The sequence below is a fragment of the Micromonospora maris AB-18-032 genome, assembly GCF_000204155.1.
Lineage (GTDB): Bacteria > Actinomycetota > Actinomycetes > Mycobacteriales > Micromonosporaceae > Micromonospora > Micromonospora gifhornensis.
In genome coordinates this window covers 5,357,501-5,413,797 of the sequence record NC_015434.1, presented here as the reverse complement: position 1 = coordinate 5,413,797, position 56,297 = coordinate 5,357,501, and the positions used below count along the sequence as shown (strand labels likewise).

The 56,297-nt window shown below is 70.7% G+C and carries 54 protein-coding genes, 2 tRNA genes and 1 rRNA gene (1 of these 57 cut by a window edge); 42 read left to right on the top strand and 15 right to left on the bottom strand.

Features of this window, described 5'->3' with window-relative positions:
• Positions 1-76 precede the first annotated feature (76 nt).
• Genes cobC through cobA form a run of 3 tightly spaced genes read left to right on the top strand, consistent with a single transcriptional unit; the run spans position 77 to position 3,521 of the window.
• Positions 77-1,159: an Rv2231c family histidinol phosphate aminotransferase CobC gene (gene cobC, locus VAB18032_RS23865; protein WP_013735492.1), complete on the top strand. Its 1,083-nt coding sequence runs from the start codon at positions 77-79 to the stop codon at positions 1,157-1,159.
• A complete protein-coding gene (gene cobT / locus VAB18032_RS23860; RefSeq protein WP_043725551.1) occupies positions 1,159-2,283 on the top strand; it encodes a nicotinate-nucleotide--dimethylbenzimidazole phosphoribosyltransferase in 1,125 nt (374 codons plus the stop codon). Before cobC ends, cobT begins: the two co-directional genes overlap by 1 nt.
• Positions 2,280-3,521, top strand: coding sequence for a uroporphyrinogen-III C-methyltransferase (gene cobA / locus VAB18032_RS23855; protein ID WP_013735490.1), 1,242 nt, complete (start codon positions 2,280-2,282; stop codon positions 3,519-3,521). Before cobT ends, cobA begins: the two co-directional genes overlap by 4 nt.
• A 255-nt stretch (positions 3,522-3,776) precedes the next feature.
• Here cobA and VAB18032_RS23850 read toward each other — a convergent pair whose 3' ends face one another.
• The 3 genes from VAB18032_RS23850 to VAB18032_RS23840 all read right to left on the bottom strand — a co-directional run bounded on the left by VAB18032_RS23850 (position 3,777) and on the right by VAB18032_RS23840 (position 9,406).
• Positions 3,777-4,361: a hypothetical protein gene (locus VAB18032_RS23850; protein ID WP_013735489.1), complete on the bottom strand. Its 585-nt coding sequence runs from the start codon at positions 4,359-4,361 to the stop codon at positions 3,777-3,779.
• Positions 4,362-5,402: 1,041 nt separating this feature from the next.
• Entirely contained in the window at positions 5,403-7,982 is a 2,580-nt protein-coding gene (gene otsB / locus VAB18032_RS23845) for a trehalose-phosphatase (RefSeq protein WP_043725547.1), read from the bottom strand.
• A gap of 23 nt (positions 7,983-8,005) precedes the next feature.
• Positions 8,006-9,406: an alpha,alpha-trehalose-phosphate synthase (UDP-forming) gene (locus VAB18032_RS23840; protein ID WP_013735487.1), complete on the bottom strand. Its 1,401-nt coding sequence runs from the start codon at positions 9,404-9,406 to the stop codon at positions 8,006-8,008.
• Positions 9,407-9,739: 333 nt separating this feature from the next.
• Between VAB18032_RS23840 and ettA the strand changes: the two genes are divergently transcribed.
• The 4 genes from ettA to VAB18032_RS23820 all read left to right on the top strand — a co-directional run bounded on the left by ettA (position 9,740) and on the right by VAB18032_RS23820 (position 13,313).
• Positions 9,740-11,416 (top strand): energy-dependent translational throttle protein EttA, encoded by a 1,677-nt coding sequence (gene ettA / locus VAB18032_RS23835; protein ID WP_013735486.1) that lies wholly within the window; start codon positions 9,740-9,742, stop codon positions 11,414-11,416.
• Positions 11,417-11,431: 15 nt separating this feature from the next.
• A complete protein-coding gene (locus tag VAB18032_RS23830; RefSeq protein WP_013735485.1) occupies positions 11,432-11,878 on the top strand; it encodes an acyl-CoA thioesterase in 447 nt (148 codons plus the stop codon).
• Complete coding sequence (locus tag VAB18032_RS23825; protein WP_013735484.1) at positions 11,875-12,597, top strand: DUF8185 domain-containing protein; 723 nt, start codon at positions 11,875-11,877, stop codon at positions 12,595-12,597. Before VAB18032_RS23830 ends, VAB18032_RS23825 begins: the two co-directional genes overlap by 4 nt.
• Before the next feature lie 131 nt (positions 12,598-12,728).
• The gene (locus VAB18032_RS23820) at positions 12,729-13,313 is read left to right on the top strand and encodes a type III secretion system chaperone family protein (RefSeq protein WP_043721735.1); all 585 of its coding nucleotides are present in this window, start codon (positions 12,729-12,731) and stop codon (positions 13,311-13,313) included.
• Between the two features lie 23 nt (positions 13,314-13,336).
• On the opposite strand, the gene VAB18032_RS23815 is transcribed toward VAB18032_RS23820, so the two are convergent.
• The 3 genes from VAB18032_RS23815 to VAB18032_RS23805 form a co-directional block, all read right to left on the bottom strand.
• The gene (locus tag VAB18032_RS23815; RefSeq protein ID WP_013735482.1) at positions 13,337-13,765 is read right to left on the bottom strand and encodes a globin; all 429 of its coding nucleotides are present in this window, start codon (positions 13,763-13,765) and stop codon (positions 13,337-13,339) included.
• A gap of 61 nt (positions 13,766-13,826) precedes the next feature.
• Positions 13,827-15,167 carry an MFS transporter gene (locus VAB18032_RS23810; protein ID WP_050814789.1) on the bottom strand — a complete coding sequence of 447 codons (1,341 nt, stop codon included), beginning with the start codon at positions 15,165-15,167 and terminating at the stop codon, positions 13,827-13,829.
• A gap of 224 nt (positions 15,168-15,391) precedes the next feature.
• The gene (locus tag VAB18032_RS23805; RefSeq protein ID WP_043725544.1) at positions 15,392-16,429 is read right to left on the bottom strand and encodes a mechanosensitive ion channel family protein; all 1,038 of its coding nucleotides are present in this window, start codon (positions 16,427-16,429) and stop codon (positions 15,392-15,394) included.
• A 268-nt stretch (positions 16,430-16,697) separates the two neighbouring features.
• Between VAB18032_RS23805 and VAB18032_RS23800 the strand changes: the two genes are divergently transcribed.
• Positions 16,698-17,231 carry an HNH endonuclease gene (locus VAB18032_RS23800; protein WP_043725542.1) on the top strand — a complete coding sequence of 178 codons (534 nt, stop codon included), beginning with the start codon at positions 16,698-16,700 and terminating at the stop codon, positions 17,229-17,231.
• Positions 17,232-17,246: 15 nt separating this feature from the next.
• Here the strand turns inward: VAB18032_RS23800 and VAB18032_RS23795 are convergent, their stop codons facing one another.
• The 3 genes from VAB18032_RS23795 to VAB18032_RS23785 form a co-directional block, all read right to left on the bottom strand.
• A complete protein-coding gene (locus tag VAB18032_RS23795; RefSeq protein ID WP_013735478.1) occupies positions 17,247-18,083 on the bottom strand; it encodes a class F sortase in 837 nt (278 codons plus the stop codon).
• A gap of 15 nt (positions 18,084-18,098) precedes the next feature.
• Positions 18,099-18,563, bottom strand: coding sequence for a hypothetical protein (locus VAB18032_RS23790; RefSeq protein ID WP_043725536.1), 465 nt, complete (start codon positions 18,561-18,563; stop codon positions 18,099-18,101).
• A gap of 187 nt (positions 18,564-18,750) precedes the next feature.
• The gene (locus VAB18032_RS23785) at positions 18,751-19,230 is read right to left on the bottom strand and encodes an Lrp/AsnC family transcriptional regulator (RefSeq protein WP_013735476.1); all 480 of its coding nucleotides are present in this window, start codon (positions 19,228-19,230) and stop codon (positions 18,751-18,753) included.
• Between the two features lie 148 nt (positions 19,231-19,378).
• On the opposite strand from VAB18032_RS23785, the gene VAB18032_RS23780 reads away from it, so the two are divergent.
• The 14 genes from VAB18032_RS23780 to VAB18032_RS23715 all read left to right on the top strand — a co-directional run bounded on the left by VAB18032_RS23780 (position 19,379) and on the right by VAB18032_RS23715 (position 32,321).
• Entirely contained in the window at positions 19,379-20,278 is a 900-nt protein-coding gene (locus tag VAB18032_RS23780; RefSeq protein ID WP_013735475.1) for a tryptophan 2,3-dioxygenase, read from the top strand.
• Between the two features lie 25 nt (positions 20,279-20,303).
• Entirely contained in the window at positions 20,304-21,581 is a 1,278-nt protein-coding gene (kynU, locus tag VAB18032_RS23775) for a kynureninase (RefSeq protein WP_013735474.1), read from the top strand.
• Positions 21,578-22,912, top strand: coding sequence for an FAD-dependent oxidoreductase (locus tag VAB18032_RS23770; RefSeq protein WP_013735473.1), 1,335 nt, complete (start codon positions 21,578-21,580; stop codon positions 22,910-22,912). The genes kynU and VAB18032_RS23770 overlap by 4 nt, the downstream gene beginning before the upstream one ends.
• Before the next feature lie 20 nt (positions 22,913-22,932).
• Positions 22,933-24,414 carry a 2-hydroxymuconic semialdehyde dehydrogenase gene (locus VAB18032_RS23765; RefSeq protein ID WP_013735472.1) on the top strand — a complete coding sequence of 494 codons (1,482 nt, stop codon included), beginning with the start codon at positions 22,933-22,935 and terminating at the stop codon, positions 24,412-24,414.
• Entirely contained in the window at positions 24,411-25,214 is an 804-nt protein-coding gene (locus tag VAB18032_RS23760) for a 2-keto-4-pentenoate hydratase (RefSeq protein WP_013735471.1), read from the top strand. The genes VAB18032_RS23765 and VAB18032_RS23760 overlap by 4 nt, the downstream gene beginning before the upstream one ends.
• Positions 25,211-26,140: an acetaldehyde dehydrogenase (acetylating) gene (locus VAB18032_RS23755; protein ID WP_013735470.1), complete on the top strand. Its 930-nt coding sequence runs from the start codon at positions 25,211-25,213 to the stop codon at positions 26,138-26,140. Before VAB18032_RS23760 ends, VAB18032_RS23755 begins: the two co-directional genes overlap by 4 nt.
• Positions 26,137-27,255, top strand: a complete 1,119-nt coding sequence (gene dmpG / locus VAB18032_RS23750) for a 4-hydroxy-2-oxovalerate aldolase (protein WP_013735469.1) — start codon at positions 26,137-26,139, stop codon at positions 27,253-27,255. The genes VAB18032_RS23755 and dmpG overlap by 4 nt, the downstream gene beginning before the upstream one ends.
• Complete coding sequence (locus tag VAB18032_RS23745; RefSeq protein WP_013735468.1) at positions 27,252-28,025, top strand: 2-keto-4-pentenoate hydratase; 774 nt, start codon at positions 27,252-27,254, stop codon at positions 28,023-28,025. Before dmpG ends, VAB18032_RS23745 begins: the two co-directional genes overlap by 4 nt.
• The gene (locus VAB18032_RS23740; protein ID WP_013735467.1) at positions 28,022-28,453 is read left to right on the top strand and encodes a RidA family protein; all 432 of its coding nucleotides are present in this window, start codon (positions 28,022-28,024) and stop codon (positions 28,451-28,453) included. The genes VAB18032_RS23745 and VAB18032_RS23740 overlap by 4 nt, the downstream gene beginning before the upstream one ends.
• Entirely contained in the window at positions 28,450-28,974 is a 525-nt protein-coding gene (locus tag VAB18032_RS23735; protein WP_013735466.1) for a 3-hydroxyanthranilate 3,4-dioxygenase, read from the top strand. Before VAB18032_RS23740 ends, VAB18032_RS23735 begins: the two co-directional genes overlap by 4 nt.
• Before the next feature lie 11 nt (positions 28,975-28,985).
• Positions 28,986-29,987, top strand: coding sequence for an amidohydrolase family protein (locus tag VAB18032_RS23730; protein WP_193386336.1), 1,002 nt, complete (start codon positions 28,986-28,988; stop codon positions 29,985-29,987).
• 112 nt (positions 29,988-30,099) lie between these two features.
• Complete coding sequence (locus VAB18032_RS23725) at positions 30,100-31,563, top strand: amidase (protein WP_013735464.1); 1,464 nt, start codon at positions 30,100-30,102, stop codon at positions 31,561-31,563.
• Between the two features lie 46 nt (positions 31,564-31,609).
• Positions 31,610-31,921: an aa3-type cytochrome oxidase subunit CtaJ gene (gene ctaJ, locus VAB18032_RS23720; protein WP_431883010.1), complete on the top strand. Its 312-nt coding sequence runs from the start codon at positions 31,610-31,612 to the stop codon at positions 31,919-31,921.
• A complete protein-coding gene (locus tag VAB18032_RS23715; protein WP_013735462.1) occupies positions 31,908-32,321 on the top strand; it encodes a DUF5130 family protein in 414 nt (137 codons plus the stop codon). Before ctaJ ends, VAB18032_RS23715 begins: the two co-directional genes overlap by 14 nt.
• A 63-nt stretch (positions 32,322-32,384) precedes the next feature.
• Here VAB18032_RS23715 and pepN read toward each other — a convergent pair whose 3' ends face one another.
• Positions 32,385-34,934 carry an aminopeptidase N gene (gene pepN, locus VAB18032_RS23710; RefSeq protein WP_043725528.1) on the bottom strand — a complete coding sequence of 850 codons (2,550 nt, stop codon included), beginning with the start codon at positions 34,932-34,934 and terminating at the stop codon, positions 32,385-32,387.
• Positions 34,935-35,150: 216 nt separating this feature from the next.
• Here pepN and VAB18032_RS23705 point away from each other — a divergent pair, with 216 nt between their 5' ends.
• The 3 genes from VAB18032_RS23705 to VAB18032_RS23695 all read left to right on the top strand — a co-directional run bounded on the left by VAB18032_RS23705 (position 35,151) and on the right by VAB18032_RS23695 (position 38,385).
• Entirely contained in the window at positions 35,151-35,774 is a 624-nt protein-coding gene (locus tag VAB18032_RS23705) for a mycothiol-dependent nitroreductase Rv2466c family protein (RefSeq protein WP_013735460.1), read from the top strand.
• 778 nt (positions 35,775-36,552) lie between these two features.
• A complete protein-coding gene (locus tag VAB18032_RS23700) occupies positions 36,553-37,758 on the top strand; it encodes a DUF1015 family protein (RefSeq protein ID WP_013735459.1) in 1,206 nt (401 codons plus the stop codon).
• A gap of 159 nt (positions 37,759-37,917) precedes the next feature.
• On the top strand, positions 37,918-38,385 hold the full coding sequence (locus VAB18032_RS23695; protein WP_013735458.1) for a ribose-5-phosphate isomerase: 468 nt from the start codon (positions 37,918-37,920) through the stop codon (positions 38,383-38,385).
• Between the two features lie 203 nt (positions 38,386-38,588).
• On the opposite strand, the gene VAB18032_RS23690 is transcribed toward VAB18032_RS23695, so the two are convergent.
• Both VAB18032_RS23690 and VAB18032_RS23685 read right to left on the bottom strand, forming a co-directional pair.
• Positions 38,589-38,912 carry a hypothetical protein gene (locus VAB18032_RS23690; protein WP_043721728.1) on the bottom strand — a complete coding sequence of 108 codons (324 nt, stop codon included), beginning with the start codon at positions 38,910-38,912 and terminating at the stop codon, positions 38,589-38,591.
• Positions 38,913-39,167: 255 nt separating this feature from the next.
• On the bottom strand, positions 39,168-40,400 hold the full coding sequence (locus VAB18032_RS23685; RefSeq protein ID WP_013735456.1) for a GNAT family N-acetyltransferase: 1,233 nt from the start codon (positions 40,398-40,400) through the stop codon (positions 39,168-39,170).
• Positions 40,401-40,514: 114 nt separating this feature from the next.
• Here VAB18032_RS23685 and VAB18032_RS23680 point away from each other — a divergent pair, with 114 nt between their 5' ends.
• The 6 genes from VAB18032_RS23680 (at position 40,515) to VAB18032_RS23655 (ending at position 45,933) form a co-directional block, all read left to right on the top strand.
• Complete coding sequence (locus VAB18032_RS23680; protein WP_013735455.1) at positions 40,515-41,054, top strand: hypothetical protein; 540 nt, start codon at positions 40,515-40,517, stop codon at positions 41,052-41,054.
• Between the two features lie 365 nt (positions 41,055-41,419).
• Positions 41,420-41,782, top strand: a complete 363-nt coding sequence (locus tag VAB18032_RS23675; protein WP_013735453.1) for a hypothetical protein — start codon at positions 41,420-41,422, stop codon at positions 41,780-41,782.
• The gene (locus VAB18032_RS23670; RefSeq protein ID WP_013735452.1) at positions 41,779-42,069 is read left to right on the top strand and encodes a hypothetical protein; all 291 of its coding nucleotides are present in this window, start codon (positions 41,779-41,781) and stop codon (positions 42,067-42,069) included. The genes VAB18032_RS23675 and VAB18032_RS23670 overlap by 4 nt, the downstream gene beginning before the upstream one ends.
• Positions 42,070-42,078: 9 nt before the next feature.
• Complete coding sequence (locus VAB18032_RS23665; protein WP_013735451.1) at positions 42,079-43,095, top strand: MvdC/MvdD family ATP grasp protein; 1,017 nt, start codon at positions 42,079-42,081, stop codon at positions 43,093-43,095.
• Between the two features lies 1 nt (position 43,096).
• Positions 43,097-44,119: a TlpA family protein disulfide reductase gene (locus VAB18032_RS30245; protein WP_013735450.1), complete on the top strand. Its 1,023-nt coding sequence runs from the start codon at positions 43,097-43,099 to the stop codon at positions 44,117-44,119.
• On the top strand, positions 44,116-45,933 hold the full coding sequence (locus VAB18032_RS23655) for an ABC transporter ATP-binding protein (protein ID WP_013735449.1): 1,818 nt from the start codon (positions 44,116-44,118) through the stop codon (positions 45,931-45,933). Before VAB18032_RS30245 ends, VAB18032_RS23655 begins: the two co-directional genes overlap by 4 nt.
• 8 nt (positions 45,934-45,941) lie before the next feature.
• On the opposite strand, the gene VAB18032_RS23650 is transcribed toward VAB18032_RS23655, so the two are convergent.
• Positions 45,942-47,156 carry a S8 family peptidase gene (locus tag VAB18032_RS23650; protein WP_013735448.1) on the bottom strand — a complete coding sequence of 405 codons (1,215 nt, stop codon included), beginning with the start codon at positions 47,154-47,156 and terminating at the stop codon, positions 45,942-45,944.
• A gap of 248 nt (positions 47,157-47,404) precedes the next feature.
• On the opposite strand from VAB18032_RS23650, the gene VAB18032_RS23645 reads away from it, so the two are divergent.
• From VAB18032_RS23645 to VAB18032_RS32165, 4 genes are all read left to right on the top strand, one after another.
• Entirely contained in the window at positions 47,405-48,091 is a 687-nt protein-coding gene (locus VAB18032_RS23645; RefSeq protein ID WP_043721721.1) for an MOSC domain-containing protein, read from the top strand.
• A gap of 61 nt (positions 48,092-48,152) precedes the next feature.
• The gene (locus VAB18032_RS33245; RefSeq protein ID WP_269764262.1) at positions 48,153-48,287 is read left to right on the top strand and encodes a hypothetical protein; all 135 of its coding nucleotides are present in this window, start codon (positions 48,153-48,155) and stop codon (positions 48,285-48,287) included.
• Positions 48,288-48,382: 95 nt separating this feature from the next.
• The gene (locus tag VAB18032_RS23635; RefSeq protein WP_013735445.1) at positions 48,383-49,000 is read left to right on the top strand and encodes a hypothetical protein; all 618 of its coding nucleotides are present in this window, start codon (positions 48,383-48,385) and stop codon (positions 48,998-49,000) included.
• Between the two features lie 138 nt (positions 49,001-49,138).
• Entirely contained in the window at positions 49,139-49,291 is a 153-nt protein-coding gene (locus tag VAB18032_RS32165) for a hypothetical protein (RefSeq protein WP_157626876.1), read from the top strand.
• A gap of 217 nt (positions 49,292-49,508) precedes the next feature.
• Here VAB18032_RS32165 and VAB18032_RS23630 read toward each other — a convergent pair.
• Positions 49,509-49,582 (bottom strand) — tRNA-Gly (locus VAB18032_RS23630).
• 266 nt (positions 49,583-49,848) lie between these two features.
• Between VAB18032_RS23630 and VAB18032_RS23625 the strand changes: the two genes are divergently transcribed.
• The 6 genes from VAB18032_RS23625 (at position 49,849) to VAB18032_RS23600 (ending at position 55,278) form a co-directional block, all read left to right on the top strand.
• A tRNA-Pro gene (locus VAB18032_RS23625) sits at positions 49,849-49,922 on the top strand.
• Between the two features lie 159 nt (positions 49,923-50,081).
• Positions 50,082-51,428 (top strand): trigger factor, encoded by a 1,347-nt coding sequence (gene tig, locus VAB18032_RS23620; protein WP_013735443.1) that lies wholly within the window; start codon positions 50,082-50,084, stop codon positions 51,426-51,428.
• 171 nt (positions 51,429-51,599) lie between these two features.
• Complete coding sequence (locus VAB18032_RS23615) at positions 51,600-52,238, top strand: ATP-dependent Clp protease proteolytic subunit (RefSeq protein WP_013735442.1); 639 nt, start codon at positions 51,600-51,602, stop codon at positions 52,236-52,238.
• Positions 52,239-52,252: 14 nt separating this feature from the next.
• A complete protein-coding gene (locus tag VAB18032_RS23610; RefSeq protein WP_013735441.1) occupies positions 52,253-52,915 on the top strand; it encodes an ATP-dependent Clp protease proteolytic subunit in 663 nt (220 codons plus the stop codon).
• 208 nt (positions 52,916-53,123) lie between these two features.
• Positions 53,124-54,419: an ATP-dependent Clp protease ATP-binding subunit ClpX gene (clpX, locus tag VAB18032_RS23605; protein ID WP_013735440.1), complete on the top strand. Its 1,296-nt coding sequence runs from the start codon at positions 53,124-53,126 to the stop codon at positions 54,417-54,419.
• Between the two features lie 61 nt (positions 54,420-54,480).
• On the top strand, positions 54,481-55,278 hold the full coding sequence (locus tag VAB18032_RS23600) for a carbon-nitrogen hydrolase family protein (protein ID WP_013735439.1): 798 nt from the start codon (positions 54,481-54,483) through the stop codon (positions 55,276-55,278).
• 6 nt (positions 55,279-55,284) lie between these two features.
• Here VAB18032_RS23600 and VAB18032_RS23595 read toward each other — a convergent pair whose 3' ends face one another.
• Positions 55,285-55,512 (bottom strand): hypothetical protein, encoded by a 228-nt coding sequence (locus VAB18032_RS23595; protein WP_043721719.1) that lies wholly within the window; start codon positions 55,510-55,512, stop codon positions 55,285-55,287.
• A 719-nt stretch (positions 55,513-56,231) separates the two neighbouring features.
• Between VAB18032_RS23595 and VAB18032_RS23590 the strand changes: the two genes are divergently transcribed.
• Positions 56,232-56,297: ribosomal RNA gene (locus VAB18032_RS23590) — 16S ribosomal RNA — on the top strand; it runs 1,449 nt beyond the window's last position.

Below are 56,297 nucleotides of genomic sequence, written 5' to 3'. Positions count from 1 at the left end.
TGAAGTGATCGGTGGTGATGCGGCCCACCCCTCGCGCTGCTGTCACCCGTGCCTCCTTCCCGGCAGGATCGCGGACATGCACGCACCGCTGACCCCGGCGACCCGGTCGACCGCCGAGCCGGACCTCACCCATCACGGTGACGCGGAGGTGGGCGCGGGGCTGGTCGACCTCGCCGTCAACGTACGGCGCGCGCCGATGCCGGACTGGCTGGCCGAACCGATCACGGCGTCGCTCGCCGACCTGGCCGGGTACCCGGACCCGGAACCCGCGCGAGCCGCCGTCGCCGCCCGACACGGTCGGCCACCGGCCGAGGTGCTGCTGACCGCCGGTGCCGCCGAAGGGTTCGTGCTGCTCGCCCAGGCGCTGCGCGGCATCCGCCGACCGGTGGTGGTCCACCCGCAGTTCACCGAGCCGGAGGCCGCGCTGCGGGCGGCCGGGCACCAGGTGCAGCGGGCGCTGCTCGACCCGGCGGACGATTTCCGCCTGCACCCGGATGCGATCCCCGCCGACGCCGACCTGGTCATGATCGGCAACCCGACCAACCCCACCTCCGTGCTGCATCCCGCCGCCGACCTGGCCACCCTGGCCCGGCCGGGACGCGTGCTCGTGGTCGACGAGGCGTTCGCCGACGCCACCGCCGCCCCCGGACACCCCGGCGAGCCCGAATCCCTGGCAGCCCGTCGGGACCTGCCCGGACTGGTGGTCGTCCGCAGCCTCACCAAGACCTGGGGGCTGGCCGGACTGCGGATCGGCTACCTGCTCGGTGAGGCGGAGCTGCTGCACCGGCTGGCGGCCGTACAGCCCCTCTGGGCGGTATCCACGCCGGCCCTGGCCGCCGCGACCGCCTGCGCCGGCCCCACCGCGGTCCAGGCCGAGCGCGCCATCGCCGCGCAACTCGCCGCCGACCGCGACCACCTGGTCACCCGCCTGTCGGCCCTGCCCGGGGTACGCGTCGTCGGGCGTCCGGCCAGCGCGTTCGTCCTGATCCACCGGCCGGGCGCGGACCGGATCCGCGCCGCGCTACGCGAGCATGGTTGGGCGGTACGCCGCGGCGACACCTTCCCCGGCCTCGGCCCGGACTGGCTGCGGATCGCGGTGCGGGACCGGGCCTGCACCGACGTGTTCATCAAGGTGTTGGCGGAGATTCTGGAGGCATGATGCTGGAGACCACGATCGCGGCGATCGGCCCGCTCGACGAGGCGGCGATGAGCACGGCGCGGCAGTTGCAGACCCGGCTGACCAAGCCCGCCGGCTCGCTCGGCCTCCTGGAGGAGCTGTCCGTACGCCTCGCCGGCCTGGCCGGCACCTGCCCGCCACCGCTGCCGAGCCCGGCGGCCGTGGCCATCTTCGCCGGTGACCACGGCGTACACGCCCAGCGGGTGACCCCCTGGCCGCAGGAGGTCACCGTCCAGATGGTCGGCAACTTCCTGGCCGGCGGCGCGGTGGTCAACGCCTTCGCCCGGCAGGCAGGCGCCACGGTGACCGTGGTCGACGTCGGCGTGGCCACCCCCCTGCCCACCTCCGACGACCACCCGCCGACGGGCGACGCTCCCGTCGCTGCACCGGGTGGGGTCAGGGGCCACGGCCGCGTCGACGTGCCCCGGCTGGTCGACGCCAACGTCCGGCGGGGTACCCGGGACATGACCGTCACCGCCGCGCTCACCCGTGACGAGGCGAGGTCCGCCGTGGAGGTCGGCATCCGCATCGCCGGGGAACTGATCGACGGCGGGGCGGCCCTGCTGGTCACCGGCGACATGGGGATCGCCAACACCACCCCGGCCGCCGCGCTGATCGCCGCGTTCACCGGAGTCGACGCCGCCGAGGCGACCGGCCGGGGCACCGGCGTGGACGACCCGACCTACCAGCACAAGATCGAGGTTGTCCGAGCCGCGCTGCTGCGCCACACACCCGACCCGACAGACCCGCTCGGAGTGCTGGCCGCCGTGGGCGGACTGGAACACGCCGCGCTGACCGGGCTGCTGCTCGGTGCCGCCGCTCGTCGCGTACCGGTGCTGTTGGACGGGGTGATCGCGGTCTCCGCCGCGCTGGCCGCCGCGGCCCTCGCCCCCGACGCGGTCGGCGCGATGATCGCCGGTCACCGCTCCGCCGAGCCGGGTGCCACCGTGGCGCTGCGGCAACTCGGCCTCACCCCGCTGATCGACCTGGGCCTGCGGCTCGGCGAAGGCACCGGCGCGCTGCTCGCCCTGCCCGTGGTCACCGGCGCCGTCCGGGTGCTGCACGAGGTGGCCACCTTCGACTCCGCCGGGGTGGCGGAGAAGTGACAAGCCCCTACCCTCTCGGACTCCGACTGGCCGGCCGACGGGTCGTCGTGGTGGGCGGGGGAGCCGTGGCCACCCGGCGGGTACCGGCGTTGCTCGACGCGGGCGCGGACGTGCTGCTGGTGGCCCCGGAGATCAGTCCGGCGCTGCAGGCCCACGCCGACGCCGACCGACTGCGCTGGATACCCCGCCGGTTCCACCCCGACGACCTGGACGACGCCTGGCTCGTCCACGTCGCGATCGACGACCCGGACGCCGCCGCCGCCGTCAGCGCCGCCGCCGCACAGCGCCGCATCTTCTGCGTACGCGCCGACGACCGGGAGGCAGCGACCGCCTGGACCCCGGCGGTGACCCGGCACGGCCCGGTCACCGTGGCCGTCCTCGGCGGCGGCGACCCCCGCCGCGCGATGACCGTCCGCGACGCCATCCGCACCCTCCTGCATGAAAGGAAGGGCACCCTGTTAACGCCTGCGGTAGAGCAGGGGACCCCTGTTAACACTCCGACCGGTGCACCCGGCCGAGTAGCTCTGGTGGGTGCCGGGCCGGGCGACCCGGAACTGGTCACAGTCCGTGGTTGGCGGCTGCTCACCGAAGCCGACGTGGTGGTCGCCGACCGGCTGGTGCCCGGCCTGCTTCTCGACGAACTGCGTACCGGCGTGGAACTGGTGGACGCCTCGAAGATCCCGTACGGCCCGGCCCGCACCCAGGAGGAGATCAACCGGATCCTGGTCGACCGGGCGCTGGCCGGTGCCTTCGTGGTCCGCCTCAAGGGCGGTGACCCGTACGTCTTCGGACGCGGCGGCGAAGAGCTGCTGGCCTGCGCGGCAGCCGGCGTACCGGTGACCGTGGTGCCCGGCGTGACCAGCTCCATCGCCGCCCCGGCAGCAGCCGGTATCCCGGTCACCCATCGAGCGGTGGCGCACGAGTTCACCGTGGTCTCCGGCCACGTCGCACCCGACTCGGCGGCCTCGCTGGTGCGCTGGGACGCGCTGGCCGCCCTGCGCGGCACCCTGGTGATCTTGATGGGACTGAAGAACCTGCCGGCGATCACCGCCACCCTGCTGCGGCACGGTCGCCCGGCGGACACTCCTGCGGCTGTGGTCCAGGAGGCCACCACCGGGGCACAGCGAACCCTCCGCTCCACGCTGGGTGAGGTGGCCGGGGATGTGGCGGCTGCGGGGGTACGTCCGCCGGCGGTCGTGGTGGTGGGGGATGTGGTCGGGGTTCTTCCCAGCCTTTGATCGTGCCCGGTTCGTCCGGCTCTGTGGGGGTGGTTGCGGTGAGGGCTGGGGCGACCGTGCCCGGCTTCGGGCGGTCAGGCTTGATCCCTACGCCGGGCACGGTCGCCCCAACCCGACCCGGTCGACCTTCGCCCCTCCCGTCGGACCCCGTGGGTGTTGTCGGGGTAGGTGGGTAAACGCCGTTTGGCCGGCACCCGGGGTTCCGGGTACCGGCCATACGGTTCTTGCTCCCCCTGTAGAGGAATGTCTTTGGGGTCAGCTGTTCCAGTACTTGGCGACCAAGTCAGCAGCCTGCTGCTCCCACTGGGCGTAGTGATCCGGGTACGCCGACACCTGCACCGTCTGCGCGGCCCTGGTCAACGGCATGTCCTGCCAACCATCAACCTGCTTCAAACCCTTCAGGAACGCGGTGGTCGAGTACTCGGGATCGGTGATCTGCTCCACCGTGCCCCAACCACTGGACGGACGCTGCTGAAACAGACCCTGCGAGTCATGGTCGTTACGGTCACCCAGGTGGCCCAGGTTCTCCAACTTCGACTCCTGCAACGCGGTAGCGATCGACACGACCGCCGCACGCTCATCCATACCGGCCTTCTTCGTCGCCGCGATGATCGCCTTCGTGTTCGCCACCTGCTCACCGTTCAGATCGATACGCGACTGCGCACCCTGCACACCATGCGGAATCAACTTGCCCGCATCCGGCTTCTCAGCCTGCACCACGACGGGGGTGGTCCTCACCGGAGCGGCATCCGCGTGGGCGGCCACCGGACCGGCGAACACACCACCGGCGAAAGCCAGACCAGCAACACCCAGCATGCTCTTACGGAAGATCGAGTTCATGAGGAAGCTCCATTCGGGGGTAGACACACACCACGGGGGACGGGTGCATGCAAACGCCGTCAGGCGCTCAAAAAGGGGGGAAGGTTCACCGGCTCACTCGCGGGGCGGAGCCCATCGCGCACATCGCGGGGCGGGAAACCATCGCGGCGCCGGGACCATGTACAACCACTGACCGAGGGTGGTGATTCCCGGAGGGGCGGCTCACACCCGACCACAGGCGGTCACGGGCGGGCCCTGCTTGGTCAGCCACCCGATATAACACCAACCGGCGGGCCCACATTCCGGCCCGCACCCGCCAGGCTCAAGCCCGGCGCCTTCCTCGGTCGTTCAGACGGTTCAACGACCCGCAGGCATCCAGGATTCCCGCCGACCACGAATCGCGGTGGCCCCCCATGACGCAAGCGCCCGGGATGACCCAGCTGTCCGGGATGGGACCGACTCGGCCAGGGCCGATCGACTCCGTTACGCCGTAATGGCGGTATCCCGCTGCCCCGGACCCCGCCGTTACGGCGTAACGGTGAGGGCGACCCGGCCACACCGCCATCCCAGCGAAAAGTCCCGAGCTTATGCCCGGTAGATGCCTGAAAGTCCGTTCCGTTCCGGGCTGCCTGGCGATCTGGGTATAACCCGCTGGCCTTGCTGAGCGGAAGGATCAGGTGCGGATCTGCTGACTGGTCCCGCTGGTCCCGCTGGCCCGGCGCGCCCCCTGGCCCGCTGGCGCTGACCGGGCCGGACGCCGCGCTGACCGGGCTGGGCTGGCCGGCCGGGTGATCGACTCCGTTGCGCCGTAACGGCGGTATCCCGCCGCCCCGGACCCCGCCATTCCGGCGTAACGGTGAGGCCTCCACACCCAACGCCGGCGCACTGGGCGGAGCAGTCGCCCAGGCTTCCCGTCCGGGTCGGCGACGTGGTGATCTGGCAGGGGACTCGCTGGGCCTCGCCGACCGGGGCGAGGGGTGGATGGGGAGGTCGAGCGGCGGAGGGGAGATGGTGAGCGGCCGGAGACACCTTGTCTCCGGCCGCTTGGAAAACGAGGGTGGGTTACTGCTTGAGCATGTTGTCCAGCAGCAGGGCGCAGCGGATCACCCCGAGGTGGCTGTACGCCTGCGGGTGGTTGCCCAGGCCGCGCTCGGCCAGCGGGTCGTACTGCTCGGGCAGCAGGCCGGTCGGGCCGGCGGTGTCGATCATCTGGAGGAACAGTTCCTCGGCGTCGGTACGCCGACCGGTGCGCAGGTACGCCTCGATCAGCCACGCCGTGCAGATGTGGAAGCCGCCCTCCCGGCCGGGCAGTCCGTCGTCCCAGTGGTAGCGGTAGACGACCGGCCCGCTGCGCAGATCCGCCTCGATCTTCAGCACGGTGGACAGGAACCGTGGGTCGTCCCCGGCCAGCAGACCGGACAGGCCGATCCACAGCGAGGAGGCGTCCATGTCCTCGTCGCCGTACGCGACGCTGTACGCCGCGGCCTCCTCGTGCCAGCCGTACTCCAGCACGTTGGCGCCGATCCGGTCGCGCAGTTCCACCCACTCGGGGCGGTCCTCGCCACCGTGCTGGCGGACCACGTGCAAGGCGCGATCCACGGTCATCCAGCACATCACCTTGGAGAAGATGTGGTGCCGGGGTGGCAGGCGGGCCTCCCAGATGCCGTGGTCGGGCTCGTGCCAGCGGCGGCGGACCGCCTCGACCATGTTCTCCAGGACCCGCCACTCCTCGGCGCGCACCGAGCCGCGTACGTCGGCGGTGGCGGCGATGAGGTCGGCGATCGGGCCGAAGACGTCCAGTTGGAGCTGGTGGTTGGCGAGGTTGCCGACGCGTACGGGGCGGGAGCCGGCGTAGCCGGGCAGGGTGTCGATGACCGCCTCGGCACCCAGCTCGTAGCCGTCCACGGTGTAGAGCGGGTGCAGCCGTTCGGGGTGCCCGCCGGTGCGCTCCACACAGCCGTCGACCCAGCGCAGGAACGCCTCGGCCTCGGCGATCGACCCCAGGTCGACCAGGGCGCGGGCGGTCATCGCGGCGTCGCGCAGCCAGCAGTAGCGGTAGTCCCAGTTGCGGACACCGCCGAGTTCCTCCGGCAGCGAGGTGGTCGCGGCGGCCAGGATCGAGCCGGTCGCCTCGTGGCAGAGGCCGCGCAGCGTCAACGCGCTGCGGGCGACCAGGTCCCGGGCGGTGGTGGGCAGCCGCAGTGAGGCCACCCAGTCCTTCCAGGGGCGTTCCGCCGCGGCCTGCCGCTCGTGGATGGGCAGCCGGTGGTGTTCCAGGCTGTGCGTGCCGAAGCGCAGCTCCAGCACCACCTGCCCGCCGAGGGCGGACAGGTCCACCACCGCCTTGGCGCTCTCGTAGCCGCCGTCGTTGCCGACCTCCCACTGCACACCGGGGGAGTAGAGCGCGATCGGCTCGTTGGAGCCGAGCACCAGCAGGCCGTCGGCGAGCGGCTGGAGCTGCACGGCGACCTGCGCGAACTCCGGTCGGGGCGCGAACTCCAGCCGGGCCCGTCCGGTGCCGGTGAGCACCCGGATCAGGGTGGAGTCGCCGGAGATGATCGCCGGCCCGTCGGGGGTGGTCCGCGGGTCGGGCTTGTCGAGCCAGTCGGTGACGGTCAGCCCCGACCAGCGGGTCTCCACGGTCATGGTGCCCGAGCGGTAGCGCTGGCCCAGCGGGATGCCGCCGCGTTCCGGGGCGACGCTGAAGTGCCCGGCCGGGCTGCCACCGACCAGGTCGGCGAAGATCGCCGCCGAGTCGGGCTTGGGGTTGCACAGCCAGGTCACCTTGGCGTCGGGCGTGAGCAGTGCGACCGTACGCCCGTTGGCCAGCATCGAGTGCCGCTCGATCGGTACCGCGCGCTCGCCGAACAGCCAGTGCCGGCGGGTCTCCAGCAGCAGCCCGAGCACCCGGGCGGCCTCGATCGGCTCGGCCACCCGGTAGCCGGCCTTGGTCTCGCCGGGGCCGATCTTGATGCCGACGTCCGGGCCGCTGAGGTTGCCGAAGGCGTTCTCGTCGGTGACGTCGTCGCCGATGAACAGGACCGCGCTGGCCGAGAGCTGGGTGCGCAACTGGTCGACCGCGGTGCCCTTGTGGGTGGCCACCACGGACAGCTCGATGACTTCCTTGCCCTGGGTGACGGTGACGTCCGGCCAGGTGGCGGGGCCGTTGCGGACCGCCTCGATGGCGGCGGCGGCGACCTGCGGTTCGACCCCCCGGGTGTGTACGGCGACGCTCGCCGGCTTGCGTTCCAGCCGTACGCCCGGGTGGGCCGCGGCGATCTCGCGCAGCGCGTCCCGCAGTCGCTTGCGCACCTCGATCAGCTCGGGGGAGAGCCGTTCGACGAAGCCGATGTCGAATTCGGAGCCGTGGCTGCCGACCAGGTGCACCTCGCTGGGCAGCCGGGAGAGCGCGGCCAGGTCACGAAGCGCCCGGCCGGAGACGACCGCGACGGTGGTCTGCGGTAGCGCGGCCAGGGCGCGCACCGCGGCAACGGACTCCGGCAGGGGTACGGCCTTGCTCGGGTCCTCGACGATCGGCGCGAGCGTGCCGTCGTAATCGCAGGCGATCAGCAGCTGGGGCACCCGGGCGATCCGCCCGATGGCGGAGGCCAGTTCCCGGTCCATCGTGCCCGCCGTGGGCATGATGATTTCACTGGAGGGGGCGCTCACGCCGCCTCCATGTCAGGCACACCGAGTTCGGTGAGGAAGGACTTCGCCCAGTGCCCCACGTCATGGGTGCGCAAATGGCGTTGCATAGTCCGCATACGGCGACGAGCCTCCGGCTTCTCCACGTGCACGGCTCGGAGCAGGGCATCCTTGACTGCGTCCGGGTCGTGCGGGTTGCACAGGAACGCCTGACGCAGCTCGGTGGCCGCGCCGGCGAACTCACTGAGTACGAGTGCGCCCCCGTGGTCCGCCCTTGATGCGACGTACTCCTTGGCCACCAGGTTCATACCGTCTCGCAGCGGGGTCACCATCATCACGTCGGCGGCGGCGTACATCGCAGCAAGTTCGGTCCGACTGTACGACTGATGCAGATAATGCACGGCGGGCACACCGACCCGGCCGAATTCGCCATTAATCCGACCGACCTCGCGTTCGACCTTGACACGAAGTGCCTGGTAGTGCTCGACGCGTTCGCGACTCGGCGTGGCTACCTGCACCATAACAGCGTCGGGGACTGTCAACTTTCCGTCAGCCAACAACTCCCGGAAGGCCTTGAGTCGCAACTCGATGCCCTTGGTGTAGTCGAGGCGGTCGACGCCGAGGATGATGGTGCGCGGGTTGCCCAGCTCCTCGCGGATCTCCTTGGCCCGCGCCTGGATCGCCGGGTCCGCGGCCAGCCGTTCCATCTCCTTGGTGTCGATCGAGATGGGGAAGGCGCCGGCCTTCACCTGCCGCCCGTCGACCTGGATCATCTGCCCTTCGTAGCGCAGGCCGAGCAGGTGACGGGCGAGCCGGACGAAGTTCTGTGCGGCCAGCCGCTGCTGGAACCCGACCAGGTCGGCGCCGAGCAGCCCGCGCAGGATCTCGGTGCGGAACGGCATCTGCATGAACAGCTCGATCGGCGGGAACGGGATGTGCAGGAAGAAGCCGATCCGCAGGTCGGGACGCAGTTCCCGGAGCATCGCCGGCACCAGTTGAAGCTGGTAGTCCTGGACCCACACCGTGGCCCCGTCGGCCGCGACCTCGGCGGCGGCCTCCGCGAACCGGGCGTTGACCAGCCGGTACGCCTCCCGCCAGCGACGCTTGTAGGCGGGCGTCTCCACGGCGTCGTGATAGAGCGGCCAGATCGTGGCGTTGGACTGGCCCTCGTAGTAGCGCTCGAGTTCCTCGGCGCTCAACGGCACCGGGTGCAGTCGGATGCCCTCCAGGTCGAACGGCTCGGGAGCGGCGCCGGTGCCACCGGCCCACCCGACCCAGGTGCCCTGATGCTCGGCGAGGACGGGGTGCAGGGCGGTGACCAGGCCGCCAGGGCTGCGTCGCCACTGCCGGCCCTCGGGTGTGCTCACCTCGTCGACCGGTAGGCGGTTTGCCACTACGACAAAGGAGCTACGGACGGTCACGATCGGCCACCTCCGGGTGCTGACGGGTCCACCGCGATGAGCGTACTGAGCGTATCTGCGGCGTCTGTTGCTCAGTGCCGGAGTGACGTACCCGTCCCAGACCGGCCGAACCTTGCACGTGATCATGTTGACAGGCCGTCGGCCGCCCTCCGCGCAACCGGGTCCGACGGGCGGGGCGATGTGGGCGGAGCCCGGCGGACCTGTCAGGATTGACGATGGCGTGCGCGCGGCCGGGCAACGGTCGTGGCGGCGGGTGACGGCGCGTCCCACGTCCCGCGCCTGCCCCGCACCACGCAAATCGACGATTCAGTCCTGACGGAGGTAGCCCGCACCGTGGCCCAGTTCATCTACGTCCTGGAGAAGGCGCGCAAGGCGCACGGCGACAAGGTCGTGCTCGACAACGTGACGCTGAACTTCCTGCCTGGGGCCAAGATCGGTGTGGTCGGCCCGAACGGTGCTGGTAAGTCCAGCCTTCTCAAGATCATGGCAGGGCTCGACCGGCCCAGCAACGGCGAGGCCCGGCTCATGCCCGGCTACACCGTGGGGCTGCTCGCCCAGGAGCCGCCGCTCAACGAGGAGAAGACCGTCCTCGGCAACGTGGAGGAGGCGGTCGCCGAGACCAAGGCCAAGCTGGAGCGGTTCAACGCGATCGCCGAGCAGATGGCCACGGACTACTCCGACGAGCTGATGGAGGAGATGGGCCGGCTGCAGGAGGAGCTGGACAACGCCGACGCGTGGGACATCGACTCGAAGCTCGAACTGGCCATGGACGCGCTGCGCTGCCCGCCGCCGGACGCCGACGTGACCACCCTCTCCGGTGGTGAGCGCCGCCGGGTGGCGCTGTGCAAGCTGCTGCTGGAGGCGCCGGACCTGCTGCTGCTCGACGAGCCCACCAACCACCTGGACGCGGAGAGCGTGCAGTGGCTGGAGCAGCACCTGGCCAAGTACGCCGGCACCGTCCTGGCGATCACCCACGACCGGTACTTCCTGGACAACGTGGCCGGCTGGATCCTGGAGCTGGACCGTGGCCGGGCCATCGGGTACGAGGGCAACTACTCCACCTACCTGGAGAAGAAGGCCGCCCGGCTCTCCGTCGAGGGGCGCCGCGACGCCAAGATGAAGAAGCGCCTCTCCGAGGAACTGGAGTGGGTCCGCTCGAACGCCAAGGCCCGGCAGACCAAGTCCAAGGCCCGGCTCGACCGGTACGACGAGATGGCCGCCGAGGCGGAGAAGACCCGCAAGCTGGACTTCGAGGAGATCCAGATCCCGCCGGGCCCGCGTCTGGGCAACACAGTCATCGAGGCGCACAACCTGACCAAGGCCTTCGGGGACCGGGTGCTGATCGAGAACCTGTCGTTCTCGCTGCCGCGCAACGGCATCGTCGGCATCATCGGCCCGAACGGCGTCGGCAAGACCACGCTGTTCAAGACCATCGTCGGGTTGGAGCAGCCGACCAGCGGCTCGGTCAAGGTCGGCGAAACGGTCTCGCTGTCGTACGTCGACCAGAACCGGCAGGGCCTCGACGGCGACAAGACCGTCTGGGAGGTCGTCTCCGACGGGCTGGACCACCTCATGGTGGGCAAGGTCGAGATGCCGTCGCGGGCGTACATCGCGGCGTTCGGGTTCAAGGGTCCGGACCAGCAGAAGCCGACCAAGGTGCTCTCCGGCGGCGAGCGCAACCGGCTCAACCTGGCGCTGACGCTGAAGATCGGCGGGAACGTGATCCTGCTCGACGAGCCGACGAACGACCTGGACGTGGAGACCCTGTCCAGCCTGGAGAACGCGCTGCTGGAGTTCCCCGGCTGCGCCGTGGTGATCTCCCACGACCGGATGTTCCTGGACCGGGTCGCCACGCACATCCTGGCCTGGGAGGGCGACGACGAGAACCCGGCCAAGTGGTTCTGGTTCGAGGGCAACTTCGAGGCGTACGAGAAGAACAAGATCGACCGGCTCGGCGCGGAGGCGGCCCGACCGCACCGGGTGACCTACCGCAAGCTGACCCGCGACTGACCGGCGAGCGACGTCGTGGCTGATCGGTTCGTCTACCACTGCACCCTGCGGTGGTCCGACCTCGACGCGTACGGCCACGTCAACAACGCCCGCTTCCTCACCCTCTACGAGGAGGCCCGGGTGGCGTTGATGTTCGTCGGCGCGCGGGCGCAGGGCATCGACTCGTTCGCCGACGGAGTGGTCATCCGTCGGCACGAGGTCGACTACCTGCGCCCGGTCGACTACGCCCTGGGTCGGGCCACCGCCGACGCGGCCCCGACCGTACGGATCGAGATGTGGGTGGGGCGGATCCGCGCCGCCTCCTTCACCGTCAGCTACGAGATGTACGACGGTGAGCTGCTGGTCAGCCGGGCACAGTCGGTGCTGGTTCCGTTCGACCTGGCCCGGCAGGTGCCCCGGCGGCTCACCGACCGGGAACACTCCTTCCTGCTCGGGTACGCCCCGGACGGTGGCGAGGCATGAGCGCGGGCGGCGTCACACCCGGGCCGGGATCCGATACCGCCGAGTCGCGGCACGGGCTCGACGGGGTCGCCGACGCAGGGGCCTTCCTGGCCCGGCTGGTCCGGTTGGAGCCGGCGGCCCTGGTGCGGTTACGCCCGACCGGCACACCGGGGCGTACGGCCCTCTGGGGGCGTCTGCCGTGGGGGGTGCTGGCCGTGCGGACGGTGTCCGGCCCCGGCGCTGGGGACGTCACCGTGGCGGCCGGGCAGTTGCTCGCCGAGCTGGCGGCGGGCCGGGCGGGACTGCCCGCCCGGCGTGACGCCCAGTGGCGCTGGCCGCTGCCGCCGGCGGCCAGCCGGCCGGTGGAGAACCTGCCGGGCGAGGACGTACGCCGACTCGCCGAGGCCGCCGCCGGCACCCTGCGCGAGGCGGCGACGAACGGCGTAGCCGGCCGGGCGGTGGGGCAGCGGACGCTGCGTGACGCCCTGCTGGACCATGTCGCGGTGGTGGTGACGCCGGACGACGCACCTGACCGTCCGGTGGAGGTGACCCAGCGACTGGTGCAGGGTCTGATCAGGATGGGTTTCCTGGGGGCGACCGGCGGATCGTCGGGCATCGACGAGGTCCGGGTACGCGCGGCTGGCCGTTGGGTCGCCCTGGTGGGACCGTACGGAGCTGTGTGGTCGCAGAAGGCTACGGATCTTGCCGTGCGGCCGCTTGACCCTCGTCCGAAAGTATGACCTCAGGTCAACCTTCTGGTTTGGGGCTGGCGTTGGGGGGATGCTTCGCTCCGACTGTCCGGGTACCGTCCATCCTCGGATCCCACCCACCGTATGCAACTGGATCCGCTGGGGAGTGAGGTGCGCGAGCGATGCCGTGGTGGTCATGGCGCCCCGGTCCCGCCAGTGGCGGCGACCCGGAAACTCGAAGCAGTGTCACGGTGGAGGAGGCCGTCAGAGTCGGCCCGCCGACGCCCCGTCAACCCGGGGACGACTGCCCGGGCGGGGAACATCCGTTGATCGCCGACATGTCAGCCACCGTCGAACCGGTCACCCTGCGCCGCATCTGCGACGCGTTGGACCTGCTCGACGTGCGCTACCTGGCCGACGGCGACGGCAACCTGCTGGCCATGTGGGAGCGGCACGCCGTGCTGGTCACCCTGGAGGGCCCTGAGGACGAGATCCTGGTGCTCCGGGCCCGCCCGCACGCGACCGTGCCGCCAGACTGGGCGGACCGGGCCTACCGGGTGGTCAACGAGTGGAACCACACGCGCCGCTTCTGCAAGGCGTACGTGGGCGACGCCACCGAACGGGGGCAGTTGCCGATCTACGCCGAGCTGCAGGTGCCGCTCGCCGCAGGTGCCCACGACGCGCTCCTGGTCGAGTTGCTCGACTGCGGGGCGGCCGTGGCCACGAGTTTCGTCGACTGGCTGCACGACGAGGGTGCCCTGCTCTGACGGGGGACGTGCCGCCGCGGGGGTCACCCCGAGGCGGCCGGGTCCTCCATCGCGTTGACCATGAAGTAGGCCGCCCGCTCCAGGTAGTTCCAGAGCTCGGTGGCGGTCGCCTCCGGCAGGTCGAGGCTGTCGACCGCGCGGCGCATGTGGCGCAGCCAGGCGTCGCGTTCGGCCGCGCCGATCCGGAAGGGCGCGTGCCGCATCCGCAGCCGGGGGTGCCCGCGTTGGGCGGAGTACGTGTTCGGGCCGCCCCAGTACTGCATGAGGAACAGCCGCATCCGGTCGGCGGCCGGCCCCAGGTCCTCTTCCGGGTACATGGGGCGCAGCAACGGGTCGCTGGCGATGCCGGCGTAGAACTCATCGACCAGCTTGCGGAACGTGGGCTCGCCGCCGACGGCGTCGTACAGCGTCACGGCCTCGCCGCGGGGCTCGGACTCACCTGCGGGATTCACCCTTCCATCCTGCCAGGCGTTGCCGGGCGGTGAGCGTACCGGGACCTGCCGACGCCGTGGTTCAGGTCACCGCGTGCCGTGGTCGGTCGACGTTGCCCTGGCCCGGCTCCTGCGACGGGGTGGCCGAGCCGGCGGAGGAGGCCCGTGCCGCCTCCACCGTGGCCTCCACCGTCTGCGCGTCGGGCCAGCGTCGGGCGACGAACGCCATCAGCACCACCCCGGCGGCACTCCACAGCCCGACCACGATCGGGATCGGGTAGTGCTCGGCGAGCAGGCCGGTCGCCAGGACCGCAGCACCCTGGATGACCTGGACCCCGGTGGCCATCACGCCGAACGCCCGGGCCCGGTAGCCGTGCGGCAGGGCCTGGACGAAGAGGCCGTTCGCCACCGGCAGGATGCCGGCGACCGCGAACCCGCAGGCGGCGGCGAGCAACGCCACCACCACCGGTGGCGGGTCGAGCAACGAGGGGACCAACATCAACGGGGCGATGACCGCCAGTGGCCGGAGCAGGGCGATGCGTCGCGACGGCGCGACCGCCCGGCCCATCAGCAGCCCACCGAGAATGAACCCGACCGGGCTCGACGCCATGATCAGAGCCTGCGCCATTCCCGCGTTCATCCCGCTGTCCGCGCGTTCGTTGGCCCAGGCCGCGGCCAACCCTTCGGGCACGATCGAACAGAGCATCGCGCCGAAGACGAGGATCGCGATGGCCCGCAGCACCGGCGTACGGAACACCAGCCGGAACCCCTCGGCGGTTTCCCGGAGCAGGTGACGGCGGTGCTCGCTGGCAATAGCCGGTGCCCGGTCCCGCGTCCCGAAGCGGACCAGCACCGCCGAGACGGCGAAGGCTGTCGCGTTCATCAGCAACGCGGCGGTGGTGTTCACGGTGGCCACCGCCGCACCGAGCAGATAGCCGACGACCTGGGCGGCCTGCCCGACGCTGGCGTTGATCGAGAGCCCGACGACGAGTCGGTCGCCGGGCAGGATCAACGGCATCAGCGCGGAGCGTGCCGCCTGGCTCGGTGGATTGGCCAGGGTGGTGGCGAACAGGAGGGCCAGGATCAGCGGCACCGGCATCCCGGGGATGGCGATGAGCAGCATCAAGGCCATCCGGATGAGGTCGCAGATCACCATGATCTGGCGATAGCGGTGCCGTTCGGCGATCGTGGCCAGCAGTGGGCCACCGATCAGCCAGGGCAGATAACTGACCGCGAAGGCAGCCGCCGAGAGCGCGACGGAGTCGGTCTCCTTGTAGACGAGCAGGGTGACCGCTGCCTTGGCGACGTAGTCACCGATCCAGGTCAGGGTGTTGGCCAGGAAGATGGCTCGATACTCACCCTGGGCGAAGACCTCACGGAAAGTGGCCGGACCTTCCGGAGGAGGCCGCTCGTCCGACACCATCGCCTCCATCGGCCGGTGACAGGCCACTCGTGATGGCCGGCCCCGAGGCCATCGTCAGATCTACGGATCAGCGAGGACGTGACCACGCTCGGGGAGCGCGTGCACCGGATTCTGCCCGATCGTCTGACAACTGGCTAGGGCGAACGGCTTGATCGTCGCATCTCTGACTGAACGAACGGACGATACCCGAGGGGCTGCTTGGCCGCGAGTACCTACCGTTCCGCTCAGGTGGCCCCGCCCTGACCAGTCTCGTTGTCGTCCCGTAGGTAGGCGGGTACGGCCCGGACGGCGGCGATCCGGGCGGTGATCCCGGAATTTTCCAGTGCCTCCGCGAGTCGGCGGCGCAACTCGCGGCCCACGGCGGCCTGCCCGTCGGCGGTGGTCTTGACCACCGTGCGGATGACCGTGCCGTCCACCGTCACCTGTTCCACCCCGAGCACCTCGGGGGGCTCGACGATGGAGGCCGCCAGCTCCGGGTCCACCGCGACCGAAGCGGCTGCGGTACGCAGCACCGCCGTGGCCTCCTCGGTGCCGGCGAAGCCGATCGGCAGGTCGACCACCACCAGCGCCCAACCCTGACTCTTGTTGCCCACCCGGACGATCTCGCCGTTGCGGATGTACCAGAGCACCCCCCGCCCGTCACGAACGGTGGTGACTCGCAGACCGACCGCCTCGACCACGCCGCTCGCCTCGCCGAGGTCGACGTTGTCGCCGACCCCGTACTGGTCCTCGATCAACATGAACAGGCCGGCGATCAGGTCCTTGACCAGACTCTGCGCACCGAAGCCGAGCGCCACACCGGCGATGCCGGCGCTGGCCAGCAACGGGGCCAGGTCGAAGCTGAACTCCTTGAGCACCATCAGGACGGCGATGCCGAAGATGAACGCCGTACTCAGGCTGCGCAGCACCGATCCGATCGCCTCGGCCCGCTGGCGGCGTCGCTCCGGGACGAATTCGCCGGGCTCGGTCGCGGCGCTCGGGATGCGCTCGCGCAGCGGCCGGAGCATGGTCGGTACGCCCGCATCGGTGGTGGTGCGCACCAGCCGGCGGATGGTTCGGTGCACCAGCCAACGGGCGGCGATCGCCAGCATCAGGATCAGGATGATCCGCAGCGGTTTGACCAGGATCCAGTAGCTGCCCTCGGCGAACCACACCGAGTCGGAGTATTTCCATACCCACTTGCAGACGACCTCGTCCAGGCACTCGGGACTGGGGGTGTCCTCCGGGCCGGGGGTGGGCGTACCGGGAACGAGGCTGAGCATGCTGACGGTCACCCTGTTTTCGTACCGCAAGCATCCGGTCGACCCATGACCGACCCACCGCCGGGTGACCCGAGGCGCGCTCGCCGCCGGATCTGTCGTGAAAGCTCCGCCAGGTACCCAGGATTAGTGCGTGCATTCGCCGGTCCGATCAGGGACGATTGGCGCAACGGACGTCGGTGAACCGGCCGGCGTCGACGTGGTGTATGGCTGCGGCCTGCGCCGGTCGGCGGTGGCGAGTGAAAAGCCGCTTGACCGGGAGGGTGACGCGATGCCTGACATACGACCCACGGTGGGCTCCGGCGCGCTGGTCCTCAACGCCACCTATGAGCCGCTGTGTGTCGTGTCGGTGCGCCGCGCCGCGATCCTCGTGCTCTCCGCCAAGGCGGTCTGTGTCGCCGACGGCGAGGGTGTGCTGCACAGCGCCCGCAGCGCGTTACCGGTGCCCTCGGTGGTCCGACTCACCCGGTTCGTCCGGGTGCCCTACCGCACCCACGTCGGCCTGTCCCGCCGGGCGATCTTCGCCCGGGACGGCTGGCGCTGCGCCTACTGCCGAGGGCCCGCCGAGACCATCGACCACGTCTTCCCGCGCAGCCGGGGTGGCCCGCACGCCTGGGAGAACGTGGTCGCCGCCTGCGCCCGGTGTAACCACACGAAGGGCGACAAGACCCCCGCCGAGCTGGGCTGGCGACTGCACTCGCTGCCCGCCGCACCGAAGGGGATCGCCTGGCGGGTGCTCGGTCACCGCGCACCCGACCCCCGCTGGGCCGACTGGCTCGACCTCCGCGAACCCGAAGCCGCCTGACCTCCGGTCGACGACTCACCGCGCCTCCACCAGCGAAGCGAACACGATCACGTTGTCCGCGTAGCCCGTCTCGCCGCCGACCCAGCGTCCACCGCAGGTGATCAGCCGCAGCTGCGGCCGGCTGAAGTCGCCGAAGACCTCGTCGGCGGGCAGCGCCTCCTTGTCGTACCGGCCGACCCGGTCGACCTCGAAGATCGCGACCGTACCGTCGGTGCGGGCCACCTCGACCCGGTCGCCGGCCCGCAGTTGCCGCAGGTCCTGGAAGACCGCCGGCCCGGTGCTGGTGTCGACGTGTCCGACGATGACGGCGGGGCCGTACTGCCCCGGGGTGGGGCCCTGGTCGTACCAGCCGGCCTCCTGGGCGCGTTCCGCGGTCGGCGCGGCGATGCTGCCGTCCGCGGCGACGCCCACGTTGTGCACCGGCGCGGCCAGGTCGATCTTGTTGATCTCGATGCCGACCGGTTGGCTCGCCGGCAGCAGTGGAAATTTCTTCGGCGGCGGCGCCAGCCCGGCGATGAAGCGGTCCGGCAGCAGGTTCGTACCGGTAAGCCGTTCGACCCCGAGCATCGTGATGATCAACAACATCAGGCTGCCGATCACCAGGACGGGCAGTCCGGGGCTGGCGCGGAGGCTGCGTCGGGCCGCTGCCGGCCAGGCGCGACGCGGCCGTGGTGGCACGGGTGCGGCCGACGGGTCAGGTGTGGCGATGCTGGCCGAACCCATCTGGGCGGTGACCCGGCCGAGCCGACCGGCCACGGCCGTCACCGTCCGCCAGAGTCGGTAGCTGCGGCGGGTGACGGTCCGGGGCGGGGCGGGACGCGGTTCGGGCACCGGAACACGGTGGCCGATCATGGCACCCGCCTGTGGTCAGGAACCGGTCCGGCGTCGGCTACTGATCAGCCCGAAGACCACCGCCGCGGCCACCACGGCGGCGCCGCCGAGCAGCAGCGTCGAACCGGTGCCCGGTCCGGCGGTGCCACCGCCACCGGTCGCCGGGCCCTTGGTGGGCTGCTGCATGTTCAGTACGGTCAGCGTGGTGCTGGCCGTCTGGCCGTTGTTGCAGCGCAGGTTCACCGGATAGTCCCCGGCGGCCTTGTTGCTCGGCACCGTGACGTCGCCGGTGAGGAAGCCGTTGTCCGGTCGGAGGAAGACCCGGTTGAACGCCTCCGAGTCGACCTCGGCCTGCCGGTTGTTGGCGTTGTCGCAGCTGGCCCGCAGGTGCACCCGGGATCCGGCCTGCACACTGTTCGGGGTCACCTCGATGAAGGTGTTCTCACCCGCCCGGGCGGGCCCGGCACCGACCAGGACGAACGCCCCGATCAGCGCGAACACTCCGAGAAGTCGGACGATGGTCGAGGAGGCGTGCAGCACTCCTCCGTACGATCGCAGACCCCGCATGATCCTCCCTCCCGGCACCGGTGTCCCGGCCCTGCTGGGGTGACCCGCGGTGCTTTCCCCCTGCTCCCGCTGCTAACCCGGCGTGCGCAACCGCTGACTCGGAACACGGGGCCAGAGGGGGTCAAGCAGGGCGTCCCCTGCCGGGGGCGGTGACCGGGGGCACGTCCGGGCATCTGGTCAGCGGCTGCCAGTTGAGGGGGGAGGAGAGCACCATGGTGCTCGACGGCTGCCCGTACGGGGCGAGTCGGTCGATGACCCCCTCGAACTCCCCGATCGACCCGGCCGCGACCTTCAGCACACTGCACGCGTCGCCGGTGATCCGGTGGATCTCCAGGATCTCCGGCCAGGTGGCGACGTCCGGGTCGTGCAGGATGCAGCGAGCGCCGTAGCAGGACATCCGGATCAACGCGACCACCGTCCGGCCGGCTCGGGTCAGGTCGACGTGCGCGTGGTACCCGGTGATCACCCCGCTCTCCTCCAACCGGCGTACCCGCTCGGCCACCGCAGGTGGGGACAGGTGCACCCGCCGGGACAGCTCGCTGAACGACAACCGTGCGTCGGCCTGCAACTCGCGCAGCAGGGCCCAGTCCATCTCGTCCACGCGTCGACCTTACGTCTGACAAGTCGAATGCGGCCAGCGCCTCACGTTTGACAGGTCCGCCGGGCGTAGCGCCGTTGAACAGGCATTCCATCGGGGGGTGACGCCGCGAGATCATGACTGGAATCGCCAGCCAGGAAGGAGTGGACGGATGGAGCAGACCGAGCTGCGCCCGGGAACCCGGACGGCGGTGCGTCCGGTGACGGGCAAGCAGCGGGCGGCCCGTGCCGCCCGCAACGGCGGCGAGCCGACCCTGGAGTTCGCCGAGCGGGTGCCGTACGACGCCTATGTGCAGGCCAGCACGCTGCACACGTTGCAGCAGCCGCTGAGTGACGACCCCGGCGAGATGTCCTTCCTGATGGTCAGCCAGATCATGGAGCTGTACTTCGGGCTGACCTGCCACGAGCTGCGGGAGACCTCCCGGCTGCTGCGCACCGACCGGGTCTGGGAGGCGTTGGCCCCGCTGCGCCGCGCCGCGCTGCACCTGGAGGCCCTCAACGCGGCCTGGCACGGGTTGCGCTGGATGACCCCGGCCGACTTCAACCGCTTCCGCAACCTGCTCGGCGAGGGCTCCGGCTTCCAGTCGGCGATGTACCGCCACCTGGAGTTCCTGCTGGGGCTGCGGGACGCGGCGCTGATCCGCCCGTTCCGCCGGCAGACCGAGGTGTATGCCGACCTGAACGCCACCCTGGCCACCCCCAGCGTCTGGGACGAGGTGGTCGCCCTGCTCGCCCGGCACGGCCACGACATCCCCGCCGACCTGCTCGACCGGGACATCCGCGACGAGCACCAGCCGCACGCCGCGGTCGAGGCGGCCTGGGTCCGCATCTACGGTGACAGCGGTCCGGACAACCACCTGCGGATGCTCGGCGAGGCGCTGACCGAGGTGGCCGAGCAGTTCGGCGACTGGCGGCACCACCACGTCAAGGCGGTGCAGCGCACCATGGGTGCCAAGGTCGGCAGCGGCGGTTCGGCGGGGCTGGCGTGGCTGCAACGCAGCATGGCCCGGGTGGTCTTCCCGGAGCTGTGGTCGGCCCGGACGGCGATGTGAGGCGAGGATGAACCAGAACGAGACAATGAGTGCCGGTGAGGCCGAGGCGCTGCGCCTGGACGCCGCCGAGCCGGGCCACCGGCACCTGTTCCACGTGCCCCCGGCCGACGGCGGGCGCTACCCGGAGACCGCATACCTGGCGGGCAACTCGCTCGGCCTGCAACCCAAGGCCACCCGTACGGAGTTGCTGGCCGACCTGGAGGCCTGGAGCCGGCTCGGCGTGGAGGGCCACCTGGAGGCGGAGCGCCCCTGGTTGCCGTACCACGAGTTGCTGACCGCGCCGGCGGCCCGGCTGGTCGGCGCGCTGCCCAGCGAGACCGTGGTGATGAACTCGCTGACGGTCAACCTGCACCTGCTGATGGTCAGCTTCTACCGGCCGGCCGGCGAGCGGACCCGGATCGTCATCGAGGACAGCGCCTTCCCCTCGGACAGCTACGCGGTGCGCAGCCAGGCCCGGTTCCACGGGCTGGACCCGGACACCACTGTGGTCCGGCTCACCCCGCGCCCCGGTGAGGAGAACCTGCGTACCGAGGACGTGACCGCGTTCCTGGCGGCGGAGGGGCACACCGTCGCACTGGTGCTGCTCGGCGGGGTCAACTACCTCACCGGCGAGCTGATGGACATCCCCACCATCACCGCCGCCGGCCGGGCCGCCGGTGCCGTGGTGGGCTGGGACCTGGCGCACGCGGCGGGCAACGTGCCGCTGTCGCTGCACGACTGGGACGTCGACTTCGCGGCCTGGTGCTCGTACAAGTACCTCAACTCCGGTCCGGGCGCGCTGGGCGGCGTCTTCGTGCACGAGCGCCACCACGGCGACCCCGCGCTGCACCGGTTCGAGGGCTGGTGGAGCACGGCGGCGGCGACCCGGTTCGAGATGACCCCGGTGAGCCGGCCACCGGCCACCGTCGAGGCGTGGCAGATCTCCAACCCGCCGATCTTCGCGATGGGCCCGGTGCGTACCTCGCTGGAGTTGTTCGACTCGGTCGGCATGCCGGCGCTGCGCGAGCGCAGCCTGCGGCTCACCGGCTACCTGGAGCGGCTGCTCGACGAGGTGGTCGCCGACCGGCCGTTGACCGTGGTCACCCCGCGTGACCCGAGCCGGCGCGGCTGCCAGCTGTCGGTCCGTATCGGCGTGGGCACCGCAAACGAACTGACCAAGCGGCTGCGCCACGAGCACGGGGTGATCGCCGACGCCCGGCAGCCGGACGTGGTGCGGTTCGCCCCGGTGCCGCTCTACTCGACGTACCACGACTGCTGGCGGGTCGCCGACGCGCTGGCCGCGACGGTGGAGGCCAGCGCGTGAACACCCGGCAGGACGAGATCGCGGTGGTGGGTGCCGGTCTGGCCGGCTGCCTGTTGGCCTGCTACCTGGCCCGGCGAGGTCACTCGGTCACACTCTACGAGCGGCGACCCGATCCCCGGGTCGGTACGCCCGAGCGGGGCCGCTCGATCAACCTGGCGCTCTCCGAGCGGGGTCTGGACGCGCTGCGCCGCATCGGCCTCGACGAGCAGGTGATGGCCGACGCGTTGCCGATGCGCGGCCGGATGGTGCACCCGGTGGTGGGCGAGCCCGACTTCCAGTCGTACAGCGCCGAGGGTGACCGGGCGATCAACTCGATCAGCCGGGGTGCGTTGAACAACGCGCTGCTGGACGCCGCCGCCAAGCTGCCGCAGGTGCGGGTCGCCTTCGACCACCGGCTGGTCGGGCTCGACCCGGCCACCGCGCAGATGACCTTCGAAACCCCGCAGGGCACGGTCACCGCGAACGCCACGGTCGTGCTCGGCGCCGACGGCGCCGGTTCGGCCGTACGCGGACAGCTGCTCGAACACGGCCTGCTCACCGAGAGCGTCGACTTCCTCGACTACGGCTACAAGGAACTCACCATCCCGCCGCTGGGTGGCGACTTCGCCCTCGACCCGGGTGCGCTGCACATCTGGCCGCGCGGCACGTCGATGATGATCGCCCTGCCGAACCCGGACCGCTCCTTCACCTGCACCCTGTTCTGGCCCAACCACGGCACCGCCAGCTTCTCCTCGTTGGGCAGCAAGGCGGCGATCGAGCGGTACTTCGCCCAGCACTACCCGGACCTGCCGCCGCTGGCCCCGAACCTGGTCGACGACTACCAGCACAACCCGGTCGGCGTGCTCGGCACCGTGCGGTGCGACCCGTGGCAGTTCGACGGGCGGGTGGGCCTGCTCGGTGACGCCGCGCACGCCATCGTGCCGTTCTACGGCCAGGGCGCGAACTGCGCCTTCGAGGACGTGGTGGAGCTCGACACCTGCCTCGACGAGTGCGGCGACGACTGGGCCGCGGCCCTGCCGCTGTACCAGCAACGCCGGCAGGACAACGCCGAGGCGATCGCGCAGATGGCGCTTGCCAACTTCGTGGAGATGCGCGACAAGGTCGCCTCGCCGGTGTACCAGACCCGCAAGAAGGTCGAGCACGCCCTGGAGCGGGCGCTGCCGGGCCGCTACGTCTCCCAGTACGAACTGGTCTCCTTCACCACCGTCCCGTACGCCCAGGTGCGTCGCCGGGTCCGCCGGCAGTACCAGGTGCTCGGCGCGGTGGCGGCCGGTGCGGCGGCGGTGCTGGCCGGTGCGGTGCTCGCTCTCGGACGCCGGAGGCGCGGATGACGCTCTGGGATCCTCGGCGGATGACCGGCCACGCGCCGGACGGCCCCGGGCTGCTGCGCAACTTCGTCGGCGGCGAGTTCGTCTCGGCCGGTGAGCGGTTCACCAAGCGCTCCCCGGTGACCGGCGAGCCGGTCTTCGAGGTGGTCGAGGCCAGCCGCTCCACAGTGGACGACGCGGTCTCCGCGGCCCGGGCGGCGCAGCGTGGACCGTGGGGCCGGATGGGGGAGCGCGAACGCGCCGAGGTGCTGCGCCGGGTCGCCGACGAGCTGGAGCGCCGCTTCGACGACCTGGTTGCCGCCGAGGTCGCCGACACCGGCAAGGCCATCTCCCAGGCCCGGACGCTGGACATCCCGCGCGGTGCGGCCAACTTCCGCGCCTTCGCCGAGATCGTGGCGACCGCGCCCACGGAGTCGTTCACCACGGTCACCCCGACCGGCGGCCGGGCGCTGAACTACGCGGTACGCAAACCGGTAGGCGTGGTGGCCGTCATCGTGCCGTGGAACCTGCCGCTGCTGCTGCTCACCTGGAAGGTCGCCCCCGCACTGGCCTGCGGCAACGCCGTGGTGGTCAAGCCCAGCGAGGAGACCCCCGCCTCGGCCACCCTGCTGGCCGAGGTGATGGCCGCCGCCGGCGTACCCGACGGGGTGTTCAACCTGGTGCACGGCTTCGGCCCGGATTCCGCAGGTGAGTTCCTCACCCGGCACCCCGGTGTCGACGCGATCACGTTCACCGGTGAATCGTCCACGGGCGGGGCGATCATGCGGGCCGCCGCCGACGGGGTGAAGGCGGTCAGCTTCGAGTTGGGCGGCAAGAACGCCGGGCTGGTCTTCGCCGACGCCGACCTGGACGCGGCCGTCGAAGGCTCGGTGCGGTCCAGCTTCACCAACGGTGGGCAGGTCTGCCTGTGCACCGAACGGATCTACGTGCAGCGGCCGGTGTTCGAGGAGTTCACCGCCCGACTCGCCAAGCGCGCCGAGGAGTTGGCGTACGGCTGGCCGGCCGACGAGGCGACGGTGAACATGCCGCTGATCTCGCACGGGCACCGCGACAAGGTGCTCGGCTACTACGACCTGGCCCGGACCGAGGGCGCGCAGGTGCTGGCCGGTGGGGCAGTGCCGCGCTTCGGTGACGCCCGCGACGGCGGCGCGTACGTGCAGCCGACGGTGCTGACCGGGCTCGGCCCGCAGGCCCGTACCAACACCGAGGAGATCTTCGGCCCGGTGGTGCACGTGGCACCCTTCGACGACGAGGACGAGGCGTACGCGCTGGCCAACGGCACCGAGTACGGCCTGGCGGCGGCGGTCTGGACCCGGGACGTGGGTCGGGCGCACCGGGCCGGGCAGCGGCTGGACGCCGGCATCGTCTGGGTCAACACCTGGTTCCTGCGGGACCTGCGCACCCCCTTCGGTGGGGTGAAGGCCTCCGGCATCGGCCGTGAGGGCGGCGTGCACTCGCTCGACTTCTACTCCGAACTCACAAACGTCTGCGTGGACCTGTCATGAGCGACCTTCAGCGAGCGGCCGAGGAACTGACCGAGGCCCGGACCAGTGGCAAGCCCTGCCCACCCCTGCGTGGGCGGCTGCTGCCCGAGGGCGACGTGGCCGCGGCGTACGAGGTGCAGCAGCACCAGGTACGCCAGTGGCTGGCCGCCGGGCAGCGTCGGGTGGGCGCGAAGATCGGCCTGACCTCCCGGGCGGTGCAGGAGAACCTCGGCGTGTACGAGCCGGACTTCGGCGTCCTCACCGACGTCATGGCCGTGCCGGACGGCGCCGAGGTGCCGATCGATCGGCTGCTCCAACCCCGGGTGGAGGCGGAGATCGCCTTCGTGCTCGGCGCCGACCTGCCCGACGAACGGGTCACAAGCGTCGACGTGATCCGCGCCGTCGACCACCTGCTGCCGGCCATCGAGATCGTCGACTCGCGGGTGGCCGGCTGGGACATCTCCATCGTGGACACGGTGGCGGACAACGCGTCAAGTGGGCTGTTCGTGCTCGGCACCGCGCCCCGCCGACTCGCCGACGTGGACCTGCGGCTGTGCGGGATGGTGCTGGAGCACGCCGGGGAACCGGTGTCGGTCGGTGCCGGCGCGGCCTGCCTCGGCAACCCGCTGCACGCGGTGGCCTGGTTGGCCACCACGATGGCCCGCGCCGGTGAGCCGCTGCGCGCCGGTGACGTGGTGCTTTCCGGCGCCCTCGGCCCGATGGTGGCGGTCACCCCCGGCGCGGCGTACGAGGCCCGGATCTCCGGCCTCGGCTCGGTGCGGACCTGTTTCTCCCGGGAGGCGAAAGGTGGCTCGTCATGAGCGTCGGTGTGGCGGTGATCGGGTCGGGCAACATCGGCACCGACCTGATGATCAAGGTACTGCGGCTCAGTGAGAGCCTGCGGATGGTGGCGATGGTCGGCATCGACCCGGACTCCGACGGTCTGGCCCGGGCCCGCCGCCTCGGCGTGGCGACCACCGCCGAAGGCGTGGACGGCCTGGTGAAGATGCCCGAGTTCGCCGACGTCGAACTGGTCTTCGACGCCACCTCCGCCGGTGCGCACCGACACAACGACGCGGTGCTGCGCGCCCATGGCCGCCGGGTCGTCGACCTGACCCCGGCCGCTATCGGCCCGTACGTGGTGCCGCCGGTCAACCTGGACGAGCACCTGACCGAGCCGAACGTCAACATGGTCACCTGCGGCGGTCAGGCGACCGTGCCGATCGTCGCCGCGGTACGCCGGGTCACCCCGGTGGCGTACGGCGAGATCGTCGCCTCGATCTCCTCCCGTTCGGCCGGTCCGGGCACCCGCGCCAACATCGACGAGTTCACCGAGACCACCGCGCGGGCCATCGAGGTGGTCGGCGGCGCCGACCGGGGCAAGGCGATCATCGTGCTCAACCCGGCGGAGCCGCCGCTGCTGATGCGCGACACCGTCTACTGCCTCTGCCCGGATCCGGACGCCGACCGGTCCGCCATCGCCGCCTCGGTCGCCGACATGGTCGTCGGCGTGCAGGAGTACGTCCCCGGTTACCGGCTCAAGCAGGACGTGCAGTTCGACCGGGTGGACACCTACGTGCCGTCGCTCGGGCGGCAGCTGACCGGCCTTCAGGTCTCGGTCTTCCTGGAGGTCTCCGGTGCCGGGCACTACCTGCCCGCGTACGCCGGGAACCTGGACATCATGACCTCGGCCGCGCTGCGTACCGCCGAGCGGCTGGTCGCCCTCCGCGGGACGGTGAGCGCATGAACGAGCTGTACATCCAGGACGTGACGCTGCGCGACGGCATGCACGCCATCGGGCACCGCTACACCGTGGACCAGGTGCGGACCATCGCTGCGGCGTTGGACGCCGCCGGGGTGGCCGCGATCGAGGTGGCGCACGGTGACGGGTTGGCCGGGTCGAGTGTCAACTACGGCCACGGTGCGGCAAGCGACGCCGAGTGGATCGCGGCGGCGGCCGAGGTGATGACGAACGCGAAGCTGACCACCCTGCTGCTGCCCGGTATCGGCACCATCGCCGACCTGAAGGCGGCCAAGGCCCTCGGGGTGACGAGTGTGCGGATCGCCACGCACTGCACCGAGGCGGACATCTCCGCGCAGCACATCTCCTGGGCGCGGGACAACGGCATGGACGTGTCCGGGTTCCTGATGATGTCGCACATGAACGACCCGGCCGGACTGGCCACGCAGGCCAAACTGATGGAGTCGTACGGGGCGCACTGCGTCTACGTCACCGACTCCGGTGGCCGGCTGCTGATGTCCGACGTGGCGCAACGGGTCGACGCGTACCGGCAGGTCCTCGAACCGACGACGGAGATCGGCATCCACGCGCACCACAACCTGTCGCTCGGCGTGGCCAACAGCGTGGTCGCCGTGGAACACGGCCGCATCGTCGGTGACGGGCCGCTCGGGTCGCCGTCCGGGCGTACCGTCCGGGTGGACGCCTCACTGGCCGGGATGGGTGCCGGGGCGGGCAACGCCCCGCTGGAGGTCTTCGTCGCGGTCGCCGAACTGCACGGCTGGAAGCACGGTTGTGACGTGTTCGCGCTGATGGACGCCGCCGACGACATCGTCCGTCCGTTGCAGGACCGGCCGGTCCAGGTCGACCGCGAGACCCTCTCCCTCGGGTACGCGGGGGTCTACTCCAGCTTCCTGCGGCACGCCGAACGCGCCTCGGCCCGGTACGGCGTCGACGTCCGCTCGATCCTGGTCGAGTTGGGGCGGCGTCGGATGGTCGGCGGCCAGGAGGACATGATCGTCGACGTGGCGCTGGACCTGGCCCGCGACGGTGCCGCTGAGCCGGCCCGCGACGGCGCCGGGGATCCGGCGGTCACGCAAGCACGAACCGAGGAGCAGGCATGAGCGGGCTGGACCCGGCCGGCATCGCCGAGCAGTTGGACAAGGCCGCCACCACCGCCACCGCGATCCCGCAACTGGCCGCCGAGGTCGGCCTCGACGTCGACGCCGCGTACGGGGTGCAGACCGCCCTCGTGCAGCGCCGCCTCGACCGGGGCGAGCGGCTGGTCGGCCTGAAGATGGGGCTGACCAGCAAGGCGAAGATGGCCCAGGTCGGCGTCGACGAGGTGATCTGGGGGCGGCTCACCGACGCGATGTGGGTGCCCGACGGCGGCAGCGTCGACGTGTCGACCTACATCCACCCCCGGGTCGAGCCGGAGGTGGCGTTCCTGCTGGACCGCCTGCCCGAGCCGGGCGAGCCGCTCGGCGCGTTCACCGACGCCGTCCGCGCGGTCGCCCCGGCGATCGAGCTGATCGACTCCCGGTACGCGAACTTCACCTTCTCCCTGCCGGACGTGATCGCCGACAACACCTCGGCCGCCGCCTTCGTGGTCGGTCCCTGGTCGCCGGTGCCGGACGGGCTGGACAACCTCGGGGTACTGCTGGAGATCGACGGCCGGGTAACGCAGGTCGGCTCGACCGCGGCGATCCTCGGCGACCCGCGCCGGGCCCTCGACGAGGGCGTCCGCCTGGCCGGACGGCACGGGGTGCGGCTGCGCGAGGGCTGGGTGTTCCTGGCCGGCGCGGCCACCGCCGCTGTCCCGCTGCGGCCCGGCGCTCAGGTCCGGGCAGTCGTCGAGAAGCTCGGCACCGCCACCTTGAAGGCCGCGTCATGAGCGCGGACGGGGCGCGGGTCGTCGCCGGGAAGGCCGTACCCCGTGGTGCGTTCCCGCACGTCAAGGTGGCGAACGGGTTCGTCTTCGTGTCGGGTACGTCGTCGCGGCGGCCGGACAACAGCTTCGCCGGAGTGTCGGTCGACGAGTTCGGTACGACGGACCTGGACATCCGGGTGCAGACCCGCGCGGTGATCGAGAACATCGGTGACCTGCTGCGTTCGGTCGGCGCCGAGCTGTCCGACCTGGTGCAGGTGACGTCGTACCTGGTCAACATGAACGATTTCGGTGGGTACAACGAGGTGTGGGCGGAGTTCTTCGACGCCACCGGACCGACCCGGACGACCGTGGCCGTGCACCAGTTGCCGCATCCGCACCTGCTGATCGAGATGCAAGCCGTGGCCGTGCTGCCCCAGGGAGGTCAGTCGTGAGTGAGATCGCCGAGCCGTTCAGCTTTCCGGGCTGGATCGCCGAGAACCAGCACCTGCTCAAGCCGCCGGTGGGCAACAAGGAGATGTTCCCCGGGTCCGACGACTTCATCGTGATGGTGGTGGGTGGGCCCAACCAGCGCACCGACTTCCACGTCGACCCGTACGAGGAGTTCTTCTACCAGGTCAAGGGCAACATGCACATCAACCTGATGACCCCGCAGGGGCCGCGTACGGTGCACGTGCGCGAGGGTCAGATGTGGATGCTGCCGCGCAACGTCCCGCACTCGCCGCAGCGCCCGGAGCCCGGCTCGATCGGCGTGGTGGTGGAGCGGGTCCGCCCGGAGGGCACGCTGGAGAAGTTCCAGTGGTACTGCCCCGAGTGCGGGCACAAGGTGCACGAGGTCGAGTTGCAGGTCCGCGACATCGCCGCCGACCTGCCCCCGGTGTTCGGCGCGTTCTACGCCGACGAGACGGCGCGCACCTGCGACAACTGCGGCACCCTGCACCCGGGCAAGGGCTGATGGCCCAGCCGCTGACCCACCCGGTGGTGGACGTGCACTCGCACGTCGTACCGAAGGGGTGGCCGGACCTCGCCGTGGCCTGCGGCGGGTCCGGCTGGCCCTGGCTGCGGATCGACTCGGAACGCGCCGCCATGATCATGGTCGGGGAGACCGAGTTCCGCCCGATCGGTGCACAGTGCTGGGACGCGCCGACCCGGCTGGCCGACATGACCGAAGACGGGGTCGATGTGCAGGTTGTCTCGCCCACCCCGGTCTTCTTCAGCTACGAGCGCCCGGCCGATCAGGCGGTGAAGGTGGCCCGCATCTTCAACGACCTGACCCTGGAGGTCACCGCGGCCGGTGGCGACCGGCTGCTGCCCTTCTGCCAGGTGCCGTTGCAGGACCCGGACGCGGCCTGCGCCGAGGTGGACCGCTGCCTGGCGGCCGGCCACGTCGGCGTGGAGATCGGTAACCACGTCGGCGACCGGGACCTGGACGACGCCGGGATCGTGACGTTCCTGACCCACTGCGCGCAGGTCGGCGCCCCGGTCTTCGTGCACCCATGGGACATGCCGGGCGGCCCCCGCCTCGACCGCTGGATGGCCCGCTGGCTCACCGGGATGCCGGCCGAGACCCACCTGTCGGTGCTGTCGATGATCCTCGGCGGGGTCTTCGACAAGGTGCCGCCCAGCCTGCGGATCTGCTTCGCGCACGGCGGCGGCAGCTTCCCGTTCTGGCTGGGACGGGCCGACAACGCCTGGCACCGCCGAGGCGACCTGGTACGCGGTGCCTCCGCCGCCCCGCCCAGCTCGTACGTCGACCGGTTCTTCGTCGACTCGGTGGTCTTCGCGCCACCGGCGCTGCGCCTGCTGGTGGACACCATGGGCGTCGACCAGGTGCTGCTCGGCAGCGACTATCCGTACCCGCTGGGGGAGCGGCCGGTCGGCCAGGTGATCCACGACGCCGACTTCCTCACCGAGGACCAGCGCGCACTGTTGCTGGGCGGCAATGCCCGACGCTTCCTGTACGGCTGACCGGGGCACCCGCCCCTGACCCGCAGCGGTCGTGCTCGAAGTGGCTGAAATCGGTCATCTTGATCGGCGCGTGGCAACCGCATCGTGCTGGCGGGCAGGGCAGGATGGCGGTATGGCCGAGCCGCACGACCTGACCGCGTTGGAGCAGGCCGAGGCGATCGCCCGTGGTGAGTTGTCCAGCCTGGAGGTGGTCGAGCACCACCTGCGCCGCGTCGACGCGCTCGGCGACACCGTCGGCGCGTTCGTCACGGTCACCGCCGGCCAGGCCCGCGAGGCCGCCCGCGCCGCCGACGCGACACCGCCCGGTGAACGCGGGCCGTTGCACGGCGTATCGACCGCGATCAAGGACCTGACGTTGACCGCCGGGGTACGCACCACCTTCGGCTCGGCCGCCTTCGCCGACTTCGTCCCGCCGGTCGACGCCGACGTGGTGCGGTTCATCAAGGCGGCCGGACTGGTCAGCCTCGGCAAGACCACCACCTCCGAGCTGGGCTGCTCGCTCTACTCGGAGGGGTTGGTGGCCCCGCCGGCCCGTAACCCGTGGGACCTGTCGTACACCGCGGGTGGGTCCAGTGGAGGTGCGGCGGCGGCGGTGGCCGCGGGCCTGGTGCCGGTGGCGCAGGGTTCCGACGGTGGCGGCTCGCTGCGCATCCCGGCCTCCCTGTGTGGCCTGATCGGCTACAAACCCAGCCGTGGCCTGGTCTCCAGCGGTCCGCTCGGCTTCGGCGCCTACGGCCTGCCGAGCAACGGGCCGATCGGGCGTACGGTCGCCGACGTGGCCGCGTTGCTCGACGTGATGGCCGCTGCGGTGCCGGGCGAGCCGTACCTGCCGCCGGCCCCGCCGGCCGGGGGCTACCTGGGTGCGGCCCGGGCCGCCGCGCCGGGTCGGCTGCGGGTCGGCCGGTTCACCGCCGCGATGCTCGTCGACGAGCCCGTGCACCCGGACTGCGTCGCCGCGGTGGACCGGGCGGCCGCGCTGCTCACCGCCGCCGGCCACGAGGTGGTCGAGGTGCCACCGCCGCTCGGGCCGCAGGTCTGGCCGCTGTTCGAGACCCTCTGGTACGTCCTCGCGCTCACCCCGGTGCCGCCCGAAGGGGAGCACCTGCTGCTGCCGTTGACCCGCTTCATGCGGTCCCGAGGTGCCGACGTCTCCGCCGGCACCCTGACCACCACCCTGGGCGAACTTCAGGTGCAGGTACGCGCCGGTGTCCGCCGCACCGCCGGCTGTGACCTGCTGCTCTGCCCGACGTTGTCCGCGCCGCAGGCTCCGGTCGGCTGGTTCACGCAGGGGCGTACCCCGGAAGAGGACTTCGACCGGCAACGCCGCTTCTCGCCGTACTGTGCGGTGTTCAACGTCACGGGTGATCCGTCCGTCTCGTTGCCGGTCGGAACGACCGCCGAAGGGCTGCCGGTGGGGGTGCTCCTCACCGGACGGTACGGTGCCGACGCGACACTGATCGCCACAGCTGCGCAGCTTGAGGGCTCCTGTGGCGGTTGGGATCGCCACCCCGTGCTCTGGCGGGGCGTCGACTCCGCTAACGTGAGTGGCAGCGGAGTCGGGAGGTCACCGCGGTGATCCGTCACCCGATCCGGTCGAAGGTCTCTCTTTCCGCCTGGGGGCGTTGGGATTGTCTGTAACCGACACGTTGCTGGTCTTCGTCGGCATCCCGGCAGCCGTCGTGCTGGTGATCGCCGGCCTCGTGTACGCGGGCAGCAGCCGCGACGGCGGTGGCGGCGCGAAGCGCTACCGGCCGGGCCGTCCGTTCAACTTCACGCCGGTCTGGTTCCTCGGTCAGCCGGGCGAGCTGGCCGACTCGGCCGGCGCGGTGCTGGCCGCCGGTGCACAGGCACCGGCGTTGACCAGCCGCAAGCAGGAGCAGGCCGGCGTCGAGACGCCGGCCGGTGGAACCGGAGGCGCAAGTGACCGTTGGTGAGATGCAGCCCGAGACCGGGACGGAGCCCCGGCCCGACGTGCTCGACGGGCCGTTCTCGACCCGTCAGCTGCTGCGCATCGACGAGGCGCTGCGGCTGGCCGACCGGACGACCGGACTGGTCTTCTCGGTCTTCGTCGGCGGTCTCGACGAGCCGATCCGGGAGCACGCCGAGCGGCTGCACCGGCAGCTGGCCAACCCGGACCGCTCCGTGCTGATCGCCGTCTCGCCCAACCAGCGGCAGCTGGAGATCGTCACCGGCCGGTACGCCCGCAAGCGGGTCCCCGACACGTACGCCAAGATCGCTGCGCTGTCGATGGTGGCTTCGTTCGGCGGTGGCGACCTGGCCGGCGGCATCATTCAGGGCCTCGACCAGCTCTCCCGCTACGCCGGCAAGGGCTGACCGCTTCCGACACCACTGAGCCCGGCCCCCGCGACGTACGCGGAGGCCGGGCTCAGGTCTGTCTCAGGCGCTGCGCGCGTCCCGGGCCCGCGCCGCCACGGCCCGGACCACCCCGTCGCGGCCCTCGGCCACCAGCCGGCGCAGCGGTGCCGGGCTGCCCTGCTGCGCCAGCCAGGCGTCGGTCGCCTCGACGGTGTCCTCCTCGACCAGGTACGCCGGGTAGGCCAGCATCGCGAACTCCTGCGCCGGCTCGCTGTCCCGGCTGGCCCACACCTGCCCCACGACCTCGAAGTAGCGCGGCCGGTACGGCGTGATCAGCTCGACCTGCGCCGGGTGGCTGAAGCCCTGCAACAGCGCCCGGTTGCGCCAGTTCGGCAGCGCCTCGGCACCGGTCAGCTGCGCCCAGACGGCAGCCTTGTTCTCCGCGGTCGGCACCAGCGCGTGCGCGTACGCGGCCTCCCGCTCACCGCTGGAGGTCCGGTCCCGGGCCAGCTCGGCGTCGATCTCCGGCGCACCGGCCACCCCGTTGGCCACCAACGCCTGCAGCACGCTCCACCGCAGCTCGGTGTCGATGGTCAGCCCTTGCGTCACCTGCGTGCCGTCCAGCCAGCCGCGCAGCACGGCCAGGTCCTCCGGGTCGCGGGCCGCCGAGACGTACGCCCGGGCCCAGGCAAGCTGGAACCCGCTGCCCGGCTCGGCCGAGGCGAGGGCGGTCCGCGCGGTACGGGCCAGGTCGGCCCAGCCGGTGGGCGCCCAGGCCGGGTCGGCGTAGAAGGTCAGGGCGCTGCTCGCCTGGCGCAAAGTGGCGGTGACCAGGTTGATGTCCGTCTCGGCGGGCAGCCCGGCCAGCACCAGCGCGATGTAGTCGCGGGTGGCCAGTTCGGCGTCGCGGGTCATGTCCCACGCCGCCGTCCAGCACAGCGCCCGCGCCAGCGACGAGTCGAAACCGGCGATGTGCTGCACCACAGTGGCCATCGACCGCTCGTCCAACCGCAGCTTGGTGTAGGTGAGGTCGTCGTCGTTGAGCAGCAGCACGTCGGCCGCGGGCACGCCGACGAGCTGAGGCAGCTCGGTCAGCTCACCGTCGATGTCGACCTCCAGACGCTCCCGGCGGACCAGCCGGCCCTCGGTCAGGTCGTAGAGCCCGACGCCGATGCGGTGGGTACGCAGGGTCGGGTACCCCTCCGACGCCTCCTGCCGCACCACCACCTGCTGGTACGTGCCGTCCGGGCCGATGGTCAACTCGGGCCGCAGCGTGTTCACCTGCGCCGTCTCCAGCCACTGGCTGGCGAAGGTGCGCAGTTTGCGACCGGAGGCGGCCTCCAGTTCGGAGAGCAGGTCGTCGAAGGTGGCGTTACCCCAGGCGTACTTGGCGAAGTAGGCCCGCAGACCGGCCAGGAAGGACTCCAGGCCCACGTACGCGACCAGCTGCTTGAGCACGCTGGCGCCCTTGGCGTACGTGATGCCGTCGAAGTTGACCTCGACCGCCTCCAGGTCGGGCATCTCACAGTAGACCGGGTGGGTGGAGGAGAGCTGGTCCTGCCGGTAGCCCCAGTTCTTCCGGATCGACAGGAACGTCGTCCACGCCTCGGTGAACCGGGTGGCGTGCGTGTTGCACCAGTGGCTGGCCCACTCGGCGAAGGACTCGTTGAGCCACAGGTCGTTCCACCAGCGCATGGTGACCAGGTCACCGAACCACATGTGGGCCATCTCATGCAGGATCGTGTTGGCCCGCTGCTCGTACTCGAAGTCGGTGACCTGCGAGCGGAACAGGTAGTGCGACTCGGCGTGCGTGACACAGCCGAAGTTCTCCATCGCGCCGGCGTTGAAGTCCGGTACCCACAACTGGTCGTACTTCGGCAGCGGGTAGCGCACGCCGAACTGCTCGTGGAAGAAGTCGAAGCCCTGCTTGGTGATCAGGAACAGGTCGTCGCTGTCCAGGTACTGTGCCATCGAGGTCCGGCAGAACAGGCCCAGGTCGATGCCGTCGTGGCTGTCCCGCACCTCGTGGTACGGCCCGGCGCACAGCGCGGTGATGTAGGTGCTCATCCGCGCCGAGGTGGCGAAGTGGACGGTCTTGAGGTCGTCGCCGGCCGGTTCGACGCGCTCCACCGGTGCGTTGGAGATCACCTTCCAGTGCTCCGGGACGGTGGCGTGCCAGGTGTAGACGCTCTTGAGATCCGGCTGGTCGAAGCAGGCGAAGACCCGCTGGGCGTCGGCCGTCTCGAACTGGCTGTAGAGATAGGTCTCCCCGTCCACCGGGTCGACGCTGCGGTGCAGCCCCTGCCCCGAGTTCGAGTACGCGAAGTCCGCGTCGACGACCAGGACGTTCTCGCCGGCCAGCCCGGTAAGCGTCAGTCCCTTCTCGGCGGAGAAGCCGGCCAGGTCGATCGACGTGCCGTTCAGCGTCGCCGAACGCACCGAGTCCGCCGCCACCTCGATGAAGGTGCTGGCACCCGGTTCGGTGCAGCGGAAGTGCACCTCTGTGATCGACCGGAAGGTACGACCCCCCGCCGCGTGGACGGCGCTGGACAGGTCCAGATTGATGTCGTACCCCGTCACGTCGAGCAGGCGAGCCCGCTCGGTCGCCTCGACCTGCGTCAGGTTGCGCACTCCCGGCACGTTCGTCTCCATCCCGTTCTCGCCGTACGCCACGGCCACATCGTCGTGGACCGCCCGTGACGGCCCGTCCGATGCCGAGTCTTCCATGCGCGGGCACCCGGTGGTGGGCGAGGTCACGCAGCCGTTTCCGGCCCGACAGGGCGGGCAGGGAGTAAGGATCGGAAGTGCACCGCAGGCACGGTGCCATCGATGCGAAGGGACCTCACCATGAACGAGCGCAGCAGCGTCGACATGTGGTTCGATCCGATCTGCCCCTGGGCGTGGATCACTTCCCGCTGGCTGCTGGAGGTGGAGCAGGTCCGCGACATCGAGGTCCGCTTCCACGTGATGAGCCTGTCGGTGCTCAACGAGGGCCGCGAACTGCCCGAGCAGTACCAGGAGGCGATGCGTACCGGGTGGGGGCCGGTGCGGGTCTGCATCGCCGCCCAGCAGCGGTACGGGCCGGCGGTGCTCGGTGCCCTCTACACCGCCCTGGGCACCCGCATCCATCTGGGCAAGGAGCGCGTCGGTCCGGAGTTGTTCGCCGCCGCCCTCACCGACGCCGGCCTGGACCCGCAACTCGCCGCCGCCGCCGAGGACAGCCGGCTCGACACGGCCCTGCGGGAGAGCCACGAGCAGGGCATGCGGCCGGTCGGCACCGAGGTGGGCACTCCGGTCATCCACGCACCCGGCCCGGACGGACGACAGGTGGCCTTCTTCGGCCCGGTGGTCACCCCGGCGCCGAAGGGCGAGGCCGCCGGCCGGCTCTGGGACGGTGTGCTGCTGGTTTCCGGCACGCCCGGCTTCTTCGAACTCAAGCGCAGCCGCGACCTCGAACCCACCTTCGACTGAGGTGTAAGGAAGGGCACCTTATTAACGCCTCGTGCATAGCCCGGGCCCCTTGTTAACACCACACCTACGTCGCCTCCGAAGCCGCCTCGCGTGCCGGGTGCGGCGTCACCGCTGCCTTCGCGGACTCGTTTGACCGGGTGTCCGCAGAGTGCTGGCGGGCCGTACCTGTGCCCGTCGGCCGCCGCTCGTGGAGGCGTCAGATGGCCAAACACCGTGCCCCGGTCGATGACCGTCGGAGCCGTAGGGAGGGGATTGGCAGCGCCGCGCCCTCTCCCACGGCGAACCTGCGCTGGCCGGTGCCCCGGCAGGATGTCGTCGAGAGCTGGCCGGCGCCCCGGCAGGAGCGCGCTGAGGACCGGTCGGCACCTCGGCAGGACCGCGCGGAGGGCTGGTCGAGGCTGCGGCAGGAGCGCGGCGAGATGTGGCCGAGTCCACCTCCACACCGTCCCGGCGGCTGGCCGGTGCCGCAGCAGGAGCACCCGCTGAACGCCGCGGGAGTGCTGGGTCGTACCCCGGTGGTGGGCGTTGCCCGCGTTCCAGCCACCTCACGATTGACGCCGCCCGGTCGGGAGATCCGCAACCAGGGCCCGCGGCCGGTGCGGCGGCCGGCGGTGCTGCCGGCCCCCGTCGGCCGGCATCGTCGCGCGGGCGAGTCGGAGTGTTAACAAGGGACCCCTGCTCTACCTGAGGCGTTAAGCCGGGGCCCTTCCTTTCACCTGGTGGGCGGGGTGTGGGTCCGGCGACGGAGCGGGAAGTGGCGACGGTAGCGTCATGGGTCATGACGGTCGTGCACCCGATCACGCGGGCTTGGATCACCACTGGCGGCACCGGAGCGCAGAACTATGACGAGTTCGCCGACGACGCGGAGATCACCGCGATCATCGAGGCGAATCCGCACAGCGCCCTCGGCATCGAGATGCCGCACCGGGCTCCGGAGAGCCTCGGCAAGACCTTCGGCGACGCCCTGCCGGACGCCGTGACCCGGCTCGCCGAGGCGAAGGCCGACGGCAGCTACACCCCCGCCGAGCAGGTGGTGGTGCTGTACCGGATCACCGCACCCGGCGAGGAGCCGGCGTACGGCATCTTCGCCATGGTCGACACCGATCAGATCTCCACCCGGGCCGACGAGCCGGGCCTGGTCATCCGCAACGAGGACGTCTTCATCGCCAAGGTGCGCGAGCGGGTCGCCCTGGCCGAGGCGCTGGGTCACCTGCTCTCGCCCGTACTGCTGCTGCAGACCGGGCGCGGTGACGAACTGCACGCCGCGCTTGCCACGGCCACCGACGCGGCCGGCGCCCCCGCCGCCACCGACACCGACCAGGCCGGGCGTACGCACGCCATCTGGCTGCTCGGGCCGGGCCCGGAGCAGGACGAGCTGACCGCGCTCGCCTCCGGTGGCGAACTGGTCGTCGCCGACGGCAACCACCGCAGCCTCGCCGCCCAGACCGGCGGGTTCCGCCGCTTCCTCGCGGTGGTCACCACGCCCGCCTCGGTGGCCATCCAGCCGTACAACCGCCTGGTCAGCGAGCTGCCGACCACGCCGGACGAACTGCTCGACCGGCTGCGCGCCGCCGGCGCGCAGATCACCGCCGTCGACGGCCCGGTGCAGGTCCCGGCGACCGGCGGCAGCGTCGTGCTCCAGCTTCCCGGCCAGGCGTACGACGTGACGCTGCCGCACACCGGCGCGGGCCGGTTGGAGAACCTCGACCACGCCCTGGTCGAGCGGCTGCTGCTGCGTGAGGCCCTCGGACTGGACCCGGGCGACAAGCGGATCACCTACGTCGGTGGCGACTACCCGGCGAGCTGGCTGACCGGTGAGGTCGAGGCCGGCCGGGCCGAGCTGGCCATCCTCATCGCGCCGGTGACCGTGGACGACTTCGTCGCGGTGAACCTGGCCCGGGAGAAGATGCCGCGCAAGAGCACCTGGTTCACCCCGAAGGCACGCGGCGGACTGGTGGTCGCCGAGTTGCCGGATCCCGCGTAGGACCCCGAGCCACCCGGTCGGGACGCCGATCCCGCTCGGTACGGATGCCGGGTGGGCCGGGTGTGACGTGATGCTGCCGACCCTGCGAAAGGTGGCGTCCGTCGCGCCCGGCCCCGCCCCGGCGGTGCCCGGTCCGGCGGGCCTGACAGACTGCCCGGTATGCGCGTCTACCTGGGATCCGATCACGCCGGTTTCGAGTTGAAGGTGCACCTGGCCAACCACCTCGCCAAGCAGGGGTACGAGGTGGTCGACGTCGGCCCGCACGTCTTCGACCCGGACGACGACTACCCGGCCTTCTGCCTGCACGCCGGCACCCGCGTGGTGGCCGACCCGGGCAGCCTGGGTGTGGTCATCGGTGGCTCCGGCAACGGCGAGCAGATCGCCGCCAACAAGGTCGCCGGGGTCCGTGCGGCGCTGGCCTGGAGCGTCGAGACGGCCCAACTCGGCCGGCAGCACAACGACGCCAACGTGGTCGCGGTCGGTGCTCGCCAGCACACCCTGGACGAGGCGACCGCCATCGTCGAGGCGTTCCTGACCACCGCCTTCTCCGGCAGCGAGCGGCACGCCCGCCGCATCACCCAGGTCGCCGACTACGAGCAGACCCGCAAACTGCCCGACCTGCCCTGACCCCTCCGCACCCGCCCTGGGCAACCCCATCCGTCGGGATCCGCTCGGGGTCGCGCCCGCATCGCGCCTCGATCTGGGATCGAGTGGTCTCCCCGTCGTCGGGACACCACTCGATCCCGAATCGAGCACGATCTAGAACCGGCCGGTGCCTGGTGCCCGGTGCCTGGACAGGCGGGGCCGGTCGGTCAGGCCGTCGGCCGGGGTCAGCGGCGGGGGAGTTCGTCGCGGGGGGTCCAGTTCCGGCGCACGATGACGATCTCGGCTTCGGCTGCGGCGAGGTCCTCGTCGGTGGGGCGGGCGGCGTCTCGGGCCCGCATGGCCGCTGTCACGCTCACCTGCGACGAGCCCGAGCCGACCAGGCCGCGTAGCCCGCGCTCGTTTTCCTCGCCCCCGCCGGCGCGTCGTCCGCGAGGCGGCTCCGCGCTGTCGTGCACCCCCGCTGTGGTCGCTGCGGCGCTGGAATCAGCGGTCCCCTGTGCTCCGCCCTGGTGCCGGTGTCGTCGTCGCCGTCGTGCCTCGTCCGCCACCCCCCGACCCTACCTGGGCTGACGGTTGTCGATCACGGTCTCGGGGCCTTCCGCACCCCCGATATTTGACACTGAAAGCACACACGGGCACGGCAATCGTCGCTGTCAGCGGTGCGACGTGGGGTCGACGCGGCACTGTGCCGCCGGTCAGGAACTGGTCCTGCTCCCGACCGGCGGTCGGTGTGATCGGGGTCTTGCTGATCAGGATCAGCAAGACACCGTGAGAAGGGGCGGCGGACCTCGGGGGACAGGGGGTCAGAAGACTTCCAGGGCCGAGGGAGCGCGGTGCCAGATGAACGCGGGGTCGGCAGCGGCCAGCGCACCGGGCCGCAGTTCGCGTACCCGGCCGGCGTCGGCCAGCGCGGTCAGGGTGCTACCCCCGAGGAAGAGTTCACCCAGGCAGCTGATGTCGCAGGCCAGGTCGGCCGGACCATTCGCCGGTACGCAACTGGCCGTCTTCGGGCCACCCTGTAGCCGCCACCGGCCGGTGTTCTCCGGCAGCAGGTCGTCGCTCACCTCGATGACCACGTCGACGTCGGTGGCGTAGCGGCGGGCGGCCATCGCGGCCGGTACGTCCACCACGCGTACCCACAGGGCGTCGACCAGGCGCGGGTTGAGCCGGCGTGGTTCGTCGACCAGCCGCAGCAGGGGCTCGTCCACGGCGGCCCGGAGGAAGCTCACCTGGCGGGTCAGGTCGATCGAGAGCAGCATCCGCCAGATCGCCCGGTATCCGGCGACACTTGTCGCCACCACCTCGTCGACGCTGGTCTGGCACTTCGGGCCGGTGCCGTCCCAGTCGGACTTGGTGCGGAACAGGCCGTACCCGTCGACGCCGTCAGCTCCTTCGTGCAGCACCACCCGTCGTTCGGTGGCACCGCCCCGGTGGGCCTCCGGATCGAGCAGGACGTAGCGCCACCACCGGTCGTCGCGGGCGGACCAGCCCGGCCGGCCCGCGCGTACGGTGTCGTACACCCGGGAGAGGTCGGCCAGGCGATCGGCCGGACGGTCCAGGCGTAGCCGGCCCTCGTCGGCGGTCGGCGGCGGTAGCCGCAGCTCGTTGGTGTCGCCGGTCAGCTGCAGGCGCTGCGCCGCCAGCCCGTAGCCGAAGCGGGGGTAGATCCGCCCCTCGCTGGCCCAGAGCACCGTGACCGGTTCCCGGCGGGCCGCGTGGACCTCGCGTAGTTGTCGGCGCATCAGCGCGGTGAGCAGACCTCGCCGCCGATGGGTGGGCGCCACCCCGACCATGCTGACGTGTGCGGCCGCCACCTCACCGCCGGGCACCCCCAGTGCGCGGGTGAACGCGGCCGTGGTGCCGACCACCTCGGGACCGTCGCGTACCAGCAGGGCACGTTGCGGTTCGAAGATCACACGCTCGGTCTCGTGGGCTTCGGGTTCGAGGCCGTGGTGGAACAGGAAGTTGAGGAAACGGCCCATCTCGTCGAAGTCTTCGGCGCGGGCGCTGCTGATCGGCAGGGAAGTGCTGGTCACTGGTCGTGTGTATCGGATCGGTGCGGGTGCGGCGACCTATTTGTCGGCTGGCTACCCTCGAAGCAGGGCCCGGCGGTGATCAAGTTCACCGCCAGCCGAGGGGGAGGGAACGACATGGCCGACCAGACGCAGCCGTGGGCGGAGCGGACCGTGGAGGTGCCGCCGCAGCCCGGTGGCGGCATTCCGCCGCAGCGTGATCCGTACCGGCGTGGCGTGGCCTCGGTGGGGGCCAACGCGGCGCGAACCGAGCCGTTCACGGCGGTGGACCAGGTGCCGACCGGCACCGGCTGGCCGGGCGAGCCCGCGCCGCGCCGGCCGTTGAGTTGGCACATGGCGCAGTTGCGCAAGGGTGGCGAGTGGAGCGCCGCAGGCGCGCTGTTCGCCTTCGTGTGCTGGGGAATCTGGGCGATCTCCGGCGGGGGTGATCTCGCCGGACCGTTCCTGATCTTCGTGCTGAGCCTGCTGGTGGCGGCGGGGCTCTTCGCGCTGACCCGGCTGCTGGGCCGGTTGGTGCTGGAACGGCAGTTGGGTCGGGTACGGCGCAGCGCCCGTGGCGCGCACCTGGTCACCGCGCTCTTCCTGACCGGACTGGGCATCGCCTACCTGCAACAGACCCAGTGGGTCATGGACGCCTGGAACTGGCTGACTACCTGAGGTCGCGTCGTCGGGCGGGTCGGCGCGTCTTGCCGACCCGCCCGACGGAACCGGTCGCGGGCATCGCGACCGGAAGGTCGTCACTCCACCAGGACGGCCGCTGCATACCCGGACGGAGCCGGTTCATCCCCCGGGTCGGGTACGGTACGTGCTCGACCCGCCACACTACGGACATGATGGCACCTGTCCGAATTGGTGGCAAATTTATGACCGTCACCGCATTTTGGGTGCGCGGACATATTTTCCGGTAAGGGGAAAAGGGCCTGCTGGCGGACGGAATATTGCACCCGCAAGCTCCCCCGGCTCGTGAAATTTCCATGTACGCAGGTCTTCCTAAACGTGAATGCGTCTATAGGATGGGCTCTGTGAGTAACGGGGCACAGGTCACGGGCGACGGATTTCCGGGGGGCGCGAGCGTCCCGGTCACCGTCCTCCGGCTGGACCGTCCCGAGCTCGATGGCACCCGTCTCGTCGTGCGGGCCGTCGATGTCGAGCTGCGTGAACGTCGTCGCGGGCACCACCTTGCACCACTGGGATACCTCTACGACCGCGCCGACCACGACGAATTGGAATCCGATCTCATCCTTGACGCCGGGCACTACGACGCGGGTGACCAGACCTGGTCATTTTCCGCTGAGGTGCCCGGGATTATCGGCCTTACCGAGCCGCTGTCGTCGGCTGACAACCCGCCAGCCGAAAGAGTCGGAAAAGAAGGAGACCAGACGTGACGGCCACCCTGACGCGCAACCCCCTGCGCACCTCGCTGTCGATGACCAGTGGGCACGACTTCAGCCAGCCGCTGCCCGCCGACCACGACCGCCAGCCCTTCGGCTACCTCTTCGCCAACTGGGAGCCGGGCACTCCGGCGGAGACCGAGACCGAGCTCGGCTACTACGACGCCGACCAGCAGGTCTGGGTCACCCCGGACGGCGCCATCACCGCCGGTGTCTACACCAAGACCCGCACCTCCGGCTCCAACTGCGGAGACTGCGTGACCGACGACGCCTGCGCGTAAGGACGACGCATGACCACCTCGCCATCTGATCGCGGGATCCTGATCTTCACCCAGGACTTCGATCCCACGGTCGACCCCGTCGTGCGGACCCTCACCGCGCGGGGCGCCGACATCGTCCGCGTCGACCTGAGCTACTTCCCGCAGACGCTGACGTTCACCACCTCGGATTTCGATGGCGAGCGGCGGCGGCTGCTGCACCGCGGGCGGGAGGTCGATCTCGATCGGCTCTCCGGGGTGTGGTACCGCCGCCCCACAGCCTTCCGCTTCCACGAACAGATGAGCGAGGCCGAGCAGCAGTTCGCCCGCAACGAGGCGCTGCACGGCATCGGCGGCATCCTGCGCAGCACCGACTGCCTCTGGGTCAACCGCCCCGACGTCGACGCCGTCGCCGAACTCAAGCCCTACCAACTCCAGTTGGCCAAGCAGGTCGGCATGCGGGTGCCCCGCACCCTGCTCACCAACGACCCCGACGAGGTACGCGCCCTGGTCAGCGCCGCCGACAAGCCCGTCGTCTACAAGGCACTCACCGGTGGGGTCATCCACTACCCGGGCGCCTTCCCGAGCGGCCTCTACACCACAGTCGTGGGCGATGAGGTGCTGACCAACGCCGACCGGGTCCAGCACACGATCTGCATGTTCCAGGAGTACATCGAGAAGGCGTACGAGGTCCGGCTGACCGTCGTCGGGAACACCTGGTTCCCGGTGGTCATCGACTCGCAGGCGTTGCCCACCACCTCGGTGGACTGGCGTGGCGAGAACCACCTGCCGTACGGGCCGTACAAGCCGCTGCCCGACGAGGTGGTGGCGAAGACCCAACGCCTGCTCGACCACCTCGGCCTCGTCTACGCGGCCATCGACTTCATCGTCACCCCCGACGGGGAGTACGTCTTCCTGGAGGTGAACCCGGGCGGGCAGTTCATGTGGCTGCAGCACGATCTGGGTCTGCCGATGGACGAGACCATCGCCGACCTGCTGCTGGCCGGCGGCCCCTTCCGGCGGGGCGAGGTCACCCAGGTCGGCTACTGAGATGACCGGGGCGCTGCTGCTTGCCGCCCAGTTGGCCCTGGGCGGCACGCTCGGCTGGGCGCTGGCCGGCAAGGTGCGCAACCGGGCCGCCTTCGCGACCTTCCGCGCCTCGCTGCCCCGTACCGTCGGGGTGCCGGCGGCACGGGCGGGCGCGCTCGCCGTGGGGGTGCTGGCGGCCGAGGCGCTGACCGCCGCGACGCTGCTCGCCGCCGTCGCCGTCCCGGCCCTCGCGCCTACGGCCTTCGCGCTGGCCACCGGCCTGTTCGCCGCCTTCACGGTGGCCGTCGCCGGGATGGTCCGCCGGGGCGTCCGCGAGCCCTGCCGCTGCTTCGGCGTCACCGAACGCCCACCCGGGCCCGCCCACGTCGTCCGTAACCTGCTGCTGACGGCGGTCGCCCTCGGCGGGGCGGCGCTGGCCTTCGGTGGCGTCCGGCCACCGTCGCCGCCCACCCTCACCGCTGACCCGACCGGAGGTGACATGGCCCTCACGACCGTCCTGCTGCTGGTGGTCACGGTGCTGTGTCTGGTCAACACCACAGTCCTGCTGGTCGTGCTCGCGCAGTTGCGGCGGCAGTCCACCCTGCTGAAGGTCAGCATCGAGGGGGTGGAGAACCCCGAGCCGATCATGCTGACCGCCGGTGCCACGATCGGCGACTTCACCGCCACCACGGTCGACGGCACGCCGGTGTCCCGGGCCGGGCTGCGGGGCGAAACCCTTGTGGCGTTCCTCTCGCCGAGCTGCCCGGCGTGCGCGGAGAGCCTGCCCGGATTCGTCGCCCGGGCCGAGGCGATCCCCGGCGGGCGGGAACAGGCGCTGGCCGTCGTGCTGGGCGCCGGCGAAGCCGCCACCCAACTCTGCGAACGGCTCACGCCGGTGGCCCGGGTGGTCAACGAGCCCGAACGCGGTCCCGTGGCCCGCGCCTTCGGAGTGGACGGCTACCCCGCTTTCGGTCTGCTCTCCGGCGACACCGTGGTCGCCAGCCACTTCGTGCTCGACCGGGTGCCCGCCACCAACGCCCCGTGATCAGACAAGCAGGCGGCTCGCTGATCGAGGCGACCCGGATGGCGTGGGCCGCGTCCCGCCGCTGGCTCATCGCCCGGGTGCTGCTCACCGTCGTCGGGGGCATGGTGCCCATCGCCGTCGCCTGGCTGATGAAGGTCGTACTGGACCGGCTGGCCGCCGGCGACGACCGGCTCACCGGGCCGGTGCTGCTGCTGGCCGGCGCGGGCGCCGCCGCCGTGCTCCTGCCCGAACTGGGCCGCTACGTCGACGCCGAGCTGCAACGATCGGTCGGGCTGGCCGCGCGGCATCGGTTGTTCGCTGCCGTCGGCCGGATGCTCGGGCTGCGCCGGTTCGAGGATCCGGCCTTCCACGACCGGCTCAGCATCGCCGCGGAGACCGGCCCCGCCGGGCCGCCGGAGGTGGTCAGCGGCTTCCTCGGCGCCGCTCAGGGGCTCATCACCATGCTCGCCTTCCTTACCACCCTGGCCGCGATCAACCCGTGGATGGTGCTGGTGGTGGCGGTGGCCGCCGTACCCACCCTGCGGGCGGAGCTGCGGCTCGGCCGGCAGCGCGCCGCGCTGCTCTGGGAGTACGGGCACGCCGCCCGGCGGGAGTTCTTCTACGCCCAGCTGATGACAAGCGTCACCGCCGCGAAGGAGGTCCGCCTGTACGGCCTGGGCGGGCTGTTCGGCGCCCGGATGCTCACCGAACTGCGCGGCATCCAGGCCGGCCAACGCCGGATGGACCGGCGCGAGCTGCTCGTGCAGTCCGTGCAGGGTCTGCTCGGCGCGGTGGTGGCCGGGCTCGGTCTGATCTGGGCGGTCGCCGCCGCCCGGTCCGGCGCGCTCACCATCGGCGACGTGTCCGTCTTCGTGGCCGCCGTCGCCGGCGTGCAGGGCGGGCTGAGCACCGCCTTCGTCAACGCCGGCCGACTGCACGAGGCGATGCTGCTGTTCGGGCACTACCGCTTCGTCGTGGAGGCCCCACCCGACCTGCCCGCCCGCGCCACCGCGCTACCGGCGGTGCCACCGCTGCGGCACGGCATCGAGCTCGACGACGTGTGGTTCCGCTACGGCGACGACCTGCCGTGGGTGCTGCGCGGGGTGAGCCTGCGCATCCCCGCCGGCTCGTCGGTCGCCCTGGTCGGGCGCAACGGCGCCGGCAAGAGTTCCCTGGTCAAACTGCTGTGCCGGTTCTACGACCCGACCCGCGGCAGCATCCGCTGGGACGGCGTCGACCTGCGTGACCTGCCCCCGGCCGAGCTGCGGGCGCGGATCGGCGTGCTGTTCCAGGACTTCATGGCGTACGACCTCAGTGCCGCCGACAACATCGGCCTCGGCGAGGTGGCCGCCCTCGACGAGCCGGCCCGGATCCGGGCGGCGGCCCAACTGGCCGGCGTCGACGACATCCTGTCGACGCTGCCCCGCGGCTACGACACCCTGCTCACCCGGGTCTACATGAACGCCGAGGACCGCGACGACCCCACCACCGGAGTGGTGCTCTCCGGCGGGCAGTGGCAGCGGGTCGCGCTGGCCCGGGCACTGATGCGCGAGGACGCCGACCTGCTCGTGCTCGACGAACCCAGCGCCGGCCTCGACGCCGAGGCCGAATACGAGATCAGCCGACGCCTCGCCGCACACCGCGCCGGCCGGACCAGCCTGCTGATCTCACACCGGATGAACACCGTCCGCGACGCCGACCTGATCGTCGTCCTCTCCGACGGCACGATCACCGAACGCGGCCGCCACCAGGAGCTGATCGACCTGGACGGTACGTACGCCCGACTGTTCCGCCGTCAGGCCGCCGGCTACCAGGATCCGCAACCCGCGACCTGACCCGGCGGTCAGGGGCCGCAGTAGAGCAGACGGTTGGCGGTGGTGCTGGGCACTCCGGAGACCACCCCGACGGTGGCCCGACCGATCAGGTACGCGGCGACCTGGGCCGGGGTCCAGCTGGGGTTGGTCTGCAGGGCGAGCGCGACACAGCCGGCGACGTGCGCGGCGGCCATCGAGCCGCCGCTCAGGGTCGTTGTCGCCGTGTCGGTGGTGTGCCAGGTCGAGGTGATGTTCGCACCCGGCGCGTACAGGTCCAGGCAGGATCCGTAGTTCCCGGAGGGCATCCGGGCGTCGGTCTGCGTGGTGCCGGCGACGGTGAGCGCGGCCGGAACCCGGGCGGGGGAGCCGCTGCAGGCGTCTCCGTTCGAGCTGCCGGCGACCACCACGTAGCTGACGCCCGCGTTGATCGAGTTGGTCACCGCCGCGTCCAGTGCGGCGCTCGCGGTGCCGCCGAGGGCCATCAGCGCCACCGCCGGGCGGACCGCGTTGGCCCGTACCCAGTCCACTCCGGCGATCACCTGGGCGACGCTGCCGCTGCCGGCGCAGTTGAGCACCCGTACCGGGTGCAGCCGTACCCGCTTGGCCACCCCGTGCAGGGCACCGCCGACGGTGCCGGCCAGGTGGGTGCCGTGCCCGTTGCAGTCGGCCGCCGGCAGGGCGTCGACCAGGTCCACACCGGTGCCGACCCGGCCGCCGAAGTCACCGTGGCTGCCCCGCACACCCGTGTCGATCACGTACGCATTGACGTTCGGCGCGGTGTTCGGGTACGCGTACCGGCCGTCGAGGGGCAGGTGGCGCTGGTCGATCCGGTCCAGCCCCCACGACGGCGGGTTGAACTGCACCCCGGGCACCGTCAGCGTCACGGTCCGGTTCTGCTCGACGTAGGCGACCGCTGGGTCGGCGGCCATCCGTCGGGCGGCGCGCTCGGTCAGGCGTACCTCGAATCCGCGCAGCGCGTCGGTGAACACCTGGTCGACGTGGCCGCCGTACCGGGTGGCGAGCCGGTCGGCCGTGGCCCGGCTGCCGATGGCGTCGTCGCGGAGCACCACGACGTAGCTGCCGGCGAGCGCGGCCGGTGCGTCGGCATACCGGATCTCGCCGGTGGCTGGCGCGGCGGCGGCCGGGCCGCCGGTCAGTGCGACCAGGACGGCGGCGGTGAGCAGTGCGGCGAGCGGCCTGCGGGTGGCGGCCGGCCCTCGCCGGTACAGACGGGGCAGTGGCATCGGTTCCTCCTCCTGGCGGCCCTGATTGGGCGGTAGCCCTCGGCAGGACCTCGATGGATGCCCGGATGGTACCGACAGATTCACCATGGTGAATATAGTTGGCTCCGAGTGGCCGTCCTGGCGGCGTGCCATGGTGATAGTCCAGCGGACCGGACGCTCGGCGGTCAGCGTCGACACGACATGCCCACCGGCCTCACCGAGGTGGAAACGAATCGTCGCGCGCGGCTGACCCGTCGTACTGTCAGCGGATGCGAGTGCTTTCCGTCAACGTGGGCCGGCCCCGACCCAACCCGGCCAAGGGCGGGCTGACCGGCATCGACAAGCGGCCGATCGACGGCCCGGTCGCCGTCGCAGCGCCCGGCCCCAAGGGCACCGGCGAGGTCGGCCTGGCGGGCGACCGCGTCTACGACGTCAAGCACCACGGCGGCACCGACCAGGCCGTGTACGCCTACGCGCGGGAGGACCTGGACCGCTGGGCGGCCGAGTTGGACGTCCCGCTCGACAACGGCGGCTTCGGGGAGAACCTGACCACCGCCGGCCTCGACGTCAACGCCGCCCTGATCGGGGAACGCTGGCGGATCGGTCCGGACGTCGTACTGGAGGTGTCGTCCCCACGGATCCCCTGCTCGACGTTCCAGCACTGGCTGCAACAGCAGGGCTGGATCAAGCGGTTCACCCAGGCCGCCGTGCCCGGGGCGTACCTGCGGGTGATCGAACCGGGCGAGCTTCGCGGCGGCGACCCGATCGAGATCGTGCACCGGCCCGAGCACCAGGTGACCGTCGAACTCGCCTTCCGTGCCCTGACCCTCGAACCGGACCTGCTGCCGCAACTGCTGGCCGCCGACGCCCTGCCCGAGGAGGCCCGGGACACGGTCCGCCGGCGCACACCCCGGGCCCCCGTCGCGGGTAGCGCCGATCCATCGACTCCGGAATGATCCCCCCACCGTCACCCTCGATCCCGGTCCCGGATGGGTGGTCTACGGCCACCACGACGACGTGCTGACCTACGTGGGACCCGACGAGATCTCGGACGGCAGCGACCTGGCCGTCGGTCTGTACGGACGCCACAAGCGGGACCGGGACGGCCATGAGCTCGACGTCGTGCACATCGAGGACAAGCGGCCCCGGTAAGTCAGGGCCGAGCCTCCGACTGTCGGTTCGGCCACTCCGGGATCTGGTGCTTGCGTGCTTCACTGTGGAGCATGACGTCGCGGAGGACCCGGCTGATGGCAACCATCTCGGCCGTCATCCTGGCAGCAGTCTCCGTGGTCGGCTGGCAGTGGTGGCACAACCATCCGCCGTACGGTCCGGAAGCGCTGGCCGTCACGTCATCGCTCCGTTTCGTGAGCTACGACGAGGCTGAGGCTGCGCTCGGCGAGGCGGCGCATGCCCCGGTCACCTACGGACGCGACCAACTGGTGCTCGGCCGGGTCTCCTGGCAGACCCCGCCCAAGCCTCTGGACGGCGGCTACTTCGCGGTTTTCCTCATCGACAAGCGGACCAACCACAAGCCGGAGGTTTTCGGCGTGGCCGCGCCACAGTCCGCCGTCGGTATCGGGAGCGCGGGCATCGAGAACCGGATTGCCGAGCGCTACTCCTGGCTCCGCGGCGCGGGTGATGCCACCTTCGGGGACGACGAGTATCGGAGCAACGGCAACAGACTCCATGTGGCAGACGAGAAGGCTGCACCGCTCACCTTCGTCGCGCTCTTTCCGTACGTCGAGGAGCCGGATCCGGAGCTTCCGAGGGCAACCGCGCCGGTGGCGATGTCCGACCTGCTGCTGGCCCTGGTCTACATGGGTGAGGACGGCCAGGTGTACTGGGCGCAGCGCCTCCAGGGCTAGGTAGCGACCGGTCGGCACAGCGGCGGTTGTCCCTGGCCCGGCATTGACAGCCTCGGCGGCTCAAGCGGTGCACGTGAGCACCGGACAGCGGCAGCAGGAGGACAGCAGGGCAGGCCGCTCCGAACTATCGTGCCGCCCATGCTGCTCGATGGGATCCCGCTTTCGCAGATGTTCTTCGCGCTGGTCATGTGGCTGGTGGGGCAGGTTGTCCTGTACATCGTGATCCGGATGGCTGTGCGCCACGCCATTGAGGATGCGGATCGCCGTCGAGCATCAGAGCAACGCGGGTAAGCCGTAGCGCCCGCACTGCCGGCCGCGGGCCGCTGGCAGCCGAGTGGGCGGGCCTGCACCGCGCGTGCGCGGCGCCTGGATCCATCCGGACACCTACCCGAATCGGCACCTGCCCGGCGAGTAGTGGCCCGCGGTCGACCCGCAAGATCAGCGTCAGGGGAGCGTGCGGCCGGCCCATGATCAGGGGATGAAACCTCTGGCCCAGGCCGGAGTGCGGTGGAGCGGGCGACGGGAATCGAACCCGCACCGTCAGTTTGGAAGACTGAAGCTCTGCCATTGAGCTACGCCCGCGTACGCCCGGAAAACCGGATGCGCCCGACAGCCTACCCAATGCCCGCGGCGAGCGCGCGGCCGTATCCCGCCGTTTCGGGGATCTGGGGGTATCCGTCCTCCACCGATGCCGCAACATCCGCGAAACCGCAGCCACCCCAGCGGGCGGATGCTGCGACATCGCTGCGACTGCGGCGCGGCCCGGCTGGGGAAGCTGCATGTTCGGCGCGTTGGGGGACGCCCCGGCATCCGGTTGTCGTATGGAAGGCATAGACTGCTCGTCGCCACGGGGTGTGGCGCAGCTTGGTAGCGCACTCGCTTTGGGAGCGAGGGGCCGTGGGTTCAAATCCCGCCACCCCGACTGCCTCCAGCGTGGGGCCGGTGCACCCGGGACGGTGGGCGAGCGGGATGCTTCGCCGCCGGGGTCCCTGGGCGCTGCCGGTCGGCCACGCCGGTTCGCCTACACTCGATGGGCCGAAGTGCGCCCAGAATCAACCGAGATCCGTCAAGGAGTACGCCTGTGAAGAGCACCGTCGAGACTCTGAGCCCGACGCGCGTGCGGCTCGCCATCGAGGTGCCGTTCGTCGAGCTCGAGCCGAGCCTCAAGAAGGCGTACCGGGAGATCGGCCAGCAGATCCAGATCCCCGGCTTCCGTAAGGGGAAGGTCCCGCCGGCGATCATCGACCAGCGGGTGGGCCGCGGCACCGTGCTCAACGAGGCGGTGCAGGAGGCCATCCCGCAGAACATCCTCGCTGCGGTCCGCGAGCACGACCTGAAGACCCTCGGTCGTCCCGAGGTCGACATCACCGAGTTCAACGACGGTGACTCGCTGAGCTTCACCGCCGAGGTGGACGTCCGGCCGGAGATCACCGTGCCCGACCTGGCCTCCCTCGAGGTCGTCGTCGACGAGCTGCAGGTCGACGACAGCGAGATCGACGAGCAGGTGAAGAACCTGCGCGAGCGGTTCGCCACCCTCAAGACGGTCGAGCGGGCCGCGGCCGAGGGCGACTACGTCCAGATCGACCTGCGGGCCACCGTCGACGGCGAGGAGGTGCCGGGCGGCTCGGCCAGCAACATCTCCCACGAGGTGGGCAGCAAGCAGCTGCTGCCGGGCCTGGACGAGGCCGTGGTCGGCCTCGCCGCCGGTGAGGACGTCACCTTCACCACCCAGCTCGTCGGCGGCGACTTCGCCGGCCGCGACGCCGAGGTCCTGGTGACCGTGCGTACGGTCAAGGAGAAGGAGCTGCCCGAGCTGAACGACGAGTTCGCGCAGCTGGCCAGCGAGTTCGACACCATCGAGGAGCTGCGCAACGACCTGCGTGAGCGGGTCACCCGGGGCAAGCGGGTCGAGCAGATCTACGCCGCCCGGGACAAGGCCCTGGAGCAGCTCGTCGAGGCCGCCGAGGTGCCGGCGCCGGAAGGCGTCATCCGCGACGAGGTGGAGAGCCGCAAGCAGGCGATGGTCGACCAGCTGGAGCGCATCGGCGCCTCGATGGAGGACTACCTCGCCGCCGAGGAGAAGACCGAGGAGCAGATCGACGCCGAGCTGACCGAGGCCGCCACCCAGGGCGTCAAGGTCCAGCTGCTGCTCGACACCCTCGCCGACGCCGAGGACGTGCAGGTCTCCGACGACGAGTTCGGCCACGAGATCGTCCACCGCGCCCAGCGGGCCGGCATGGCCCCGCAGCAGTACTACGACCAGCTGGTTCGTTCCGGCGCGGCCGGCGCGGTCTTCGGCGACGTCCGCCGGGGCAAGGCGCTCGCCTCGGTCATGGAGCGCATCACGATCAAGGACACCGCCGGCAACGAGATCAGCCTGGACGCGCTGCGCGAGGCCAGCGAGGCGGAGCACGGGCACGAGCACTGATCGTCGGGTGGGGCCACCGTCCGCCGGTTGCGGTGGGTGGTGGCCCGACCCCTTTCCGGGTACGAGTCCCGGGGCCCCTGCGCTGAGAGCGAACAGTGCCCGGAGCGGGACTCTGCCGCCCGGCTGAGCGGTTAGTGTCGGACAGGACGGTACGGAGAGCGAAGGGCTGCCATGACCGACATGCACATCCCAGCAAAGCCGCGGGCGCTCGACGCCCGAGGTGGCGACTCAATTGGCAACCTCGACGACTCGGTCTACAACCGGTTGCTCAAGGAACGCATCATCTTCCTCGGCAGCGAGGTCAACGACCAGGTGGCCAACCGCATCTGCGCGCAGCTGCTGCTGCTCGCGGCGGAGGACCCGGACCGGGACATCTTCCTCTGGATCAACTCGCCGGGTGGCTCGGTCTACTCCGGCATGGCGATCTACGACACCATGCAGTACATCGACAACGACGTGTCGACCGTGGCGATGGGCATGGCGGCCTCGATGGGCCAGCTGCTGCTCTGCGCGGGCACCAAGGGCAAGCGGTACGCCCTGCCGCACGCGCGGATCATGATGCACCAGCCCTCGGGCGGCCTCGGCGGCACCGCGTCGGACATCGCGATCCAGGCCGAGCAGATGCTCTACACCAAGCGGATGTTCCAGGAGCGGGTCGCGCACCACACCGGTCAGTCCCAGGCGCAGATCGAGGCGGACTCGGACCGCGACCGCTGGTTCACCGCCCAGGAGGCCATGGACTACGGCTTCATCGACAAGGTGATCATCGGGGCCGCTCAGGTTCCCGAGGGCGCCGGGACCCTGAGCTGATCGAGGAGCAGACGATGACCGACCTCAGCCTGCCGCCCCAGTTCGCGGCCGTGCACAACCGCTACGTCCTGCCGTCGTTCGTCGAGCGCACGTCGTACGGGGTCAAGGAATCCAACCCGTACAACAAGCTCTTCGAGGACCGGATCATCTTCCTCGGTGTCCAGGTCGACGACGCCTCGGCCAACGACGTGATGGCCCAGCTGCTCACCCTGGAGGGGACGGACCCCGACCGGGACATCATCATGTACATCAACTCGCCGGGTGGTTCGTTCACCGCCATGACGGCGATCTACGACACCATGCAGTACGTCCGGCCGGACATCCAGACCGTCTGCCTGGGCCAGGCGGCCTCCGCTGCGGCGGTGCTGCTGGCGGCGGGCACGCCGGGCAAGCGGATGGCGCTGCCGAACTCGCGGATCATCATCCACCAGCCGGCCACCGAGGGCGGTTACGGGCAGGGCTCGGACATCGAGATCCAGGCCCGGGAGATCCTGCGGATGCGGACCCAGCTGGAGGAGATGCTCTCCCGGCACTGCAACCGGCCGATCGAGAAGGTCCGCAAGGACATCGACCGGGACAAGATCATGACGGCCGAGGAGTCCCGCGAGTACGGGTTGGTCGACACGATCCTCAGCAGCCGCAAGAAGGGACTGCTGGCCGCCAACGCGGCCAGCTGACCGGCACGGAGTCAGAGGCCGGACGGGCCTGTTGTCCGCCGGCCTCTGACACACCCGTTTTGGGGGTCGGAGAATGCTCCCGCAGCGGGTAACGTCGGGTCCGTACCGCTTCGTCGGGCGACCGGCGCGGTGGGGGTAGAGACGGGCGGAGCGTAGCGTCCGCAGGTCGTGGCCGGGGCTCCGGCCGATGAGTGCAGGGAGAACGTAGGTGGCACGGATCGGTGACGGCGGCGACCTACTCAAATGCTCCTTCTGCGGCAAGTCGCAGAAGCAGGTCAAGAAGCTCATCGCGGGCCCCGGGGTCTACATCTGCGACGAGTGCATCGATCTCTGTAACGAGATCATCGAAGAGGAGCTGGCCGAGACCGGCGAGGTGAAGTGGGAAGAGCTTCCCAAGCCGATGGAGATCTGCCAGTTCCTCGACACCTACGTGGTGGGGCAGGAGCAGGCCAAGAAGGCGCTCGCCGTCGCGGTCTACAACCACTACAAGCGGATCCAGGCCGAGGCGGCCAACGCGCCGGGCGCCGGTAACGACGGCGTCGAGCTGGCCAAGTCGAACATCCTGCTGCTGGGCCCGACCGGGTGTGGCAAGACCCACCTGGCGCAGACCCTGGCGCGGATGCTCAACGTGCCGTTCGCCATCGCCGACGCCACCGCCCTCACCGAGGCCGGCTACGTCGGCGAGGACGTGGAGAACATCCTCCTCAAGCTGATCCAGGCCGCTGACTACGACATCAAGCGCGCCGAGACCGGCATCATCTACATCGACGAGGTCGACAAGATCGCCCGCAAGTCGGAGAACCCGTCGATCACCCGTGACGTCTCCGGTGAGGGCGTCCAGCAGGCCCTGCTGAAGATGCTCGAAGGCACCGTGGCGAACGTGCCACCGCAGGGCGGCCGCAAACACCCGCACCAGGAGTTCATCCAGATCGACACCACGAACGTGCTGTTCATCTGTGGTGGTGCCTTCGCAGGTCTGGACCAGATCATCGAGGCGCGTACCGGCCACGGCGGCACCGGCTTCGGTGCCCGGCTGCGGGCCGTCTCCGAGCGTTCCACCGACGACATCTTCGGCCAGGTGATGCCGGAGGACATGCTCAAGTTCGGGCTGATCCCGGAGTTCATCGGCCGGCTGCCGGTGATCACCAGCGTCCGCAGCCTCGACCGGTCGGCTCTGGTGCGCATCCTCACCGAGCCGCGCAACGCCCTGGTCCGGCAGTACCAGCGCCTCTTCGAACTCGACGGCGTGGAGCTGGAGTTCGAACGCCCCGCCCTGGAGGCCATCGCCGACCAGGCGATGCTGCGGGGCACCGGCGCTCGCGGTCTTCGCGCCATCATGGAAGAGGTTCTGCTCTCCGTGATGTACGAGGTGCCCAGCAACCCCGACGCCGCCCGGGTGCTCATCACCCGTGAGGTGGTCCTGGAGAACGTCAACCCGACAATCGTTCCGCGCGAGTTCACCGGCCGCCGGGCCCGGCGTGAGCGCGAGGAGAAGTCCGCCTGATCCGTCGGGGGCGAGCGCCTGGCCCCTGCCGCTTGCGGTCGTTCGCCCGTACCCTGAGATCATGCGCGTCGCCGTCTGCCAGCTGAACTCCCGCGACGACCGGAAGGCGAACCTCGTCGCCGCGGAGGCCCTGATCGACCGCGCGGCCGACGCCGGCGCGGACCTGGTGCTCCTGCCCGAGTACGTCGACTATCTGGGGCCCGGTGCCGGGATGCCCGCGCCGGAGCCGGTCGATGGTGAGGTCGGGCAGTTCTTCGCGGCGGTCGCGCGTCGACGGGGGATCTGGGTGATCGCCGGTTCGTTCCACGAGGCCGGCCCCGACCCCGAGCACACCTGGAACACCATGCTGGTCTTCGACCGCGCCGGCGCGCTCGCCGCCAGCTACCGCAAGATCCATCTGTACGACGTGGAGATCCCGGGCCGGGTCTCGTACCAGGAGTCCGCCACGGTGGCCCCGGGCGACCAGCCGGTGGTGGTGGAGATCGAAGGGCTGCGGGTGGGCTTGTCGATCTGTTACGACCTGCGCTTCCCCGAGCTGTACCGCCGACTTGCCACCGACGGCGGCGCCCACCTGCTCGTGGTGCCTGCGGCGTTCATGATGCACACCGGGCGTGACCACTGGGAGGTCCTGCTGCGCGCCCGGGCGATCGAGAACCAGTGCTTCGTCGCGGCCGCCGGACAGACCGGTGACCACGAACCGGGCCGGACCTGCTACGGCCGCAGCATGGTCGTCGACCCGTGGGGGACGGTGCTTTCCCAGGTGGCGGACGGCCCCGGGTTCGCGATCGCCGACGTCGACCTGGACCGGCTGACCCGTATCCGTGCGGAACTGCCCAGCCTGGCCAACCGCCGACTCTGAGCGCCACTACCCCTGAAGCAGTACGCCCACCACCGCGAAGCCGGCGATGGCAGCGGCGGTCACGAGGAGCGCGGTGCTCATCCGTGACGGGCCGCGCCGGACCAGCCGTCCGATCGACACCACTACGGCGAAGAGCACGAACGCTCCGATGATCAGTTGCCAGAACGGGAGTAAGAGGCCGAGCAGCGCGTCCTCGGCGAGGACCGGGCTGGTTGGCCGGGACACGTCATCCATGCCAGACACTCTGGCACGCCGATGCCCTCCTCGGATGTCGGCGCGAGTACGAAGCCGCCAAGATGCCGACCCGAGTTGTCGGTTACGTGGTGCGCCGCCACTCGCTACCGCTCACCTCGCCCCTACCCCGATGACGGAGTTCCGGCTCGGAAGAGCATCATCGACAGTCGCTGATTTGCCTTCTGCGGTGCGTACGCGTAACTTTCTCTCTGCACGAGGGAGGCCGGGCAAACCGGCCGAGAACGGGCGCCGGTCCTGCGATGAAGGTGGTCGCGAGGCCGAGACTGGGCGGTGCGAGTTGGCTCCGAAAGTTGGAGTTGCGATCGCGAAGCCGACCGGGTAGAGTTCTGGAGCCGGCAGGAGCCGGGCGAGTCCTCTGAGAGTGACTGGCCGGTCTGCGGTTCTCCACGGAAGAAGCGACCGCCGAAAGGCGTGCGCCAACGTGGGCCCCGAATGATCCTCAAGGATCCTTCCTGATCATCAGGTTGATCTGCTGAGCGTGATTCGGATAGTTTGGAGCGGTTGCCCCAGACACGGCTTCTGATTGAGGCCGGAGTTTGGTGTGTGGTTGTTCTTTGAGAACTCAACAGGGTGCTTGATAAGCCAGTGCCAAGTAGTTTATGCCCCGTGCCGGCTAGAGGCTTTGATGTTTCTGGTTTGGTTTGGGATTCCTTTGGCAACATTTTGTTTGTTGTCGGGATGGATTGTTCAACAGGTTTTTGTTGGAGAGTTTGATCCTGGCTCAGGACGAACGCTGGCGGCGTGCTTAACACATGCAAGTCGAG

Excerpts from the sequence above, each read along its gene's own strand:
- cobC (WP_013735492.1), top strand. The coding sequence starts at position 77 with ATGCACGCACCGCTGACCCCGGCGACCCGGTCGACCGCCGAGCCGGAC.
- cobT (WP_043725551.1), top strand. The coding sequence starts at position 1,159 with ATGCTGGAGACCACGATCGCGGCGATCGGCCCGCTCGACGAGGCGGCG.
- VAB18032_RS23850 (WP_013735489.1), bottom strand. The coding sequence starts at position 4,361 with ATGAACTCGATCTTCCGTAAGAGCATGCTGGGTGTTGCTGGTCTGGCT.
- otsB (WP_043725547.1), bottom strand. The coding sequence starts at position 7,982 with ATGCCCACGGCGGGCACGATGGACCGGGAACTGGCCTCCGCCATCGGG.
- VAB18032_RS23825 (WP_013735484.1), top strand. The coding sequence starts at position 11,875 with ATGAGCGCGGGCGGCGTCACACCCGGGCCGGGATCCGATACCGCCGAG.
- VAB18032_RS23820 (WP_043721735.1), top strand. The coding sequence starts at position 12,729 with ATGCCGTGGTGGTCATGGCGCCCCGGTCCCGCCAGTGGCGGCGACCCG.
- VAB18032_RS23810 (WP_050814789.1), bottom strand. The coding sequence starts at position 15,167 with ATGGTGTCGGACGAGCGGCCTCCTCCGGAAGGTCCGGCCACTTTCCGT.
- VAB18032_RS23805 (WP_043725544.1), bottom strand. The coding sequence starts at position 16,429 with ATGCTCAGCCTCGTTCCCGGTACGCCCACCCCCGGCCCGGAGGACACC.
- VAB18032_RS23800 (WP_043725542.1), top strand. The coding sequence starts at position 16,698 with ATGCCTGACATACGACCCACGGTGGGCTCCGGCGCGCTGGTCCTCAAC.
- VAB18032_RS23795 (WP_013735478.1), bottom strand. The coding sequence starts at position 18,083 with ATGATCGGCCACCGTGTTCCGGTGCCCGAACCGCGTCCCGCCCCGCCC.
- VAB18032_RS23780 (WP_013735475.1), top strand. The coding sequence starts at position 19,379 with ATGGAGCAGACCGAGCTGCGCCCGGGAACCCGGACGGCGGTGCGTCCG.
- kynU (WP_013735474.1), top strand. The coding sequence starts at position 20,304 with ATGAGTGCCGGTGAGGCCGAGGCGCTGCGCCTGGACGCCGCCGAGCCG.
- VAB18032_RS23765 (WP_013735472.1), top strand. The coding sequence starts at position 22,933 with ATGACCGGCCACGCGCCGGACGGCCCCGGGCTGCTGCGCAACTTCGTC.
- VAB18032_RS23760 (WP_013735471.1), top strand. The coding sequence starts at position 24,411 with ATGAGCGACCTTCAGCGAGCGGCCGAGGAACTGACCGAGGCCCGGACC.
- VAB18032_RS23755 (WP_013735470.1), top strand. The coding sequence starts at position 25,211 with ATGAGCGTCGGTGTGGCGGTGATCGGGTCGGGCAACATCGGCACCGAC.
- dmpG (WP_013735469.1), top strand. The coding sequence starts at position 26,137 with ATGAACGAGCTGTACATCCAGGACGTGACGCTGCGCGACGGCATGCAC.
- VAB18032_RS23745 (WP_013735468.1), top strand. The coding sequence starts at position 27,252 with ATGAGCGGGCTGGACCCGGCCGGCATCGCCGAGCAGTTGGACAAGGCC.
- VAB18032_RS23740 (WP_013735467.1), top strand. The coding sequence starts at position 28,022 with ATGAGCGCGGACGGGGCGCGGGTCGTCGCCGGGAAGGCCGTACCCCGT.
- VAB18032_RS23725 (WP_013735464.1), top strand. The coding sequence starts at position 30,100 with ATGGCCGAGCCGCACGACCTGACCGCGTTGGAGCAGGCCGAGGCGATC.
- VAB18032_RS23705 (WP_013735460.1), top strand. The coding sequence starts at position 35,151 with ATGAACGAGCGCAGCAGCGTCGACATGTGGTTCGATCCGATCTGCCCC.
- VAB18032_RS23700 (WP_013735459.1), top strand. The coding sequence starts at position 36,553 with ATGACGGTCGTGCACCCGATCACGCGGGCTTGGATCACCACTGGCGGC.
- VAB18032_RS23695 (WP_013735458.1), top strand. The coding sequence starts at position 37,918 with ATGCGCGTCTACCTGGGATCCGATCACGCCGGTTTCGAGTTGAAGGTG.
- VAB18032_RS23680 (WP_013735455.1), top strand. The coding sequence starts at position 40,515 with ATGGCCGACCAGACGCAGCCGTGGGCGGAGCGGACCGTGGAGGTGCCG.
- VAB18032_RS23665 (WP_013735451.1), top strand. The coding sequence starts at position 42,079 with ATGACCACCTCGCCATCTGATCGCGGGATCCTGATCTTCACCCAGGAC.
- VAB18032_RS30245 (WP_013735450.1), top strand. The coding sequence starts at position 43,097 with ATGACCGGGGCGCTGCTGCTTGCCGCCCAGTTGGCCCTGGGCGGCACG.
- VAB18032_RS23650 (WP_013735448.1), bottom strand. The coding sequence starts at position 47,156 with ATGCCACTGCCCCGTCTGTACCGGCGAGGGCCGGCCGCCACCCGCAGG.
- VAB18032_RS23645 (WP_043721721.1), top strand. The coding sequence starts at position 47,405 with ATGCGAGTGCTTTCCGTCAACGTGGGCCGGCCCCGACCCAACCCGGCC.
- VAB18032_RS23635 (WP_013735445.1), top strand. The coding sequence starts at position 48,383 with ATGGCAACCATCTCGGCCGTCATCCTGGCAGCAGTCTCCGTGGTCGGC.
- VAB18032_RS32165 (WP_157626876.1), top strand. The coding sequence starts at position 49,139 with ATGCTGCTCGATGGGATCCCGCTTTCGCAGATGTTCTTCGCGCTGGTC.
- VAB18032_RS23615 (WP_013735442.1), top strand. The coding sequence starts at position 51,600 with ATGACCGACATGCACATCCCAGCAAAGCCGCGGGCGCTCGACGCCCGA.
- VAB18032_RS23610 (WP_013735441.1), top strand. The coding sequence starts at position 52,253 with ATGACCGACCTCAGCCTGCCGCCCCAGTTCGCGGCCGTGCACAACCGC.
- VAB18032_RS23600 (WP_013735439.1), top strand. The coding sequence starts at position 54,481 with ATGCGCGTCGCCGTCTGCCAGCTGAACTCCCGCGACGACCGGAAGGCG.
- VAB18032_RS23595 (WP_043721719.1), bottom strand. The coding sequence starts at position 55,512 with ATGGATGACGTGTCCCGGCCAACCAGCCCGGTCCTCGCCGAGGACGCG.